Origin of the sequence: Streptomyces sp. NPDC127100 (assembly GCF_042724095.1) — a bacterium.
In the GTDB taxonomy this organism is placed as follows: domain Bacteria; phylum Actinomycetota; class Actinomycetes; order Streptomycetales; family Streptomycetaceae; genus Streptomyces.
The window spans coordinates 56460-113144 of the sequence record NZ_JBHXFL010000013.1 but is presented as its reverse complement, the minus strand read 5'-3'; the positions used below and the strand labels follow the sequence as shown (position 1 = coordinate 113144).

The following is a 56685-nucleotide window of genomic DNA, read 5'->3' as shown; positions in this document are numbered from 1 at the left end:
CGAATATCTCGGCGCAGATCTTCCGGAGGTTATCGACTTCGTGGTCATCGATGCTGATGAAGATGACACCGTCGTCCCGCAAGAGGTTGCGCGCCAAGAAAAGGCGGGGGTACATCATGCTGAGCCAGCTGGAGTGGTATCGGCCACTCACCTCGGTGTTGCTGCTGGACTTCTTTCCCTCACCCGTCACCTGGCCGGTGAATTCGAGATAGCTGCGGACGCCGTCGGTGAAGGAATCGGAATAGACGAAGTCATTGCCGGTGTTGTACGGAGGGTCGATGTAGATGAGCTTGACTGACTTGTCGTAGCTCTTCTGCAGGAGCTTGAGGACCTCGAGGTTGTCGCCCTCGATCATGAGGTTCTGGGTCGTCTCCCAGTTCACGCTCTCCTCAGGGCAGGGGCGCAGCGTGCCCGTGCTCAGCTGGTGTGCGAGTTGTTGGGACCGGCGCTTGCCGGGCCAGGTCAATCTGTACTTCTCCTCCCGCTCGGCAACCATGCCGCCGAGTAGTTCCCTGAGTGCGTCAAAGTCGATCTCGCCCTCGATGAAGACCGAGGGGAACAGATCCCCTAGACGTTCCAGATTTTCGGCCGTCAGATCGGCTGAGTGGGAGATCGGGCTGTCGGCTTCGATCTTCTTCATCGTGCTTCTCTCAATGCCTCTCTGGTGCGTGGGGGCTCGATCACAGCTCTTGCCGTGCGTCGCGGGATGCTTCCCGCAATTGTTGGATCTCGGTGTTCAGTTCTGCCCGTACGGCGAGCTGCCGCTCCTTGCGAGCGCGTGACCGCAAGGCGGCGATCCGGTCCTGGACCTGGCCGTACGTCCGCAGGGCGACCTGCCGGGCGGCGGTTCGCTCGGGCGACCCGGCCAAGGCGAAGGTATCGGTTACCGCCGATGCCTGTACGGCGACGAGTACGTCGAGCCAGCCGTGGTAGAGGGCGAGGAGGGACTCGCGGGGCTGGCGTGCGAGCGGGAGGGCCGCAAGCAGCTCATCTCGTACGGCCCGCCCCGGACCGTCGTGGAGTGAGATCTCGGTGACCTCGCCGTCTACCACGGTCCTGCCGTTCCCTCCCGCGGCGAGTGCTCGGCGCTTGAGGGCCAGCGACAGGAACCGACGGCCGGGTTCTTGAGCGGTGAGGAGCACCACGGGGTAGGGGACGGCGCGATGGACGAGTTCCCCGATGCGGTCCGTCCTCGCGTCCGGTCGGAGACTGAGCGTGAGCACGTTGATTTCCAGCACCTCGCGTACGTCGTCGGCGTAGGCCGGAATGCCGACCGTGCCGGGCTTCAGCGTAGCTGCCCATCGCAACTCATCGATTCCCTCGGTGAGCCTGCGGCGGTCTGCGGGAACTAGGGGAGTGGCCTCCAGCAGCAGGGCCTTAGGCACGCGCTGTCCGACATGGGTCTGGATGGGTAGTGCGAGAGCGTTGATAAGCTCTGTAGCCGCGCTCAAGCGACCGTCTCCTCGTCTAGTACGACAAGGAATGCCAGCACCTCGAAATCGTCCATCCCGTTGAACTCTCCGGTGAGTACGTGGGTGCCTCCCGGGGAGAACAGGCTGGCCACCGACCGCTCGTGGCTTCTCCCTAGCACGGAGCCGACAGCCGTTGCCAGCGAGTGCCGGGCCGCGGTCATTTTTCGACCCTTGCGGGTCGCAGCGTCGAAACGCCCATACGCCGCTGCGTCGGGCATGTCGCGGCCCAGGGACAGGCGCTTGAGCCGGTCGAGGATCTGCTTGGCCTGGGTGTGCGGGAGCAGTACCGTCTCCTGCTCGCCGACGTGCACCAGATAATGGGGCGCGAGTGGGTAGCCCGGCTCGGCTGAGCGGTCGGCCGCGTCTCCCTCGGCCCGCAGACAGAAGATGATGCCCGGTGGGATGTCGGCCTCGGCCGTGGTGGTGACGGCGTAGGCGCCAAGCGGGGCACCGGCCGCTTCGTCGAGGTGATGCTTGGTGAACTCGGCCAGGTCGATACGGAAGTCGGTGAGCGTGAGATCTGTGATGGAGACGCCGGTGGACAGGTCTTCCAGGTCGATCACCGAGTCCTGGAGTTTGACGAGCTGGGCGCGCCTGTACTCGAGGTCGTTCATGTGGTCGCCGGCGCGCGGCTCGATCAGGTTCTCCTCGCCGGTGGCGGAGACATCGAGCAGCACCATGCGGCCACTGACGCGCCGCTCGACGTTGATGTACTCGTCGAGTTCCATGTTGGGCCAGAAATTGGCGAGCTGGATATGAGCGTTTGGCGATCCGAGGCGGTCGACGCGCCCGAAGCGCTGGATGATCCGGACCGGGTTCCAGTGAATGTCGTAGTTGATTAGCCAATCGCAGTCCTGGAGGTTCTGTCCCTCGGAGATACAGTCCGTGGCGATGAGTAGATCCAGCTCGCCCTCGCTGGCTAGCTCCTCCGGGCGCTGTTTGGCCTGCGGGGCGAAGGCGGACAGGACCGTCGACATGTCCTTGGACAACCCGGAGAGAGTGGTGCGGATTCCGGCCGAGCCGGTGACCAGGCCGGACTCCAGGGTCAGGTTCTTGGAGGCCCAGGGGGCGAGATGCTCGTAGAGGTATTGCGCGGTCTCGGCGAAGGCGGTGAAGATGATGATCTTTCGGTTCCCCGGATTGATCGGATTCCGGTACTTCTTAGCGATCATCTCCCGGAGGGCGGCCAGCTTGGCGTCCCGGTCCGCAGTCACCTCCCGCGCGGCGGCGAGCAGCGTGGCCAGCCGGTTGCGGTCTTCGACGAGGTCCTGCCGCCAGCGGATTAGATCTACATCGCCGAGCAGTACCTTAACCTTTCTGCCGACGAGCAGGCTCTCGAAGGCGGGGTCGTCGACGTCTACGTCCGAGATGTCGATCTCTTCTACCTCCCCCCCTCGCGACTCGATCCGCGCGAGTGTCTCCTCAACGTCACGAAGCTGGCGGCCAATGGTCAGAGCGAAGGAGTGAACGGAGCTCTCCAGCCGCTTGAGCACATTGACACGCAACAGGTGGATCAGGCTCTCCTCGCGGTCCGCTTGCCTAAACGAACCCTTTCCGCCTCCGAGTTGCGTGTTGTATTTGGCATCGTAAGCCGCCTGACGGTGCGCGAGGACATAGCGCAAGGGGGCGTATACCGCGAGGTTGAGGCGGCGGATCTCCTGGTTGATCTCCGCTATCGGGCGGAAGGCTCCGTCGAGGTCGACGTCTGGTCGTACGTTCAGCGGTTTGAGCCGTTCCGGGAAGCGGCCTGTCTCGGCCGTCCCGTAGTACTTCTCGATGTGGCGGCGGGACCGGGCGATCGTCAGGTGGTCGAGAAGCGTGAAGTAGTCGAAGCCGAGCATCTCAATGAGCCGGGCCGGAGTCCGGTCCGTCCGGTCCAGTTCCAGCCAGCGCTTGAACTGCATCTGGGCCAGTTGCGTTGTCCTGTCGATGCTGTCGATGCCGTTCGCGGCCAGGGCGTCGTCCCGACCCTCTGTGGCGAAGGCGATCTGGTTGCGTAGATCGGCCAGGCGGTTGTTGACCGGGGTGGCGGACAGCATCAGGACGCGGGTCTTCACACCCTCCTGGATGATGCGGCGCATCAGCCGGTCATAGCGCGTCTCGCCGCCCTGCTTGGGGGTGTTCTTGTTGCGGAAGTTGTGGGACTCGTCGATCACTACCAGGTCGTAGTTTCCCCAGTTGACGTGGGAGAGGTCGAGATCGCCAGACATCCCCGTGTCCCGTGACAAGTCGGTATGGTTAAGAACGTCGTACCCGAAGCGGTCGGCGGCCAGGAAATTGCGCCGGTCGTTGGCAGCGTAGAGCGTCCAGTTCTCGCGAAGCCGCTTCGGACACAGCACCAGAACCCGGTCGTTGCGCAACTCGTGGTACTTGATGACGGCCAGCGCCTCGAAAGTCTTTCCGAGGCCGACGCTGTCGGCGATGATGCAGCCGCCGAAGCGGTCCAACTTGTCGATAGCGCCGACGACCGCGTCGCGCTGGAAGCGGTACAGCTTCTGCCACACCACCGTGTCACGGATACCGGTGGCCGCATCGATCACCGTGTCCTCGTCGAGGTCGTCGCCCCGACTGCCGAACAGATGGTGCAGGACGAGGTGGTAGATGCTGGAGGGTGCGCGGCGCGCAGCAATCGAGCGCAGCGTTGTGATCAGGGTGGACTGATTGCCGTCGTCGGTCCTGGAAAGGGCACCCCACTGCTGCTCAAACCACTGGGCGAAGAGGCTCGCCTCCGCCTCTGTCTCGGAGGTCTGGACGAGGCTGAGGGGATTGCCCGGGGCGAGCCCCAGTCCGTGGGTGCTGAATGAGACTGCGCCGGATACAGCGCGCACCGGCTCGCCGGAGTCACGGCGGATGACGAAGGATCCCTGTGGCACGGCTCCGGACGCGTGGCGTATCTCGGTGTGGCCGGCCAGCCAGTCAGCACAGCGCTGCGCGAGCCAACGGCTACGGAGTTGGTTTCGCGCGGCCCGGTCTGCCGTCGTGCCTAGAAGTTCCAGATCGGAACCTTCTGCGGGCAGGAGTACGCGGGCCCTAGTGACGGTGGTTAGGGGGTCGAGCAGCTCAGCGAAGGCGAAGAGCGAGAAGTGAGGTGCTGCGATGTCAAGTTCGTGGCCGGGTTTGAGGTCCGGGCGCAGAAGGTCGATGACTCGATCGGCCCCATGGTTGCTTACGAACTTCACGACACTCCTCTGGTCTCCTCTCTGTACCGTATCGGCTGCTGTTGACATCATCCGGCGAATGAGACGATCAGGTTGCGGCTAAGAGCAGGCGTTCTGTGAAGAGCCCGATGCAGCCAAACGCCCCTGGGGCCGCCCTGTTCCCGGACGAGCAGCCATGGGATGCGGCCATCGGAAGGGTAGGGGCGTCGTGCGGGGAGTTCTGGGAGCGCGCCGGGGAGCGGTGGCAGTACGAGGAGGGGGAGCCGGTAATCCCGGATGGGGACGCGACCCGGGCCCGGGGCAGGAGGATGGCCGTCCCCGCGGCCGCCGGCCGCCTGTTGGGAAGTGTCGCCTTGAGACCGAGGACCGGGGCATCGCGTTTCCAGAGAGGGGTCGCGAACAACGCGAGGTCGGCGGAACGGCTTTTGGGCGGGAGCTGCCTTGGCGCGAGTGATCATGGCCCCTTACGCTGGCCCGCGGATCGGGCAGGTTTGTGGACCTGCCCGTTAGTGCCCGATGTGGGGCCATGATCTTCGAGGCTCGCGCCAAGGTGGCTGCCTAAAAGCCGTGGAGCCGACCGCCCCAGCCACGACGTGTTCTGACCTCATGCTCCGTGTGCCTGCCTCTTGGGCGGGTGCTTGAACCAGTAGGGAGACTTTGAATCACGCACGCTCCGCTGCACGTTGATGCTGCTCTGCGCCCGGTGACTGCTGGCTCGTGGTGTAGAACCCTGGGCATGGGGAGTGAACGGCGAGAGCGGATGCGGGCGCTCGGGGTGCGTCTCCGTGCGCTTCGTGCAGAGGCCGGTCTGACGGGTGCTGCGTTGGCTCAGCGGGCACATGTAGGGCAGCCGACTGTGTCCAAGGTGGAGAACGGGCGCATGGTCCCGAGCCTTGAGGTGCTGGACCGGCTCTCTCGCGCCCTCGGCCTCGATGAGGCGACTGCCCTGGAGGTGCGTGACCTCCTGGCCGCGGTAGAGGCGGCTGTGGACTCCGGTGGACCGGAAGACGGCGCGGCGTCGACCGGTGTTGCCGTTGATGATGAGGTTCGTTCCGCTCGGCTGGTGCGCTCCTTCCAGTGCGTCGTTCTGCCGGCCATGCTCCAGAGCGCGGAGTACGCCCGCCATGTCTTCGAGAGTGCGCCGGGCGCGACGCCTGAGTCGGTGGGCCGGGCTGTTGCTGCCCGTGTGGAGCGGCAGAGCGTGCTGTACGAACCTGGGCGTGAGTCGGTGTTCGTGCTGACTGAAGCCGTGCTGCGGACCTGGCCGGGGACGCCGGCGCTGATGCTGGCTCAGCTGGATCGGTTGCTGGCTGTCGAGAGTCTGAGCACGGTGCGGCTCGGGGTCGTCCCCTGGCGTCGCCCGGTTCCGGTCCTGCCTCGACATGGGTTCACGTTGTGCGACCGGCGTGCGGTCGTGGTCGAGACGTTCGGTGCCGAGTGGGTGTCGGTCGACTCCGACGATGTCTCCTCGTACGAGGAGACGTTCAGTCGCTTCGAGCGGGCTGCGGTCTTCGGTGATGAGGTGCGGGAACTGCTGTTGTAGGTGATGCAGGAGTTCCGCGACTTGGGAGACGCCCTCACCCCTTAGAGGAATAATTCCTCTGTATGCCTGGCCTGTTGGGTCTGCTTGGGAATACTCTGCCGCTGGCTGTCTACCCCCCTAGACGATGGTGAGGAGTCTTCTATGCGGTCCAAGTGGTGCCGTGCCTTTCCTGGTGTGGCAGAGGAGGTGGCGCAGGCGCGTCACTTCGTCGCTGCCCTGCTCGACGGGCACGGCCCCGTCGACGAAGCCGTCCTGGTCGTGAGCGAGTTGGCGACCAATGCCGTGCGGCACTCCCGGAGCGGTGTGCCCGGCGGCTGGTTCCTCGTGGTCGTCTGCTTCGGCGATGACCTCGTACGCATCGAGGTGGTCGACGAGGGCGGCGATCGGGTGCCGCATCTGTGTGACGTGACCAGTCAGGAAGAGAGTGGGCGCGGGCTCCTGCTCATCGCGTCCTGCGCCAAGGACTGGGGTGTGAAGAGCTGGCCCCAGGGGCGTGCTGTGTGGGCCGATCTGGTCCGGGAGGGGGTGTGATCACGCCTGGCCCTTGGGCAGCGGGCGACCATCCCGCGGGCGGTGGCGGGTGACTCCTCGGGGTGTGCCTCGGCGACGGTCGCGGTTCTTCGTGGTCGGCGTGCGTACAGGGCGGCGCCTCCCGCCCGTTCCGTCTAGGGCCCTAGACTCCTGGTTACTTCTAGGAGGTGCGGTCATGTCGGACGAGCTGCAGCGGATCACCGCCATCGATGATCCGTATCTGCTCCTGCGCGAGGTCACCAAGAGGCTGGCCGACGCGCAGCAGGAGGTGACCGAGCTTGCCCGGCTCCGCCGCCGTGTCGTCCAGGACCTCCACGCGCAAGGACTGTCCTATGCACAGATCGCCGAGAAGGCCGGTCTGAGCCGTGGGCGAATTCACCAGATCCGGCACACTGGACCGGCACCCGAAGGGGCCTTCCTGGGCGTGGGTGCCGTCACTGTCGTGACTCCGCTGCGGTGGGACGGCGAGAAGAAGCGTCCGGTCGTCGCCATGGCCGACATGAACTCCGGGAAGCGGCTGGAGGAGCTGGCCAAGTCCTACGGGCTTGCCGTCAGCTCCGGTCACGTGCAGGTGAGCGGTGAGATCGACCTGAACCGCGACGGCCTGATCGTCGTGTGCGGGCCGGGTATGTCCGAGGCCATGAAGGATCTGTACGCCCAGGACCCGGTACTCGGCTGGGAGCATCCGGAGGGCGAACCGTGGGCGCTGGTCGACCGGCGCACCGGGGCGACGTATCACGCGGGGGCGGACATCGAGCCGCGCCGCCCGCACGACGTCGGATACCTCGGCCGGCTGCCCCGACCGGACGGCAACGGCTCGGTACTCGCCATCGCCGGAATCCACACGGCAGGCTCCCTCGGCGTGGTCCACCTGCTCTCCTCGGATCTCAACTCGCTCTGGGGGCAGGTGGGGGAGCGGCACTTCTCCACGCTGGTGAGCGTCGACTACGACCCCGAGACCGACGAGCCGCAATCCGTCGAACTGCTCTGCCCCCTCTACCTGCACGACGAGGAGGCAACGGCATGAACGTCGCCCTCGGCACGCAGCCGGCCGACCCGGGACGGGAGAACGAGGACTTCGCCGCAGCCGGTCCCGGTGCGGCCGTTCTCCTCGACGGCGCCGGCGTGGCCGGGGCGGAGACCGGATGTGTACACGGCATCGCCTGGTTCTCCTCGACGCTGGGCGGGCTGCTGCTGGCCGGTATCGCGGCGCGGCCTGCCCGGCCGCTCGCCGACTGCCTCGCCGACTCGATCCGGACTGTCCGCTCCCTGCACGAGGACACCTGCGACCTCGCGTACCGGGCCAGTCCGACCAGCACGGTCGTCGCTGTCCGGGTCGAGGCGGGAGCCCTGGAGTACCTCGTCCTCGGTGACTCGACCCTCCTCCTCGCCGAGACGGACGGGACTACGGCCGCAATCACCGACCAGCGCTTGGACGAGGTCGGCGAACGGCTGCGCGGACCGCTCGACGCACTGCCCACCGGTTCACCCGAACACGCCACCGCCCTCGCGGAATACCGGGACGCTCTGACCAGCCTCCGCAACCGGCCGGGCGGCTTCTGGATCGCCGGCCCCGACCCGCAAGCGGCCCGGCATGCCCTGACGGGGACGGTGCCGCTGGATTCACTGGCCTCCGTGACACTGCTGAGCGATGGCGCTACGCGACTCGTCGACAGCTTCGAACTCGCCGACTGGAAAGAGGCGTTGGGCCTCCTCAACTCCTCGGGACCGGATGAACTGATCCGGCGCGTACGTGCGGCCGAGGCTGACGACCCCAACGGCCGGCGCTGGCCGCGAGGCAAGACCCGCGACGATGCGACCGCGCTGCACTGGGTCATGTCGTAGCGCATCCCAGCGGTCTTCGAGACACGCTCGTATACCCCCCTAGACAGTTTGACGGGGCGTCGGTTACGGTTTCCGTCAACCCCCCTAGACAGTCAAGGTGGGTCGACTCCCTTGCTGTCTAGGGGGGTATCCAGTTCGATCCGGCGCCCGCGTGGGCGCCCGACCTGAGTGAGGTTCACAGAATGCGTTTCATCCCCGTGGACACCTCGTCCGCAACTCTGCTGGTCACCAAGCTGCCCGAGGTCAAGGTGAGGGACCGGCAGACCGGTGAAGTAGCCGTAGACCCGGTGACCAACGACCGGCTCATGGTCCTGGAGCTGGTGTTCATCGCGCAGGGCGGCTCCGACATGATCAAGGTCACCGTCCCCGAGAAGGGCGTTGGTGAAGGGCTGGCCATGGGCGCGCCGGTCTTCCTGTCCGGACTGGTGGCCCGGCCCTGGGAGAGCGAGTTCGGCGGTCGTGCCCGGCACGGCATCGCCTACCGGGCCGACGCCGTCATGGCCGGCACCCCGGCGACGGCACAGGGCTGAGTGTCATGACCGATGCCCTGTGGGTCCTGATGCTGGGATTGCAGGCGGTGGCCGCGCTGGTCGCTGTGCGTCGTTGGCTGCCGGTCCTGTTCTGGTGGCTGGTCGGGTATCCGGCCGTCACGCTGCGGGTGCTCACCTCGTACCGGGCCACCATGGATGCCTGCGGCCTCACGGTGCCCGCTTCGGCCATGCGCCGGGCCACCGCCCGGATGGTGGGGCGGCAGGCTGCTCCCGTGCCGCCTCGCCGCTCGTTCCCGCTGCCGACCGGCTCCGGGCTCGTGATGCGCCTGCGCATGGCGGCCGGGCAGTCACCCGAGGACTTCACCGCCTCGGCCGACCGGCTGCGGCACGCCTGGGGCGCGCACGCCGTGCACGTCCGGCCCACCAGGCCCGGGCGGCTGGAGCTGAGGTTGGTCGGCTGGGACGTCCTCACCGACGTACGGCCCCCTCGGCGATGGCTGCGGACCGAACCGCTGTCCCTGCCGCTCGCGCTGCGTGAAGACGGGCACTGGCACGTCCGAGACTTCCGCACCGTGCCGCACGAACTGATCCTCGGCGCCACGCAGTCCGGCAAGTCCGTGTACCTGCGCAACCTGCTGTGCGGGCTGGCCCGGCAACCCGTCGCGCTCGTCGGCATCGACTGCAAGTGGGGCGTAGAACTGGCCCCGTTCGCGCCCCGGTTGTCGGCACTGGCCGACACGCCGGACCGTGCGAACGAACTGCTGGATGTCTTGGTGGAGGAGATGGAGGCGCGGTTCCGCCTCATCGGCGTGACGGGCGGGACCGCCGGTTCAGATGCCCGGCTGACTTCGGACGTCTGGGGCCTGCCGGAGAAGGTACGGCCGGTGCCGGTCGTGGTCGTCGTCGACGAGGTCGCCGAACTCTTCCTCGCCGCGAGCAAGGACGACGAGAAGCGACGGGACGCCATGGTCACCAAGCTCATTCGCCTCGCCCAGCTCGGCCGCGCGGCCGGCTTCTACCTGGAGGTCTGCGGGCAGCGCTTCGGCGCCGAACTCGGCAAGGGAGCCACCATGCTCCGCGCCCAGCTCACCGGCCGCGTCTGCCACCGCGTCAACGACGAGACCTCCGCCACCATGGCGCTCGGCGACATCGCGCAGGAAGCGGCCTTGGCCGCAACCTCCATCCCGGCCGAACGGCCAGGCATCGCGGTCGTCGGCGACTCCTCCGGCGGCTGGTCCCGCGTCCGCTCACCCCACCTCACCCTCGACGACGCGGCGACCGTCTGCCGCGACACCTCGGCCCTGGTCCCGGAACTGCCCCGCCTCGACGCCTTCCGACCCGTCGTCGCCAAGCCCGCCGGGCCTTCCTCCGCCACTCCTGCCGTGCCCACCGCCCGCCCGGTGACCGAGTAACCGCCCTCCCACTCCCACGGCCGGCGTGACCGCTTCACGCCATGTCCCTACCCCTCCCATGCCTGAAAGCGGAAGGACCCCTGTGTCACGTCCCTCCATCGCCGAGGTCAGCGCACTCATCGCCGACCTGGCCGCGCTCAGGAAGAGCCGCACCGCTGCCGAGTACGACGCCCTCATGGACCGCAAGGCGGACCTGCTGGAGCGCATCGCCGCCCACACGCCCGGCGACACCGACGCCGCAGAGGTGGCCCGCCTCGCCCGCGAGCGCGCCGACTCACTCAAGACCACCGACTGATCACGCCGGAAGGAGACCGAGCCGATGCGTGCCCACCTGGCCCGCGTGGACGCCGTGATCGTCCAGGCCGTCATCGCCGGTGCCCTGTCCTTCTCCCACCTGCACGACCTCGCCGCGGCGGCCGGACAGGACGGCTGGAAGGCGTGGGCATACCCCGTGAGCGTCGACCTGCTCTTGGTGGCGGCCTGGCGCCGGATGCGTCAGCAGCAGCGAGCGGGAGCGGCCGCCGGTGGCCCGCGGCTGTGGTTCCTGGTGGCCCTGGCCGCATCGCTCGGCGCCAACATCGCCACGGCCGGGCTCCTCGACCTCGACCACGTACCGGCCTGGCTCCGCGTGACGGTCGCGGGCTGGCCCGCCGTCGCCTTCTTCGGCGGCACCCTGCTGGCCCACGCCCCCCACACTCCGGAAACGCCGACGGCCTCTGCCTCCCCGTCGACGGACGCCGAACCGACTCCGCGTCCGGCTATGGCTGTCGTCGACCGACCCGAGGGTGACGCGCTGCTGGTGCTCTCCAACGACCCCGAACCGGAGCTGAAACCCACCACCGAACGGGAAGCAGCTCCGGCCCCGCCGGCCGCTTCCACCGTCACCCTGCCGCCCGCACTCGTGGACCGGGCTCGGGCTCTGGCCGAGGAACACCGCTCGACCACAGGCCGCCCCGCCGACCCCGACGCCGTACGCGTCCGGCTCGGCCTGCCCCCGGCCATGACCCCGTCCGTCGCCGCACACCTCTGAGAGGAGCACCGCCATGAACCGGCGCTTCCGCAACGTCCGCCGCATCGGCCCGGTCAACGTCGCCTCGTTCGTCGACCGCGGCCGCAACCGCCACCTGGCCGCCTGCACCGCGCCCCGCTGCGACTTCTCCGCCGAGTACGACAGCCGCGCCGCCGCCGAACTCGCCGCCCGCCTCCACCGCTGCCCGGCCTGAACAGGAGACCTATCCAAGTGGACGTTCCGCTCTGGCTCGCCCTGCTCGTCGTCGGAGTCCTCGGCGTCAAGCTCATCCGCCCGCCCGTGTGGCTCATCGCCGTTCTGCTCGTCGGCGGCTACCTGCTCGCCGACAGCCTGCTCGCTCCCGTCATCGACAGCTTCCTCAAGTGACCCGCGAAAGGGGATCGTTCATGTTCCGGCCGAAAGTCCCGACCATGCCGCAGCCCACCGGCCCGGCCGTCCCGCCCGCCGTCGTCGTCGAGCCGACCACCATCACGCCGGGCACCCCGGCTCCGATCGCTCCAGCTCCGCCCGGCCCCGCCACCCGCTTCACGCCCGGCAGCGCGCTCGCCCTCGTCGGCGGCGGCACCGCCGTGGTCCTGGTCGTCGGCGCCGTCCTGGTCTCCATGCTCCTCGCCGTCGCCCTCACCGCCACGTCCGTGGCCGTGTGCGCCGTCGTCGTCCGTTCCGTCCTCACCCGCCGCTGACCTCACCCCTCCGCCCGCCCGGCCTGCCCATGCTGTCTAGCCCCCTCGACAGGTCGGGCGCCCACATCACCCGCCCATCTCTCGCAAGGAGGAACCCGCACATGCGCCCTGCGGCTCCGACCGCAGCCATCCGCCAGCTGGCCACACTCGCCCGGCACGGCGACCTCAGCGCCTACGCACACCAGATCCAGCGCCTCGGCGGCTGCGAGCAGCCCGTTCGAATGGAGGGCCAGCGACTCGACGTCCATGCCGCAACCGGGGAGATCGTCCGCGAGATCGCCGACCGCGATCTTCCGGCCGGACAGCTCCTCATCCGTTGCAACAACCGTCGTGCCACCCGGTGCGCCGCCTGCGCCGAGATCTACCGCAAAGACACCTTCCACCTGGTCACCGCCGGCCTGACCGGCGGCAAGGGCATCGGCCCGTCCGTCGCCCAACACCCCCGGGTCTTCGCCACCTTCACCGCCCCGTCCTTCGGCCCCGTCCACAACCGCCCCGGCGGCGGCCGGTGCCGCTGCGGACGCCTCCACCCCGACGACGACTCCGCCCTCGGCACACCCCTCGACCCGGACCGCTACGACTACCGCGCCGCCGTCCTGTGGAACGCCCACGCCGGGGCACTGTGGGGCCGCTTCACTACCTACCTGCGCCAGCACCTCGCCTCCCACGCGGGCATCACCCGCTCCGCACTGCGCGACTGCCTCAAGGTCTCCTACGCCAAGGTCGCCGAATACCAGCGGCGCGGCGCCGTCCACTTCCACGCCGTCATCCGCCTCGACGGCCCGGACGGCGCCGAAGACACCCCACCGGCCTGGGCCACCACCGAACTGCTCACCGACGCGATCCGCTCAGCAGCCCGGCTCGCCGAGACACCCGGCCCCGTCCTCGACGGCCACGCATACGCCTTCCGCTTCGGCGACCAACTCGACATCCGCCCCATCCGGTCCGCCGACTTCGCCGGCACCTCGGAACTCTCCAGCCGCGCCGTGGCCGCCTACATCGCCAAGTACGCCACCAAGGGCGCCGAAACCGCGGGCACCCTGGACCGCCCCATCCGCAATCCCATCACCGACCTGATCGGCTCCGGCGTCACCGACCACGCCCGACGCATGATCCTCACCTGCTGGCACCTCGGCGCGCTCCCGGAACTCGAAGACCTGCGCCTGCGCAAGTGGGCTCACATGCTCGGCTTCCGCGGCCACTTCTCCAGCAAGTCCCGCGCCTACTCCGTCACTCTCGGCGCCCTCCGCCAGGCGCGCGCCGACCACAACGAATCTCTGGCCCGCGAACGCGCGGCCCAAGCCGGTCACCCGCTGCCCGACCCGGACACCGTCCTGGTCCTGTCCCACTGGCGCTTCGCCGGAACCGGACTGACCGCCGCTGAGACCTGGCTCGCTGCTTCACGCCGATCTACCTCCGACACGGAAGGAGATTCCGCATGGACCGCCGACGAGACGAACTGATGACTGTCCCGCAGGTTCTCGCCGAGCTGGGCGGGGTCTCCCGGCGCACCTTCTATCGCTGGCGAGAGCTGGGGCAGGCCCCGGAAGCGATCAAGCTTCCGAACGGCGAACTGCGCATCTGGCGCAGCGACTTCACCGCATGGCTTCACGGGCTCGGGGAGGCGGCATGAAGTCGCATGACGTGAAGGTGTGGAGCATTCGTAAGCGGCCGTACAAGACGCCGTCTTACGACGTGCGGTGGAAGGTCGGCGACGCTTCGCCGTTCTCCGAGACCTTCCGGACCAAAGCACTCGCTGACAACTTCCGTGCACAGTTGCTGCGGGCCGCACAGAAGGGGGAAGCCTTCGACACGGAAACTGGTCTGCCGGACTCCATGGCACCGGTCAAAGAGGATCTCACCTGGTATGACTTCGCACGGGCGTATGTGGCCATGAAGTGGCCGCACGCGGCCCCGAATTCCCGAGACAGCCTGAACGAGACGATGACTCTCGTCACAACTCAACTCCTGGGCGACCGCCCCGGCCGTCCGGCAGACGATGTGTTGCGGCGGGCCCTCCGCGGCTGGGCCTTCGTCCTCCAGGCCGAGGGCGAGGACGCCCCGCCGGTGGACATCGCGAACGCCCTCCGGTGGGTGGGCAAAGCCTCGCTGCCGCTGAAGACGCTCAAGAACCCGGCGGACATTCGCAGCGTCCTCGACTCGCTCAAGCTCACCCTTTCCGGTGCCCCGGCGGCTGCTGAGACGGTGCGGCGTAAGCGGGCCGTCCTCTTCAACGCCCTGGCGTACGCGGTCGAGCTGGGGGAGCTCCTGGAGAACCCGGTCACGCTCGTGAAGTGGAAGCTGCCCAAGGTGACCAAGCAGGTGGACCGCCGAGTCGTGGTGAACCCCCAGCAGGCGGCCGAGCTCCTTCGGGCTGTCTCGTACGTCGGCGGCTACCGTCGGGCCCGTGGGCGCCGACTCGTCGCACTCTTCGCCTGCATGTACTTCGGTGGGCTGCGACCAGCGGAAGCCGTGGCCCTGCGGCGCCCGGACTGCACTCTGCCGGACACAGGGTGGGGCTCGTTGGTCCTGGAGAAGAGCCGTCCCACGGTCGGCAAGCGCTGGACCGGAACGGGGGAGGTGCACGACAACCGCGGTCTCAAGAACCGGCCCGCGAACGAGACCCGCATCGTTCCGATTCCGCCCCGCCTCGTTCGCATGCTCCGAGACCACATCGACGAATTCGGCACGGCCGAGGACGGCCGGCTGTTCGCCAACGAACGCGGGGGAGTGGTCGCCTCGACCACCTACTGGCGTGTCTGGGACGAGGCGCGGCACTTGGCGCTCACGCCCGAGCAGGTGGCCTCGCCGCTGGCTGCTCGGCCGTACGACTTGCGGCACGCCGCGCTTTCCTCCTGGCTCAACGCCGGCGTGGACCCCACCGAGGTTGCGGAGCGCGCGGGCAACAGCGTGGAAGTGCTCCTGAGCCGCTACGCCAAGTGCCTCGACGGCCGCCAGGACGTCGCCAACCGTCGGATCGCTGAACTCCTCGGCGAGGGCGACGACCAAGAAGGCATGCACGGCGACGGGACCTGATCCCGACACACCTCCGACACGTAGCACCTGCGGCATGATGGCCCCTGGACCACAGTCCGGGGGCCTCGTCGTTCCCGGTCTGACCTGCGGATTCCTGCCCTGCGGCCAGTCCACGCATAGTCCACAGCACCTGACATAGGGCCGCTCCGAGTGGCACACGCCTGCACACACGCGAAGACCCCGTCCTCAGCGTTCTCGCTGGTGGCGGGGTCTTTGGGCACCTAATCCAAGGTGCCCCCGGCAGGATTCGAACCTGCGCACACGGCTCCGGAGGCCGTTGCTCTATCCCCTGAGCTACGGGGGCGTGTCGGCCGGCTAGCTGTTGCTCGCGGCGACGGGTAGAACACTACCAGCTCGCCCGGGGTGGTCATGAACGGGTTTTCGCTGCCGACGTCCCTGATCGCGCCCGGGGTGGAAGCGGAGCGGGGGCGTCAGGTGATGGGGGTGGGTGTCCCTCGCGTGGGGTGGAAGTGGGGAAAACCCGGACGCGGTGGCCGGTCCGGACCTACTCTCGAGTTGTGCCTAGGGCGTCTGGCCGAGTCCTTGTTGTGGACGACAACAAGGTCATCCGGCAGCTGATCAGGGTCAATCTCGAGCTGGAGGGCTTCGAGGTCGTGACCGCGGCCGATGGTGTCGAGTGTCTGGAAGTGATCCATCAGGTGCGGCCCGACGCCGTCACGCTGGACGTGGTCATGCCGCGGCTGGACGGGCTCCGGACCGCCGCGCGGCTGCGTGCGGACCCCCGCACCCGGGATCTCCCGCTCGCCATCGTCAGCGCCACCTCCCAGTACGAGGTCGGTGCGGGGGACGAGGCCGGGGCCGGCGTCGACGCCTTCCTGGCCAAGCCCTTCGAGCCCGCCGAGCTCGTCGCCCTCGTACGGCAATTGGTGGAAGGGCGGAGCGATGTCTTCCGCGCCGTCGGGGAGAGCGAGGCGTCCGCTCAGGCCGAGTCGGCCGGGTAGCCGTCCCGCGCCGCTCGCGGGGGCGTCCGTCCACATCCCGGGATTGCCGCCAAACCGGTTCGCTTACCCACCCCCCTCCTCCCCTACGCTTGACCCGTGACTCCCGTAGAGCTCTCCCGCACCGTGCTGCGCGCGGTGCGTCGCGCTGTCGACGCGGGCGAGCTCCAGGTGACCGTGCCCACGCGAGCCGTGGTCGCGCCGCCGGGACCTGGGGGCTGTGGCGACTACGCCACCAACATCGCCCTCCAGCTCGCCCGCCCGGCCGGGCAGACCCCCCGCCGCGTCGCCGAACTGCTGACGCCGTACCTCGTCGACGTCGACGGCATCACGGACGTCGTCCTCACCGGGCCCGGGTTCATCAACATCAGCCTCTACGGCACCGCTCCCGCCGCCCTCGTCGAGGAGATCCTGCGGCGCGGCACCCGCTACGGATACGCCGACGGACCCGACGGCCGGGTGGTGCAGCTGCACTGCCCCCACGACCTCCGTGCCGTCGTCGTCGCCGAAGCCGCCGCCCGCATCCTCCGCTCCCAGGGCGCCCTCGTCCGCACGAGCTGCACCGCCCCCCTCGCCCCCGAGTGGACCGCCGCCCTCGGCGTACGCGTCGACGCCGCCGGACCGGCGCCCGCGGAGCTCGCCGTCACCACCCGGCCCGTTCCCGCCCCCGGCGATCCCGACCCCCTCCGCCTCGGACGCGACGCCGGCCGCTGGGCCCTGCTCCACCCCGCCCCCCACGACCGGCCCCGGACCGGCGACGAGCACCTCGTCCAGCGCGAGAGCAACCCGCTCTTCCGCGTCCGGTACGCCCACGCCCGCACCCGCGCCCTCACCCGGAACGCCGCCGACCTCGGCTTCACCGCCGAGCCCGGACCTCTCAGCGAGCCCGGCCCTCTCACCGAGGCCAGTCCCCTCACCGGGGCCCCGGCCGAGCGCGCTCACCACACAGCGCCCTCCGCCGAGCCCGCGCCCTCCGCCGAGCCCGCGCCCTTCACCGGGACAGGCCACCTCACCGAGCCCGCCCCCCACCCCCTCCTCGCCGCCCTGGCCGACCACCCCCGCGTGCTCGCCGCCGCCGCGGAGCACCGGGCCCCCGACCGGCTCGCCCGGCATCTCGTCGCCGTCGCCGACGCCGCGCTGCCCTTCCTGACGGCCGTGCTCCCGCGCGGGGCGGAGAAACCCTCGGCCGCCCACCGCGCCCGGCTCGCGCTCGCCGAAGCCACCGGGGCGGTGCTGGCCGGCGGCCTGACCCTGCTCGGTATCGACGCACCCGACCATCTCTGAGAGAGCTCCGTAGACGCCATGAGCCGTTCCGCACACCCCGCCGGGCCCCGTCACGCCGACGTCCTCACCGACGGGCACTACTCCGCGCCGCCCGCCGACCTCAACGCCCTCGACCCCAAGGTCTGGGCCCAGACCGTCGCCCGCGACGCGGACGGTGCCGTCACCGTCGGCGGGATCACCGTGACACGGCTCGCCGAGGAGTACGGCACCCCCGCCTACATCCTCGACGAGACCGACTTCCGGGCCCGGGCGCGGGCCTGGCGCACCGCCTTCGGCGCGGACGCCGACGTCTTCTACGCGGGGAAGGCCTTCCTGTCCCGGGCCGTCGTGCGCTGGCTGGACGAGGAGGGGCTGAACCTCGACGTGTGCTCCGGCGGCGAACTCGCCACCGCGCTGTCCGCCGGGATGCCCCCCGAGCGCATCGCCTTCCACGGCAACAACAAGACCGCGCCGGAGATCCGGCGGGCCGTCGAGGCCGGCGTCGGGCGGATCGTGCTCGACTCCTTCCAGGAGATCGTCCGCGTCGCCCACATCGCGCAGGAGCTCGGCCGGCGCCAGCGCGTGCAGATCCGCATCACCGTCGGCGTCGAGGCCCACACGCACGAGTTCATCGCCACCGCCCACGAGGACCAGAAGTTCGGCATCCCGCTGGCCGGCGGGCAGGCCGCCGAGGCCGTGCGGCGGGCGCTGCGGCTCGACGGGCTCGAGGTCATCGGCATCCACTCCCACATCGGGTCGCAGATCTTCGACATGTCCGGCTTCGAGGTCGCCGCGCACCGCGTCGTCGGACTGCTCAAGGACATCCGCGACGAGCACGGCGTCGAGCTGCCCGAGATCGACCTCGGCGGTGGCCTCGGCATCGCCTACACCAGCGACGACGACCCCCGCGAACCGCACGAGATCGCCAAGGCGCTGACCGAGATCGTGACGAGGGAGTGCAAGGCCGCCCGGCTCTCCACCCCGCGCATCTCCGTCGAGCCGGGCCGCGCCATCGTCGGGCCGACCGCCTTCACCCTCTACGAGGTCGGCACCATCAAGCCCCTGGAGGGGCTGCGGACGTACGTCTCCGTCGACGGCGGCATGTCGGACAACATCCGCACCGCCCTGTACGACGCCGAGTACAGCGTCGCCCTCGTCTCCCGCACCTCCGACGCGGAGCCCATGCTCGTCCGGGTCGTCGGCAAGCACTGCGAGAGCGGCGACATCGTGGTCAAGGACGCCTTCCTGCCCGGTGACCTGGCCCCCGGCGACCTCATCGCCGTACCCGCCACCGGGGCGTACTGCCGGTCGATGGCCAGCAACTACAACCACGCGCTGCGGCCGCCCGTCGTCGCCGTGCGGGACGGCGAGGCACGCGTCGTCGTCCGGCGCGAGACGGAGGAGGACCTGCTGCGTCTCGACGTCGGGTGAGCCGACGGCACCGCGGACCCGGGTGGAAGATCTTCCGTCCTCCACCCTCGCGGAAATGAAATAAATGTCTCACGATCCGGACGAAACGCAGAAAAGCCCGTCCGGTGCGTGAGACTGGTCCCACCGTAGAAGGTATGAAGGAAACGAGGTCGGATGATGCGTACGCGTCCGCTGAAGGTGGCGCTGCTGGGCTGTGGAGTGGTCGGCTCAGAGGTGGCGCGCATCATGACGACGCACGCCGACGACCTCGCCGCCCGCATCGGGGCCCCGGTGGAGCTCGCGGGCGTCGCCGTGCGCCGGCCCGACAAGGTGCGTGAGGGCATCGACCCCGCCCTGGTCACCACCGACGCCACCGCCCTCGTCAAACGCGGGGACATCGACGTGGTCGTGGAGGTCATCGGCGGCATCGAGCCCGCCCGGACGCTCATCACCACCGCCTTCGAGCACGGCGCCTCCGTCGTCTCCGCCAACAAGGCCCTCCTCGCCCAGGACGGCGCCGCCCTGCACGCCGCGGCCGGCGCGAACGGCAAGGACCTCTACTACGAGGCCGCCGTCGCCGGCGCCATCCCATTGATCAGGCCGCTGCGCGAGTCCCTCGCCGGCGACAAGGTCAACCGGGTGCTCGGCATCGTCAACGGCACGACCAACTTCATCCTCGACGCCATGGACACCACCGGCGCCGGGTACCAGGAGGCCCTCGACGAGGCCACCGCCCTCGGGTACGCCGAGGCCGACCCGACCGCCGACGTCGAGGGCTTCGACGCCGCCGCCAAGGCCGCCATCCTCGCCGGGATCGCCTTCCACACGCGCGTTCGCCTCGACGACGTCCACCGCGAGGGCATGACCGAGGTCACCGCCGCCGACTTCGCCTCCGCCAAGGAGATGGGCTGCACCATCAAGCTGCTCGCCATCTGCGAGCGGGCCGCGGACGGGGCGTCGGTCACCGCGCGCGTGCACCCCGCGATGATCCCGCTCAGCCACCCGCTGGCCAGCGTGCGCGGCGCCTACAACGCCGTCTTCGTGGAGTCCGACGCGGCCGGGCAGCTGATGTTCTACGGACCCGGCGCCGGCGGTTCGCCGACCGCGTCCGCCGTGCTCGGCGACCTCGTCGCCGTCTGCCGCAACCGGATCGGCGGCGCCACCGGCCCCGGCGAGTCCGCCTATGCCGCACTGCCCGTCTCGCCGATGGGCGACGTCGTCACGCGCTACCACATCAGCCTCGACGTCGCCGACAAACCGGGCGTCCTCGCCCAGGTGGCGACCGTGTTCGCCGAGCACGGTGTCTCCATCGACACCGTCCGGCAGTCGGGCAAGGACGGCGAGGCCTCCCTCGTCGTCGTCACCCACCGAGCGTCCGACGCCGCCCTCGGCGGCACCGTCGAGGCGCTGCGACAGCTCGACACCGTGCGGGGTGTCGCCAGCATCATGCGGGTTGAAGGAGAGTAACCAGCAATGACCCACCAGTGGCGCGGAATCATCGAGGAGTACCGGGACAGGCTGCCGGTCTCCGACAGCACGCCCGTCGTGACGCTCCGTGAGGGCGGCACGCCGCTCGTGCCCGCGCAGGTGCTCTCCGAGCGCACGGGCTGCGAGGTCCACCTCAAGGTGGAGGGCGCGAACCCGACCGGGTCCTTCAAGGACCGCGGCATGACCATGGCCATCAGCAAGGCCAAGGAGGAGGGCGCGCAGGCCGTCATCTGCGCCTCCACGGGCAACACGTCCGCCTCCGCCGCCGCGTACGGCGTGCGCGCGGGCATGGTCTCCGCCGTGCTCGTGCCGCAGGGCAAGATCGCGCTCGGCAAGATGGGCCAGGCCCTCGTGCACGGCGCGAAGATCCTCCAGGTCGACGGCAACTTCGACGACTGCCTCACGCTGGCCCGCGCGCTCAGCGACAACTACCCGGTGGCGCTGGTCAATTCGGTCAACCCGGTCCGTATCGAGGGGCAGAAGACGGCCGCCTTCGAGATCGTGGACATGCTCGGCGACGCGCCCGACATCCACGTCCTGCCGGTGGGCAACGCGGGCAACATCACCGCGTACTGGAAGGGCTACAAGGAGTACGCCGCCGACGGGGTCAGCACGAGGAGGCCGCACATGTGGGGCTTCCAGGCCTCCGGCAGCGCCCCGATCGTGCGCGGCGAGGTCGTCAAGGACCCGTCGACGATCGCCACCGCCATCCGCATCGGCAACCCCGCCTCCTGGGACTTCGCGCTCGCCGCGCGGGACGAGTCCGGCGGTGCCATCGACGAGGTGACGGACCGTGAGATCCTGCGCGCGTACCGGCTGTTGGCCTCCCAGGAGGGCGTCTTCGTCGAGCCCGCGTCCGCCGCGTCGGTGGCCGGTCTGCTGAAGGCCGCCGAGCAGGGCAAGGTCGACCCGGGACAGCGCATCGTCTGCACCGTCACCGGCAACGGACTGAAGGACCCCGACTGGGCCGTCGCCGGCGCCCCCCAGCCGGTCACCGTCCCCGTCGACGCGGCCACCGCGGCCGAGCGCCTCGGCCTCGTCTGAGACCCCGCCCGGAGCGACCGCGGCCGGGCACCCGGCGGGACGGCCCGGCCGTCCCGCCGGCGGGAAACGCGCCGCTTCCACCGGCGCGAACGGGCGTAAGAGACGCCCAGCCGGGAAAGCCCTTGACGGGGGGTGCACAGGGGGCTTGCGACACGCATCGTGCGCCTCCCGTGCGCCCTATGTCGCCGCGGAACCATCCTTGGATAGGCTGTACCGAACCCGCCCGCCGCATATGCCGCGGTACCGCGCTGTCTCCGCGGTCGGCAAGCGGCGGCGGTGCGGTCGCCCGTTCGGCAGGAAGCGGCGACCCCGGGGGAATCTGTTCGTCACCGAATGCCGATCGAACGTCATTCGACCACCACGCAGCTCAAGGAGAGTCATCGAGCGATGGCCGGTCCAGCGTTCCGCGCCGCCGCCGTCCGGGTGCGCGTCCCCGCCACCAGCGCCAACCTCGGCCCGGGCTTCGACGCCCTCGGCCTCGCGCTGGGCTTGTACGACGACGTGGTCGTCCGGGTGGCCGACTCCGGGCTGCACATCGACATCGCGGGTGAGGGCAGCGAGACGCTGCCGCGCGACGAGAAACACCTCCTCGTCCGGTCCCTGCGCACCGCCTTCGACCTCCTCGGCGGCCAGCCCCGCGGCCTGGAGATCGTCTGCGCCAACCGCATCCCGCACGGACGCGGCCTCGGCTCCTCCTCCGCCGCCATCTGCGCCGGCATCGTCGCCGCGCGCGCGGTGACCATAGGCGGCGAGGCCCGCCTCGACGACGCCGCGCTGCTCGACCTCGCCACCGAGATCGAGGGCCACCCCGACAACGTGGCGGCCTGCCTGCTGGGCGGCTTCACCCTCTCCTGGATGGAGTCCGGGGCCGCCCGGGCGATCAGGATGGAGCCGTCCGATTCCATCGTTCCGGTGGTTTTCGTGCCCGGAAAGCCGGTCCTGACGGAGACCGCGCGCGGTCTGCTCCCGCGCACCGTGCCGCACGTCGACGCCGCCGCCAACGCGGGCCGTGCCGCCCTGCTCGTCGAGGCCCTGACCAGGCGCCCCGAGCTGCTGCTGCCGGCCACCGAGGACCGCCTCCACCAGGAGTACCGCGCGCCGGCCATGCCGGAGAGCGCCGCACTGGTGGAGCGGCTGCGCGGCGACGGCATCCCCGCGGTCATCTCCGGCGCCGGTCCCACGGTGATGGCGCTGGCCGACGCCGGCACGGCCGACAAGGTCGAGGCGCTGGCGGGCACGGACTGGGCGGCCAACCGGCTGAGCCTGGACCAGCAGGGCGCATGCGTCCTGCCACTGGCGACGTCCGGTGACCTGTAGCCGCGGACGGTTGCCGGATTTCGAGAGGGGGAATGTTTGTTGGATCCGGTAGTGTTAATCTCAAGTCTGCACCCGACCCCACCATGGCGAGGTGCCTCGTGTCCCCGTCCGGGACAGACATTCTTCCGGGAGCTCCCCAAGCCGCATTGTGTGCTCGACGCCGTACATCACTGGTACGGCCGACACGGACACTGAGCGGCCCGCCGGGCACGCTCCGGAACCGGTGCGACCACACCGCGTGACACCGAGACTGGGTGCCACGGCCAGGGGGAGCGCCATCACCAGATATCTCTTCCGCCGAATGGGCGGACCACCGCCCCGGCACGGTTCACACAGCAAGGACCGTAGCCGGACAGCACAACCGGTCGCCGAGCCAGACAGGCCGACGTCCGCTCCAGGGAAGGACCCTTCGTGAGCGACACCACCGATCTGATGGGCGCACGTGTCGAGGAGACCGCTGCCGCGCCCGCCACGGACGCCTCCGCGCCTGCCACCGGTGCGGGCTCCCGGCGGCGCCGCGGTACCGGCCTCGAGGGCATGGTGCTGGCCGAGCTGCAGCAGGTCGCATCCGGCCTCGGCATCAGGGGCACCGCGCGGATGCGCAAGAGCCAGCTGATCGAGGTCATCAAGGAGGCGCAGGCCGCGGGCGGCGCCCCCGCCAAGGCCGCGCCCGCCGCGGACGCCGCCGGCGAGACCAAGCCGAAGCGCCGCGCCACCTCCCGGACCCGTACGGGCGACGAGGGTGCCGCCGCCGAGAAGGCGGCGAAGGCCGGCAAGGCCGAGAAGAAGGCGGACCGGACGGCCGCCGACAAGGCCGTGGCCCAGCAGCAGATCGAGATCCCCGGCCAGCCGTCCCCGAAGGTCCCCGCCGACCAGTCGGGCGCCCCCGCCGACGACGCCCCCGCCGAGCGCCGCCGTCGCCGGGCCACCGCCGACGCCGGCAGCCCGGCCGGTACCGACACGGCCGTCGCCGAGGCCAAGGGCGAGCAGCGCAACGACTCCGGACAGCAGTCCCAGGGCCAGCAGCAGGGCGACGACGGCGCCGAGGGCCGCCGCCGCGACCGCCGCGACCGGGACCGCGACCGCGGCCGTGACCGCGACCGCCGCAACAAGGGCGACGACCAGCAGAACCAGGGCGGCGGGCAGCGCCAGCAGCAGGGCGGGGGCCGTCAGGACCGCCAGCAGCGGGCCGACGAGGACGGGGACGACTTCGACGGCGGCCGCCGCGGCCGTCGCGGCCGCTACCGGGACCGCCGGGGCCGCCGCGGGCGCGACGAGATCGCCGCCGAGCCGCAGATCAACGAGGACGACGTCCTGATCCCGGTCGCGGGCATCCTCGACATCCTCGACAACTACGCGTTCATCCGGACCTCCGGCTACCTGCCCGGTCCCAACGACGTGTACGTCTCCCTCGCCCAGGTCCGCAAGAACGGCCTGCGCAAGGGCGACCACCTCACCGGTGCGGTGCGGCAGCCGAAGGAGGGCGAGCGGCGCGAGAAGTTCAACGCGCTGGTCCGCCTGGACTCCGTCAACGGCATGGCGCCCGAACACGGCCGCGGACGGCCGGAGTTCAACAAGCTGACGCCGCTGTACCCGCAGGACCGCCTCCGCCTGGAGACGGACCCCGGCGTCCTGACCACCCGCATCATCGACCTCGTCTCGCCCATCGGCAAGGGCCAGCGCGGTCTGATCGTGGCCCCGCCGAAGACCGGCAAGACCATGATCATGCAGGCGGTCGCCAACGCGATCACCCACAACAACCCCGAGTGCCACCTGATGGTCGTCCTCGTCGACGAGCGTCCGGAAGAGGTCACCGACATGCAGCGGTCGGTGAAGGGCGAGGTCATCTCCTCGACCTTCGACCGTCCCGCCGAGGACCACACCACGGTCGCCGAGCTCGCCATCGAGCGCGCCAAGCGACTGGTGGAGCTGGGCCACGACGTCGTCGTGCTGCTCGACTCGATCACCCGTCTGGGCCGTGCGTACAACCTCGCCGCCCCGGCCTCCGGCCGCATCCTGTCCGGTGGTGTCGACTCGACCGCCCTGTACCCGCCGAAGCGCTTCTTCGGTGCGGCCCGCAACATCGAGGACGGCGGCTCGCTGACCATCCTCGCCACCGCCCTGGTGGACACCGGGTCCCGCATGGACGAGGTGATCTTCGAGGAGTTCAAGGGCACCGGCAACATGGAGCTCAAGCTCGACCGGAAGCTCGCCGACAAGCGCATCTTCCCGGCGGTGGACGTCGACGCGTCCGGCACCCGCAAGGAGGAGATCCTGCTCGGCAGCGACGAGCTGGCCATCGTCTGGAAGCTGCGCCGGGTGCTGCACGCGCTCGACTCGCAGCAGGCGATCGAACTGCTCCTCGACAAGATGAAGCAGACCAAGTCGAACGCCGAGTTCCTGCTGCAGATCCAGAAGACGACCCCGACGCCGGGCAACGGCGACTGACGTCTTCGCACCACCACAGGGCCGCCCCCGTCACACCCGTGACGGGGGCGGCCCTGTGCGTTGTCTGTGGACAGGTGTACGATCACGCCTTCGCGAGTGCGCGGCGTCCGGGGGGATCAACGGGCGTCCTGCCGCTCTTTTTCGTGAACTTCTCATCTCCTGGGGGGACTTGAGTGCACACATCCCTGTCCGCGTCCGGACGGCCCCGTCGTCACGGACGCAGGATGCGCATCGCGCTGCCCGCGTTCGCCGCGGGCCTCGCCGGGCTCGTGGCCGCCACGCTGACGACGTCGCCCGCCGCCGCCGCACCCACCGCGCCGGGCCCGGCGGTCGGCCCCGCCGCGCGGACGGTGCCGCAGGCCGAGCTCCAGCGGCGCATCGCGGGCGCCGCGGCCGGTGACGAGCAGGCCGGCGACCACGCGGGCCGCGCCCAGCGCGGGATCACCGGCGGCGACGCCGCCTCGATCGATCCCAAGATCATCGGCGGCACGCAGACGGGCATCTCCACCGCGCCGTGGATGGCCCAGCTCTGGTACTACGACGACCGCGGCACCGCGGGCGAGAGCGACGACATCGGCTTCTTCTGCGGCGGCGCCGTCGTCGCCCCGACGAAGATCCTCACCGCCGCGCACTGCGTCAAGGGCTACAACTGGTACGCCAACGGCGCCGTCGTCACCGGCACCGCGCAGCTGGCCACGGGCAGCGACCTGCACGGCGGCACCGTGTCCGGTGTGTGGCGGCAGTGGAACCACCCGTCGTACAACGCCGTGACCATCGACAACGACATGGCCCTGCTGACCCTGCCGAACCCGGTCGGCGCCAAGCCGATCCCGATGACGACGTCGGCCGACACGGCCTCCTACCGGGCCGGCACCGCCGCCAAGGTCTACGGCTGGGGCCGCACCACCTCCACCACCGACGACCTCTCCGACGTGCTGAAGACGGCCACCCTGCCCATCCAGTCGGACGCCACCTGCGGCGGCGCCTGGGGAGCCGACTACGTCGCGGGCCACATGGTCTGCGCCGGCGCCCCCGCGACCGGATCCGACGCGGGCACCGTCACCACCTGCAACGGCGACTCCGGCGGCCCGCTGGTCGTCGGCGGCCGTGTCGTCGGCGTCGTCTCCTGGGGCGTGGAGGACTGCGTCGCCCAGGGCGCGTACGGCGTCTTCGCCAAGGTCAGCACCTACGCCGGGGTGACCTACCCGCGGGTGGACGACACCGACATCAGCGGCGACGGCCGTGCCGACCTGTGGCTGCGCCAGGCGTCCAGCAAGGTGGGCTACTCCCAGAACTCCACGGGCAAGGGCTTCGCCGCCCGCGAGGCCTGGGGCAACTGGAGCGGCGTCAACCTCGTCGTCCAGGCCGACCTCGACCGGGACGGCTACCAGGACCTCGTCAACCGGGGCACCGACGGCAGCCTGGTCTGGTCGCACTACCAGCCGTCCAGCCAGACCTGGGCGCACAAGACCCTCGCCACCGGCTGGGGCAGCCGCAAGCAGATCCTCGTGCCGGGCGACCTGACCGGCGACGACCTGGCAGACCTGCTCTCGCTGGACTCCGCGAACACCCTGCTGCTCTACCCGGGCCGCGGCAACGGCACCTTCGGCAGCCCGATCAAGGTGACCACCGGTTTCTCCGCCTACAACCAGCTCCGCGGCCACGGCGACTTCACCGGTGACGGCAAGGCGGACCTGCTCGCCCGCGCCGGCAACGGCGACCTCTACCTGTACCCGGGCCGCGGGACGGCCACCAGCGCCTTCTCGCCCCGGATCAAGCTGCGCAGCTGGCCCGAGGTCAAGACCGTCGTCTCGCCCGGCGACGTGACCGGGGACGGCAAGGCCGACGTGCTGGCCGTCACCAAGGCCGGGAACATGTTCCTGTACGCCGGCACCGGCAAGGCCGGAACCGCGATCTTCGCCACAGCCGTGCAGACCGGCAGTGGCTACGGCGGCTTCGACATCCTCGGCTGAAACCGCAGGTGACCGCGGAACTCGCGGTCGAACCGGCGACTCTCTGTGCCCGGCGCGCCACGCGCCGGGCACAGTGCGTTGTGCGACCCTGTCCCGAGTTCCGCCGTCCGACGTACGGGGGGACGATGGTGAGGTACCGGTGGAGAACCGCCCAAGCCGCACCGACCCGACCCTGAGCACAGGGGGTAGCCGACCGGACGAGAACCGAGGAGCACATGTCCGCCGAGAGCATGCCGGATCCCATACCCGGCCCCGGAGAGTCCCGCACCGACGGGAAACGCCCCCGGGGCAAGGGTCAGCGCCGCAAGCCCCGTGACAGACGCCGCAGGGCGCTGCTCGTCACGGCCTGGACCGCCGCGGGCATCGTGATCCTGGGCGGCACCGGAGCCGGCGTCCTGTACTTCAAGCTCAACGGCAACCTCACGAGCGTCGACATCGACCAGGTCCTCGGCGCCGACCGGCCCGAGAAGGCCGACGACGGCTCCGAGAACATCCTCGTCCTCGGCTCCGACACCCGCGCCGGCGGCAACAAGCGGCTCGGCGGCGGCACCGACGACGGCACCGCCCGCTCCGACACGGCGATGGTCGTGCACGTCCACAAGGGCCACAAGAAGGCCAGCGTGGTCTCCATCCCCCGCGACACCCTCATCGACCGGCCCGAGTGCACCGGCGCGGACGGCGGCGAGCACCCCGCCGCGACGGACGTGATGTTCAACTCCGCCTACTCCACCGGCGGCGCCGCCTGCGCCGTGAAGACCGTCGAGTCGGTCAGCGGACTGCGCATGGACCACTACCTCGAGGTCGACTTCAACGGCTTCCAGCAGCTCGTCGACGACCTCGGCGGCGTCCAGGTCACCACCACCGAGGACATCAAGGACCCCGACAGCCACCTCGACCTCCGGGCCGGCACCCACCGGCTCGACGGGGAGCAGTCCCTCGGCCTGGTCCGCACCCGGCACGGCGTCGGCGACGGCTCCGACCTGGGCCGCATCCAGCTCCAGCAGGCCTTCGTCAAGGCCCTGGTCCACCAGGTGAAGGACATCGGCCTGCTCGGCAACCCGAAGAAGCTGTACGACGTCGCCGACACCGCCACCAAGACCGTCACCACCGACTCCGACCTGGGCTCGGTGAACTCCCTGATGTCCTTCGCGAGCGGCCTGAAGGGCATCGACCCCGGCCAGATGCACATGGTCACCATGCCGGTGGTCTACGACCCCGCCGACGGCAACCGCGTCCTCGTCGAGAAGGCCAAGGCCCGGCAGGTGTGGGACGCGCTGCGGAACGACCGGCCCATCCCGGCGGGCGCGACGGCCGACACGGCCACCGGCGAGGCCAAGGACGTCGTGTCGGCGTCCTGATCCGCCCGGCACCCCCGAAGGCGCGGCCGCACCGGGAATAGATCCCTCCCGCCCCCCGTTTTGGACGATGCGGCCGGTCCTGGCAGACTGGTACGTCGGCCCCGGTTCACGTCCCCGCATCCCGCGGCGGCGACCCGGCGCCCTCCCGAACCTAGGAGACACCTTGAAGCGCGACATCCACCCCGAGTACGTCGAGACGCAGGTCAGCTGCACCTGTGGCGCGTCGTTCACCACCCGCAGCACCATCGACTCCGGCACCATCCGCGCCGAGGTCTGCTCCGAGTGCCACCCGTTCTACACGGGCAAGCAGAAGATCCTCGACACCGGTGGCCGCGTGGCCCGCTTCGAGGCCCGCTTCGGCAAGGCTGCCGCCGGCTCCAAGAAGTAGCGAGCCGCCGATCGCCGGTCCACGGCCGCACCCCGGACGGGGGGCGCCGGGACCGGCGTTTTTGGTCGCCCGCCTTCCCCTTCACCGCAGTAGCAGGAGCCCAAGATGTTCGAGGCCGTCGAGGAACTCGTCGCCGAGCACGCCGACCTGGAGAAGAAGCTCGCCGACCCGTCGGTCCACTCCGACCAGGCCAACGCGCGCAAGCTGAACAAGCGTTACGCCGAGCTCACCCCGATCGTCGCCACGTACCGCTCCTGGAGGCAGACCGGCGACGACATCGAGACCGCACGCGAACTCGCCGCCGACGACCCGGACTTCGCCGCCGAGGTCAAGGAGCTGGACAAGCAGCGCGAGGAGCTCACCGAGAAGCTCCGCCTGCTCCTCGTCCCGCGCGACCCCAGCGACGACAAGGACGTCATCCTCGAGATCAAGGCCGGCGCGGGCGGCGACGAGTCGGCGCTGTTCGCCGGCGACCTGCTGCGCATGTACCTGCGCTACGCCGAGCGGGTCGGCTGGAAGACCGAGATCATCGACTCCACCGAGTCCGAGCTGGGCGGCTACAAGGACGTCCAGGTCGCCGTGAAGACCAAGGGCGGCCAGGGCGCCACCGAGCCCGGCCAGGGCGTCTGGGCCCGGCTGAAGTACGAGGGCGGCGTGCACCGCGTGCAGCGCGTGCCCGCCACCGAGTCCCAGGGGCGCATCCACACCTCCGCGGCCGGCGTGCTCGTCACGCCCGAGGCCGAGGAGATCGACGTCGAGATCAACCAGAACGACCTGCGCATCGACGTCTACCGGTCGTCCGGCCCCGGCGGCCAGTCCGTCAACACCACCGACTCCGCCGTGCGCATCACGCACCTGCCGACCGGAGTCGTCGCCTCCTGCCAGAACGAGAAGAGCCAGCTGCAGAACAAGGAGCAGGCGATGCGTATCCTGCGCTCCAGGCTGCTCGCGGCGGCACAGGAGGAGGCGGAGAAGGAGGCCGCGGACGCCCGCCGCAGCCAGGTCCGCACCGTCGACCGCTCCGAGAAGATCCGCACGTACAACTTCCCGGAGAACCGCATCTCGGACCACCGCGTCGGCTTCAAGGCGTACAACCTGGACCAGGTCCTGGACGGCGACCTCGACTCGGTGATCCAGGCCTGCGTCGACGCGGACTCGGCGGCCAAGCTCGCCGCCGCGTAAGCACCACGCGCACCACCCGCACCGGACCACAGCTCAGCCCCGGAGGACCAGCGTGAACCTGCTGCTCATGGAGGTGGCCCAGGCCACCCAGCGGCTGGCCGACGCCGGCGTGCCCTCGCCGCGCACCGACGCGGAGGAGCTCGCCGCGTACCTGCACGGCGTCAAGCGGGGCGAGCTGCACACCGTGCCGGACGCGGACTTCGACGCCCGGTACTGGGAGGTCGTCGCCCGCCGCGAGGCCCGCGAGCCGCTCCAGCACATCACCGGCCGCGCCTACTTCCGCTACCTGGAGCTCCAGGTGGGCCCCGGTGTCTTCGTGCCCCGTCCCGAGACCGAGTCCGTCGTCGGCTGGGCCATAGACGCCGTGCGCGCCATGGACGTCGTCGAGCCGTGCATCGTCGACCTGTGCACCGGCTCGGGTGCCATCGCGCTCGCGCTCGCCCAGGAGGTGCCGCGTTCGCGCGTGCACGCCGTGGAGCTGTCCGAGGACGCCCTGGTGTGGACCCGCAAGAACATGGAGGGGTCCAGGGTCGAGCTGCGCCAGGGAGACGCCCTGACCGCCTTCCCGGACCTCGACGGCCAGGTCGACCTGGTCGTCTCCAACCCGCCGTACATCCCGCTCACCGAGTGGGAGTACGTCGCCCCCGAGGCCCGCGACCACGATCCCCAGATGGCCCTGTTCTCCGGCGAGGACGGCCTCGACCTGATCCGCGGCCTGGAACGCACCGCGCACCGCCTGCTGCGCCCCGGCGGGGTCGTCGTCGTCGAGCACGCCGACACCCAGGGCGGCCAGGTGCCGTGGATCTTCACCGAGGAGCGGGGCTGGGCCGACGCGGCCGACCACCCCGACCTCAACAACCGTCCCCGCTTCGCGACCGCCCGCAAGGCGATGCCGTGAACAGCCCGATGACTACGACCCCGCAGTACGTGTACGAGGAGGCCCGCTAAATGGCTCGGCGATACGACACCAACGACGCGACCGACCGTGTGACCGGTCTGCGTGAGGCCGCGTCCGCCGTCCGCCGTGGCGAGCTCGTGGTGCTGCCCACCGACACGGTGTACGGCATCGGCGCCGACGCGTTCTCGTCGGAGGCCGTCGGCGACCTGCTGGAGGCCAAGGGCCGGGGCCGCAACATGCCCAGCCCCGTCCTGATCGGTTCGCCGAACACCCTGCACGGCCTGGTCACCGACTTCTCCGAGAAGGCCTGGGAGCTGGTCGACGCCTTCTGGCCGGGCGCCCTGACCCTCGTCGCCAAGCACCAGCCGTCCCTCCAGTGGGACCTCGGCGAGACCCGCGGCACGGTCGCCGTGCGGATGCCGCTGCACCCCGTCGCGATCGAGCTGCTCACCGAGTTCGGCCCCATGGCCGTCTCCTCGGCCAACCTGACCGGCCACCCGGCGCCGGAGGACTGCGACGCCGCCCAGCAGATGCTCGGCGACTCCGTCTCCGTCTACCTCGACGGCGGCCCCACCCCCGGCAACGTCCCCTCGTCCATCGTCGACGTCACCCGCGAGGTGCCGGTGCTGCTGCGCGCGGGCGCGCTGTCGGCGGAGGAGCTGCGCAAGGTGGTACCCGACCTCGAGGTGGCGAATTGACGGCCCCTGAGACGGGGCGTGGCATAGGCATCGGGGAACGCGCCGCGGAGGTGACGACGACCTTCGGCTTCCCGCGCGACAGCTTCCGCATCCTCCACGTCAGCACCGGCAACGTCTGCCGCTCGCCCATCACCGAGCGGCTGACCCGGCATTTCGTGACGGAGCGGCTGGGCGTCCTGGGCGGCGGCCTCATCGTGGAGAGCGCGGGCACCTGGGGCCACGAGGGCGCGCCCATGGAGGCGAACGCGGAGACCGTCCTGGCCGAGTTCGGCGCGGACGCCGCGGGCTTCACCGGACGCGAGCTGCTCGACGAGCACGTCATCCGCGCCGACCTGGTGCTGACGGCGACCCGGGACCACCGGGCGCAGGTCATCTCCATGGGGCACTCGGCGGGACTGCGCACCTTCACGCTCAAGGAGTTCACCCGGCTGGTGAACGCCATCGACCCCGCGACCCTGCCGTCCCTGGACGAGGGCGTGGTCGCGCGTGCGCGGGCGCTGGTGCGCGCGGCGGCGGCTCTACGCGGGTGGCTCCTCGCGCCGACGGCGGAGGCGGACGAGGTCTACGACCCGTACGGGGCGCCGCTGCCGTTCTTCCGGTCGATCGGGGACGAGATACACCAGGCGCTGGACCCGGTGGTCACGGCGCTGACCGGCGTCGCCGCCCGCACGTGAGCGCCGGACCCGCACCGGAGAGGGACGGCGCCCTGAGGGGCGGCCGGCCCGGCCGTGGGGCCCGTGTGGGCCCTCCCGGGTGACCACCTAGGGAAAACTCGGGCGTTCCCGGCATTCCGGGCCTACATTGGTCGTACGTCACCGTCGACGCACGCCCGGAGCGCACCATGTCGGTCACCCGCGACATCCTCGAGGCCGATGACGGCATGCCCGGCGTGCTGCCGCGGCAGGACCCCGAGCTGGCCGAGATCCTGCTCGCCGAACGCCGCCGGCAGTCGACGACGCTCCAGCTCATCGCCGCCGAGAACTTCACGTCCCCCGCCGTTCTGGCCGCCCTCGGCTCGCCGCTCGCCAACAAGTACGCCGAGGGCTACCCCGGCGCCCGGCACCACGGCGGGTGCGAGATCGTCGACGCGGCCGAGCGGCTCGCGGTCGACCGGGCCCGGGACCTGTTCGGCGCCGACCACGCCAACGTGCAGCCGCACTCCGGCTCCTCGGCCGTGCTCGCCGCATACGCCGCGCTGCTGCGCCCCGGCGACACCGTCCTCGCGCTCGGCCTGCCGTACGGCGGCCACCTCACGCACGGCTCGCCCCTGAACTTCTCCGGCCGCTGGTTCGACTTCGTCGGCTACGGCGTCGACGCGGAGACCGGGCTCGTCGACCACGACCAGGTGCGCACCCTGGCCCGCACGCACCGGCCCAAGGCGATCGTGTGCGGCTCGATCGCCTACCCCCGCCACATCGACCACGCCTTCTTCCGCGACGTCGCCGACGAGGTCGGCGCCTACCTGATCGCCGACGCCGCGCACCCGATCGGCCTGGTGGCCGGGGGAGCGGCGCCCAGCCCGGTGCCGTACGCCGACATCGTCTGCGCCACCACGCACAAGGTGCTGCGCGGCCCGCGCGGCGGCATGATCCTCTGCGGGAGCGAACTGGCCGAACGGGTCGACCGGGCCGTCTTCCCGTTCACGCAGGGCGGCGCCCAGATGAACGCCGTCGCGGCGAAGGCCGTCGCGTTCGGCGAGGCGGCCACCCCGGCCTTCGCCGCCTACGCCCACCAGGTCGTCGCCAACGCCCGCGCCCTCGCCGCCCACCTGGCCGCGGAGGGCTTCGTCGTCACCACCGGCGGCACCGACACCCACCTGCTCACCGTCGACCCGGCCCCGCTCGGCGTCGACGGCCGGGCGGCGCGGGGGCGGCTGGCGGCGGCCGGGATCGTGCTGGACTGCTGCGCGCTGCCGCACGCGGACGTCCGGGGCCTGCGCCTGGGCACGGCGGCGCTGACCACGCAGGGCATGGGGGAGCGGGAGATGGAGACGGTGGCCACACTGCTCGCCGGTGTGCTGCGGGGCACCACGGACCCCGTCGCGGCGCGGGCGGACGTACGGGCCCTGACCGCCGGATTCCCTCCCTATCCGGGCTGAGGCGGGGTAGGCGCACACCTGTGCACAGCCGCTCGTGCAACCATCGTCGCTACCCGGAAGTCCTCACACATATGCGCGCATCGCTAGGGTGTGGGGCTGGGAATGCCAGCGAGACCTGTGGGGAAGCCCGTGCGTGAATACCTGCTGACGCTCTGCGTCACGGCCGCGGTGACGTATCTGCTGACAGGGCCGGTACGCAAGTTCGCGATCGTGGCCGGAGCGATGCCGGAGATCCGGGCGCGCGACGTCCACCGGGAACCCACGCCGCGGCTGGGCGGGATCGCGATGTTCTTCGGGCTGTGCGCCGGCCTGCTGGTCGCCGACCACCTCACGAACCTCACCGAGGTCTTCGAGAATTCCAACGAACCGCGGGCCCTGCTCTCCGGCGCCGCCCTGATCTGGCTGATCGGCGTCCTGGACGACAAGTTCGAGATCGACGCCCTGATCAAGCTGGGCGGCCAGATGATCGCCGCCGGTGTGATGGTGGTGCAGGGTCTGACCATCCTGTGGATCCCGGTGCCGGGCGTGGGCACGGTGGCCCTGACCCAGTGGCAGGGCACGCTCCTCACCGTCGCGCTGGTGGTCATCACCATCAACGCGGTCAACTTCGTGGACGGCCTCGACGGGCTCGCCTCCGGCATGGTGTGCATCGCGGCGGCCGCGTTCTTCATGTACGCCTACCGCATCTGGTACTCCTACGGCATCGAGGCCGCCGCTCCCGCGACGCTGTTCGCGGCCATCCTGATGGGCATGTGCCTGGGCTTCCTGCCGCACAACATGCACCCCGCGCGGATCTTCATGGGCGACTCGGGCTCGATGCTGATCGGCCTGGTGCTCGCGGCGGGCGCGATCTCCATCACGGGACAGGTGGACCCGGACAGCCTGTTCGGCGGGTCCGAGCGCAGCACGGTGCACCAGATGGTGCCGGTCTACATCCCGCTGGTGATGCCGCTGACCATCATCGCCATCCCGGCCGCCGACCTGATCCTCGCGATCGTGCGGCGCACCTGGCGCGGCCAGTCGCCGTTCGCCGCGGACCGGGGGCACCTGCACCACCGGCTGCTGGAGGTCGGGCACTCCCACAGCCGCGCGGTGCTGATCATGTACTTCTGGTCCGCGCTGATCGCCTTCGGCACGCTGGCCTACTCCGTCAACTCGGCGTCGATGTGGATCGTGCTGGGCGTCGTCTTCCTCAGCGCGGTCGGCCTGGTGCTGCTCCTGCTGCCGCGCTTCACCCCGCGCGCCCCGCGCTGGGCCGAGCGCTTCGTGCCGCCGCGCTACCGGCGCCGCCGGAGGACGGCCGCCGAGGCGCCGGCCGCCGCGGAAGAGGCGGAGGAACTCGTCCCGGTCGCCGTCGGCGTCTCGGGCGTCAACGGCGCAACCGCCGTGGGACCCCGCTCGGGCACAAGGTAAGAATCTGACTAGAGCATTGCCAACTCGTGGGGGAGCAAATCTCCGCAATACCAGACAAGTCGGTGCGGTAATTGCACAAACGCGCACTGTCACTCTCATGTGTGACAGCAAGCACACCCACAGGTAAAGACCTCATCAAATAGTTTGTGATACGGTTCACGAGAACCCCCGGGTAGAGCCTAAGGACCGTAGTGCGACGGTCTCTTGGCCGTCAGGACTCCGTTCGGCCCGGGACTACGCTCGTCCATGACGACACACTGCCCCCTGTGAAATGCGGAGTTGCCGCCATGCCGTCCAATGACGTCCGGATCTTGCTTCAGGCTGCCGTGCCCACGGCTGCCGTCGGCGCGGTAGCCGCCGTCGTCAGCGCCGTGGTCGCCGGCGGCAAGGGGGCGGTCGGAGCCGTGGTGGGAACGCTCGTGGTGATTCTCTTCATGGGGCTCGGCCTCTACATCCTGCAGCGCACCGCCAAATCGCTTCCGCACCTCTTCCAGGCGATGGGCCTGATGCTCTACGCGGCACAGATTCTTCTGCTGTTCGTCTTCGTCGCCGCGTTCAAGAACACGACGCTGTTCAACCCCCGGGCCTTCGCGCTCACTCTGGTCGCCGGCACCCTCGCGTGGATCGCCGCCCAGACGCGCGCCCACATGAAGTCCAAGATTCTCTACGTCGAACCCGAGCCGTCGGGCAAAAAGCCCGAAAAGACGGGCCACTCGTCGTGAGGGGTAGGGCCGGGATAAAGAGGCATGTGAAGTCCTGCTATCGTCCGGTGCCAACTGCGGCATCGCGGGCACGGGCATCCCAGCTGACGCCTGTCGATTCGCGAGGCGAGATGCCCCACAGCCGCCCCCACATCCGTAACACCAGTCCCGTGCCGAACCGCGGCCCCGCGTCGCGCCGACACAACGAGGTTGCCGTACCCATGCGCCACGATGAAGGAGCCCGCGGTGAGTGCTGACCCGACGCAGGTGCTCGCCTTCGAGACCGACTGCCACATCTTTGACGGCTGTGGCTTCCCTTCTCCCGGCCTGCACTCGTTCCTGTTCGAGCCCCTGTGGGGCGACCACGACAGCAACTTGTACTTCAACAAGCCGATGCTGCTGGCGCTGCTCGGTTCGATCGTCATCGTCGGGTTCTTCTGGGCGGCCTTCCGCAAGCCGAAGGTCGTCCCCGGCAAGCTCCAGATGGTCGCCGAGGCGGGTTACGACTTCATCCGGCGCGGGGTCGTGTACGAGACCATCGGCAAGAAGGAAGGCGAGAAGTACGTCCCGCTCGTCGTCTCGCTCTTCTTCTTCGTCTGGATGATGAACCTCTGGTCGATCATCCCGGTCGCCCAGTTCCCGGTCACCTCGATCATCGCCTACCCGGCCGTGCTCGCCGCGATCGTCTACGTCACCTGGATCACGCTCACTTTCAAGCGCCAGGGATTCGTCGGCTTCTTCAAGAACGTCACCGGCTACGACAAGTCGCTCGGCCCGGTGCTGCCGCTGGCCATGCTGATCGAGTTCTTCTCGAACATCCTGATCCGGCCGTTCACGCACGCGGTGCGACTCTTCGCCAACATGTTCGCGGGCCACACCCTGCTGCTGCTCTTCACGATCGCCAGCTGGTACCTGCTGAACGGCGTCGGCATCGCCTACGCGGGCGTCTCGTTCATCATGACCGTGGTGATGACCGCCTTCGAGCTCTTCATCCAGGCTCTGCAGGCGTACGTGTTCGTCCTTCTGACGTGCACCTACATCCAGGGCGCCATGGCCGAGCACCACTGAGCAAGCGCGCCTAAGACCTCACTAGTCGTCCGGTGGCCAACCCCCACCGGTCCGTAAAGAAAAGGAAGAACTGGCATGTCCCAGACCCTTGCTGCCGTCGAAGGTTCCCTCGGTTCCATCGGTTACGGCCTCGCTGCCATCGGCCCCGGCGTCGGCGTCGGCATCATCTTCGGCAACGGCACCCAGGCCCTGGCCCGTCAGCCCGAGGCGGCCGGCCTGATCCGCGCCAACCAGATTCTGGGCTTCGCCTTCTGTGAGGCGCTCGCCCTGATCGGTCTGGTCATGCCGTTCGTCTACGGCTACTGATCGCTGATCCCAGACCAGCCGACTAGACGAAAGGCAAACCCATGAGCCCGATGCTCCAGATCGCGGCCGAGGAGATGGAGAATCCCCTCGTCCCGCCGATCCCCGAGCTCGTCATCGGCCTGATCGCCTTCGTCATCGTCTTCGGCTTCCTCGCCAAGAAGCTCCTCCCGAACATCAACAAGGTTCTGGAAGAGCGCCGCGAGGCCATCGAGGGCGGTATCGAGAAGGCCGAGGCCGCGCAGACCGAGGCCCAGAGCGTCCTTGAGCAGTACAAGGCCCAGCTCGCCGAGGCCCGGCACGAGGCCGCGCGCCTGCGCCAGGAGGCGCAGGAGCAGGGCGCCACGCTCATCGCCGAGATGCGCGCGGAAGGCCAGCGGCAGCGTGAGGAGATCATCGCCGCCGGTCACGCCCAGATCCAGGCCGACCGCAAGGCCGCCGCGTCCGCGCTGCGCCAGGACGTCGGCAAGCTGGCCACCGAGCTGGCCGGCAAGCTCGTCGGCGAGTCCCTCGAGGACCACGCCCGCCAGAGCCGCGTCATCGACCGCTTCCTGGACGAGCTGGACGACAAGGCGACGACGGCAGAGGCAACCCGATGAGTGGGATGCACGGAGCGAGCCGCGAGGCCCTGGCCGCCGCGCGTGAGCGCCTCGACGCGCTGACGGACTCCACGTCCGTGGACGCCGGGTCGCTCGCCGACGAGCTGGCCGCCGTCACCGCGCTGCTCCACCGCGAGGTGTCGCTGCGTCGGGTCCTCACCGACCCGGCGCAGGCCGGCGAGGCCAAGGCCGAGCTCGCCCAGCGTCTCCTGGGCACCCAGATCAGCGGCCCCGCCGCCGACCTGGTGTCCGGCATGGTGCGCTCCCGCTGGTCGCAGTCCCGCGACCTGGTGGACGCGCTGGAGGAGCTGGCGAACACCGCCGACCTCACCGCCGCGCAGAAGCGGGGCCGGCTCGACAACGTCGAGGACGAGCTGTTCCGGTTCGGCCGGATCATCTCCTCGAACACCGAGCTGCGCGCCGCGCTGACCAACCGGTCGGCCACCACCGCGGCCAAGAGCGAGCTGCTGCGCAGCCTGCTCGGCGGCCGGGCGGAGCGGACCACCGAGCGTCTGGTCACGCGTCTCGTGACCGTGCCGCGGGGACGTAGCCTGGAGGCGGGACTCGAGTCCCTGTCCAAGCTCGCCGCCGACCGGCGAGACCGGATGGTCGCCGTCGTCACCTCGGCGGTGCCGCTGAGCGACACGCAGAAGCAGCGCCTCGGCGCCGCCCTCGCGAAGGTCTACGGCCGTCCGATGCACCTCAACCTCGACGTGGACCCCGAGGTCCTCGGCGGGATCCGGGTGCAGGTCGGTGACGAGGTCATCAACGGCTCCATCGCGGACCGTCTGGAGGACGCCGGCCGCCGGCTGGCGAGCTAGCGACCACGGCGGCCGTGCACGGCCGCCGGCACAGCACAACAAGCAGTACGTACTTACGACGGCCCTGGTTGGGCCGTGCAGAGGATTCACCTCTCATTGGGGGGAGTCCCGACTCGTGGAATACCCCCCAAGTGAAACTTCGGGCCCAACAAGGAGAGCAGGGAACTCAGATGGCGGAGCTCACGATCCGGCCGGAGGAGATCCGGGACGCACTGGAGAACTTCGTCCAGTCGTACAAGCCGGACGCGGCCTCGCGCGAGGAGGTCGGTACGGTCACCCTTGCCGGCGACGGCATCGCGAAGGTCGAGGGTCTTCCCTCGGCCATGGCCAACGAACTGCTGAAGTTCGAGGACGGCACCCTCGGCCTCGCCCTCAACCTCGAGGAGCGCGAGATCGGTGCCATCGTCCTCGGTGAGTTCAGCGGCATCGAGGAGGGTCAGCCGGTCTCGCGTACCGGTGAGGTCCTCTCCGTGGCCGTCGGCGAGGGCTACCTCGGCCGCGTCGTCGACCCGCTCGGCAACCCGATCGACGGCCTCGGCGAGATCGAGACGTCCGGCCGCCGCGCCCTCGAGCTGCAGGCCCCCACGGTCATGCAGCGCAAGTCGGTGCACGAGCCGATGGAGACCGGCTACAAGGCCGTCGACGCGATGACCCCGATCGGCCGCGGTCAGCGTCAGCTGATCATCGGCGACCGCCAGACGGGCAAGACCGCCCTGGCCGTCGACACGATCATCAACCAGCGCGACAACTGGCGCACCGGCGACCCGAACAAGCAGGTCCGCTGCATCTACGTCGCCATCGGCCAGAAGGGCTCCACCATCGCGTCGGTCCGCCGCGCGCTGGAGGAGAACGGCGCGCTGGAGTACACGACCATCGTGGCCGCCCCGGCGTCCGACCCGGCCGGCTTCAAGTACCTGGCGCCGTACACCGGCTCGGCCATCGGCCAGCAGTGGATGTACGAGGGCAAGCACGTCCTGATCATCTTCGACGACCTGTCGAAGCAGGCCGACGCCTACCGCGCCGTGTCGCTGCTGCTGCGCCGCCCGCCGGGCCGCGAGGCCTACCCGGGTGACGTCTTCTACCTGCACTCCCGTCTGCTGGAGCGCTGCGCCAAGCTCTCCGACGACATGGGCGCCGGTTCCATGACGGGTCTGCCGATCGTCGAGACCAAGGCCAACGACGTCTCGGCGTTCATCCCGACCAACGTCATCTCCATCACCGACGGCCAGTGCTTCCTGGAGTCCGACCTGTTCAACGCCGGCCAGCGTCCGGCCCTGAACGTCGGTATCTCGGTCTCCCGCGTCGGTGGCTCCGCCCAGCACAAGGCCATGAAGCAGGTCTCCGGCCGACTGCGCGTGGACCTCGCCCAGTTCCGTGAGCTCGAGGCGTTCGCCGCCTTCGGCTCCGACCTGGACGCCGCGTCGAAGTCGCAGCTGGAGCGCGGTCAGCGCATGGTCGAGCTGCTGAAGCAGGACCAGTACCAGCCGATGGCCACCGAGGACCAGGTCGTCTCCGTCTGGGCCGGCACCACCGGCAAGATGGACGAGGTGCCCGTCGCCGACATCCGCCGCTTCGAGAAGGAGCTGCTGGAGTACCTGCACCGCCAGGAGCAGGGCCTCATGACCTCCATCCGCGAGGGCGGCAAGATGTCCGACGACACCCTGCAGGCCGTCGCCGAGGCGATCGTGTCGTTCAAGAAGCAGTTCGAGACCTCGGACGGCAAGCTGCTCGGCGAGGACGCCCCGTCCACCGCCAAGTGACGTAAGGAAGGGACCTGACTCATGGGAGCCCAGCTCCGGGTCTACAAGCGTCGCATCCGATCCGTCACCGCGACCAAGAAGATCACCAAGGCGATGGAGATGATCGCCGCCTCGCGCGTCGTCAAGGCGCAGCGCAAGGTGGCGGCCTCCACGCCGTACGCGCAGGAACTGACCCGCGCGGTCACGGCGGTCGGCACCGGGTCGAACACGAAGCACCCGCTGACCACGGAGGCGGACAACCCGACCCGTGCCGCGGTCCTGCTCCTCACGAGCGACCGCGGTCTGGCCGGCGCCTTCAACTCCAACGCCATCAAGGCGGCGGAGCAGCTGACCGAGCGCCTCGAGCGCGACGGCAAGCAGGTCGACACGTACATCGTCGGCCGGCGCGGTCTGGCCCACTACAACTTCCGCGAGCGCAAGGTCGCGGAGTCGTTCACGGGCTTCACCGACGAGCCGACGTACGCGGACGCCAAGAAGGTCGCGGCGCCGCTGATCGAGGCCATCGAGACGGCGACGGCCGAGGGCGGCGTGGACGAGCTCCACATCGTCTACACCGAGTTCGTCTCGATGATGACGCAGACGGCGGTCGACTCCCGGCTGCTTCCGCTGCGCCTCGAAGAGGTCGCGCAGGAGTCGGCGGCGAAGGACGAGATCCTTCCGCTGTACGACTTCGAGCCGTCGGCGGAGGACGTCCTCGACGCCCTGCTGCCGCGCTACGTCGAGAGCCGCATCTACAACGCGCTGCTGCAGTCGGCCGCTTCCAAGCACGCCGCCACGCGGCGCGCGATGAAGTCGGCCACCGACAACGCGGGTGAGCTGATCAACACGCTCTCCCGTCTTGCCAACGCGGCCCGCCAGGCCGAAATCACCCAGGAAATCAGCGAGATCGTCGGTGGCGCGAGCGCACTGGCCGACGCGACCGCGGGGAGTGACAACTAATGACCACCACTGTTGAGCCGACCGCTGCGTCGGGCGTGGCCACCGGCCGCGTCGCGCGGGTCATCGGCCCGGTCGTCGACGTGGAGTTCCCCGTCGACGCGATGCCGGACATCTACAACGCGCTGCACGTCGAGGTCGCCGACCCGGCCAACGCCGGCGAGCTGAAGACGCTGACCCTGGAGGTCGCCCAGCACCTGGGTGACGGCCTGGTCCGCACCATCTCGATGCAGCCCACCGACGGCCTGGTCCGCCAGGCCCCGGTGACCGACACGGGCACGGCCATCTCCGTCCCCGTCGGCGACTTCACCAAGGGCAAGGTGTTCAACACCCTCGGCGAGGTGCTGAACGTCGACGAGACCTACACCGGTGAGCGCTGGCCGATCCACCGCAAGGCGCCCAACTTCGACGAGCTCGAGTCGAAGACCGAGATGTTCGAGACCGGCGTCAAGGTCATCGACCTGCTGACCCCGTACGTCAAGGGCGGCAAGATCGGTCTGTTCGGTGGCGCCGGCGTCGGCAAGACGGTGCTCATCCAGGAGATGATCTACCGCGTCGCCAACAACCACGACGGTGTCTCCGTGTTCGCCGGTGTCGGTGAGCGCACCCGTGAGGGCAACGACCTCATCGACGAGATGAGCGAGTCCGGCGTCATCGACAAGACCGCGCTGGTCTTCGGTCAGATGGACGAGCCGCCGGGCACCCGTCTGCGCGTCGCGCTGGCCGGTCTGACCATGGCCGAGTACTTCCGCGACGTCCAGAAGCAGGACGTGCTGTTCTTCATCGACAACATCTTCCGCTTCACCCAGGCGGGTTCCGAGGTGTCGACCCTGCTCGGCCGCATGCCCTCCGCGGTGGGCTACCAGCCGAACCTGGCCGACGAGATGGGTCTCCTCCAGGAGCGCATCACCTCGACCCGTGGTCACTCGATCACCTCCATGCAGGCGATCTACGTCCCCGCGGACGACCTGACCGACCCGGCCCCGGCCACCACCTTCGCCCACCTCGACGCGACGACGGTTCTCTCCCGTCCGATCTCCGAGAAGGGCATCTACCCGGCCGTGGACCCGCTGGACTCGACGTCCCGCATCCTCGACCCGCGGTACATCGCGGCGGACCACTACCAGGCCGCGATGCGCGTGAAGAACATCCTGCAGAAGTACAAGGACCTGCAGGACATCATCGCGATCCTCGGTATCGACGAGCTCGGCGAGGAGGACAAGCTCGTCGTCCACCGTGCCCGTCGCGTGGAGCGCTTCCTGTCCCAGAACACCCACGTCGCCAAGCAGTTCACCGGCGTCGACGGGTCGGACGTCCCGCTGGACGAGTCGATCGCGGCCTTCAACGCGATCTGCGACGGCGAGTACGACCACTTCCCGGAGCAGGCGTTCTTCATGTGCGGTGGCATCGAGGACCTGAAGAACAACGCCAAGGAGCTCGGCGTCTCCTGAGCCTCGCGCTCACCGTGAGCCGCAGGGCTCACACCGGAGGGGGCGGGCACGTCCCGCCCCCTCCGGCACGCCCCTTAGACTTGTAACCAACACCCGGCTCTCCGGCCGGGTGGTGACCCGAGGAGCCACCTTGGCTGCTGAGCTGCACGTCGCGCTGGTCGCGGCCGACCGAGAGGTCTGGTCCGGCGAGGCCACCCTGGTCGTCGCGCGCACCACGTCCGGCGACATCGGCGTCATGCCCGGTCACCAGCCGCTGCTCGGTGTGCTGGAGTCGGGCCCGGTGACCATCCGTACGAGTGATGGTGGGACGGTCGTCGCCGCGGTGCACGGCGGTTTCATCTCGTTCGCCGACAACAAGCTGTCGCTGCTGGCCGAGATCGCCGAGCTGTCGGACGAGATCGACGTCCAGCGCGCGGAGCGGGAGCTCGAGCGCGCGAAGGCGGAGGGCGACGCCCACGCCGAGCGCCGCGCGGACGTCCGACTGCGCGCGGCGGCGGGGCGCTGACCCACGGCGCTGTGCTATGACGTGACTCAGCCGCGGCTGGGACCGGAGTGATCCGGACCCGGCCGCGGCTGAGGCAGATCAGGGTGATTTTTCCGTTCCGTTACCTAGGAGACGAGGAGGTCGGTGCCGATGGTCCTCGCTCTGACCGTGTGCGGAATTGTCGTCGCCCTGATGGTGGTGGGACTGTTCGTCTTCGGTCTGCGCCGCAGGCTGATCCAGCGTTCGGGCGGCACCTTCGACTGCTCCCTGCGCTGGGACGCGCCCGAGGAGGGCGACAGCGGCGGCAAGGGCTGGGCCTACGGTGTGGCCCGTTACAACGGCGACCGGGTCGAGTGGTACCGCGTCTTCTCGTACTCCCCCCGTCCGCGCCGGGTCCTGGAGCGTTCCGCGATCGAGGTGGCCGGCCGCCGTCTCCCGGACGGGGAGGAGGAGCTGGCGTTGCTCTCCGACGCCGTCGTCCTCGCCTGTCTGCACCGGGGCGCCCGGCTCGAACTGGCGATGAGCGAGGACGCCCTGACCGGATTCCTCGCGTGGCTCGAGGCGGCCCCACCGGGACAGCGGGTGAACGTGGCCTAGCCGCGTTCACCCGCTGTCGCACACGACGCTCCCCCCGGACCGGGTCCGGGGGGAGCGTCGTCGGTCTTCCGCGGTGGTTACTTCAGGCCGCTGTCGATGGCGCTGACCAGCTCGCCGTTGGCGGTGTCGCCGCTGAACTCCCAGAAGAAGGAGCCGCCCAGACCCTGGCTCTTGGCCCAGTCCATCTTGGACTTGACGGTCGCCGGGGTGTCGTAGGACCACCAGTTGGTGCCGCAGTGCGCGTACGCGGTGCCGGCGACGGTGCCGGTGGCCGGGCAGCTGTTCCTGAGGACCTTGTAGTCCTCGATGCCCGCCTCGTACGTACCGGCCGCCGGGCCGGTCGCGGTGCCGCCGGGGGCCGCCTGCGTGACGCCGGTCCAGCCGCGGCCGTAGAAGCCGATGCCGAGCAGCAGCTTGGTGGCCGGCACGCCCGCTGCCTTGAACTTCGCGATCGCGTCGGCGGAGTTGAAGCCCTGCTGCGGGATGCCGGCGTACGAGGTCAGCGGCGAGTGGGGAGCGGTCGGACCGTTCTTCTCCCAGGCGCCGAAGAAGTCGTACGTCATCACGTTGTACCAGTTGATGTACTGCGCGGCCGGGCCGTAGTCGGCGGCCTCGATCTTGCCGCCGGACGAGCCGTCGGCGGTGACGGCCGCGGTGACCAGGTCGTTGCCGAACTCGGCGCGCATCGCCTTCATCATGGAGCTGAAGGCGTTCTTGGTGCTGGTCGTGTCGCAGCTGAGGCCGCAGGCGTTCGGGTACTCCCAGTCCAGGTCGATGCCGTCGAAGACGTCGGCCCAGCGCGGGTCCTCGACCAGGTCGTGGCAGGACTTCGCGAAGGCGGCCGGGTTCTTGACCGCGTCGGGGAAGCCGCCGGACCAGGTCCAGCCGCCGAAGGACCAGATGACCTTGATGTGCGGGTACTTGGCCTTCAGCTTGCGCAGCTGGTTGAAGTTGCCGCGCAGCGGCTGGTCCCAGGTGTCGGCGACGCCGTCGACGGACTGGTCGGCGGTGTACGCCTTGTCGTAGTCGGCGTAGGCGTCGCCGATGGTGCACTTGCCGCCCTGGACGTTGCCGAAGGCGTAGTTGATGTGCGTGATCTTCTCGGCGGAGCCGGAGGTGACCAGGTTCTTCACGTGGTAGTTGCGCCCGTAGACGCCCCAGTTGGTGAAGTAGCCGAGCTTGACCTTGTCGCCGCCGCCCGGGTTGCCGCCGTCGCCGCCGCCGGTGGTGCGGACCTTGACGGCGCCGCTGGCCGGACCGGTCTGGTCGGCGGTGTCGCGGGCCTGGACGGTGTAGGAGTAGTCGGTGCCCTTGGTGAGGCCGGTGTCCGTGTACGTGGTGCCGGTCACGGTGGCGACCTTGGCGCCGTCCCGCAGGACGTCGTAGTTCTTGACGCCCTTGTCGTCGGTCGCCGCCGACCAGGTCAGCTTCACCGAGGTGTCGGTGATGCCGGAGGCGGTCGGGGTGCCCGGCGCGGAGGGGGCCGCGTCACCGGGGACGGAGGTGCCGTCGCAGCTTCCGCCGTTGAGCTTGCAGCCGGACGGGGAGCCGGAGCCGGTGCCGTTGAAGCCGAACGAGACGGACGCCCCGGGGGCGAGGGTGCCGTTCCAGCCGACGTTCTTGGCGGTCCAGTGGTCGCCCGAGTTGGTGACGGTGGCGTCCCAGGCCGAGCCGACCTTGGTGCCCGAGGGGAAGTCCCACTCGACCGTCCAGGAGTTGATGGTGGTGGTGCCGGTGTTCTTCACCGTCCAGCTGCCGCCGAAGCCCGTGCCCCAGTCCGAGGTCTTGGCGAAGGTGGCCGTGGCACTCGTGGCCGCCTGGGCGGGACTCGCGAGCCCGACCAGTCCGGCGAAGGGGAGGGCCAGGGTCGCGGCCAGGGCCGCGGCTCTGTGTCTGAAGCGCATGCTGCGCCTCCTTTGGGGATGTTGTTGTGAGCATGACTGAGCCTCATGCCCGCAGTGCCGCGAGAATAGAAAGGTCTGGACCAGAGGTCAATAGGTCTGGACCACTGCTCGCGAAGCCGGCTAGATCCCCAACTCCTGAGCCAGCACGGCCGCTTGCACCCGGCTGCGCAGCTCCAGCTTCCCCAGCAGGCGGCTGACGTGCGTCTTCACCGTGGCCTCGGCCATGTCCAGGCGCCCGGCGATCGCGGCGTTGGACAGTCCCTCGCCGAGACACGACAGCACCTGGCGCTCCCGCCTGGTCAGGCTCTCGAGGATGGCCGGCTCGGCGGTGACCTCCCGGACCGGCCGCGCCGCGAACTCGGCGATCAGGCGCCGGGTGACGGCCGGCGCGACGATCCCCTCGCCGCCCGCCACCGTGCGCACGGCGGTGATCAGGTCCTTCGCCTCCGTGTTCTTCAGCAGGAACCCGGCGGCACCCGCCCTGAGCGCCCCGAACACGTACTCGTCGAGGTCGAACGTGGTCAGCACGAGCACGTCGGCCAGCTTCTCGCCGACCACCCGCCGGGTCGCCGACACCCCGTCCAGGCGCGGCATCTGCACGTCCATCAGGACCAGGTCGGGGCGCAGCTCCCGGGCCAGCGCCACCGCCTGCTCGCCGTCCGCCGCCTCGCCGACCACCTCGATGTCCGGGGCACTGCCCAGGATCAGCACCAGCCCCGCGCGGACGGCGGACTGGTCCTCGGCGACGAGGACGCGGATCATGCGAGGTCTCCTTCGGTCAGGGGCAGGGTGGCGCGGACGGCCCAGACCGTCGCTCCGGGAGCCGGTTCGGGCCCGGCGTCGAACGTGCCGTGCAGCAGGGCGGCCCGCTCCCGCATGCCGACCAGGCCGGTGCCGGAGCCGGGGGCGCGGGGCGCGTCCCGGTCACCGTACGGGCTGGTGACCCGGACGTGCAGGCGGCCCCCGTCGCGCACGACGGCCACGGCGACCGGGCCCTCGGGGGCGTGCTTCAGCGCGTTCGTCAGCGACTCCTGCACGATGCGGTACGCGGCCAGCTCCACCGGCGCGGGGACTCCCTCGCCGGGCGCCGCCTCCAGGGTGACGTCGAGGCCGTTGGCGCGGGCGCCGTCGACCAGGGCGCCGAGGCCGTCGAGGGTGGGCGCGGCGGCCGGCTCGGTGTCCTGGCCGGTGTCCCGCAGGATGCCGATCAGCCGCCGCATCTCGGCCAGCCCCTCGACGCTGTTCTCCCGGATCACGCCCAGGGCCTTCCGGGTGGTCGCCGCGTCGTCCAGGGAGAGGGCGGCCGTGGAGTGGATGGCGATCGCGGAGAGGTGGTTGGCGACCATGTCGTGCAACTCGCGGGCCATGCGGGACCGTTCCGCGGTCACCGCCTGCACGCGGTCCATCTCGGCCAGCAGCGCGGTCTGCTCGGCGCGCAGCCGGGCCGCGTCGGCGGCCTCGCGGTGGTTGCGCACGATCAGGCCGGTGGACGCGGGCGCGAACGACACGATCCCGACGGCCACCCCGATCAGCAGCGCCTCGGGCACCCGCCACAGGGCGAACGGCACGATCGTGCCCGCCACCGTGAGCAGCCCGGTGATCCACGGAATGCGGCGGGCCGAGGCGGGCGGACCGTAGAGCACGGCGGCGTACATCAGGTCGGTGTACATGATCACCGTGACCAGGCTGCCCCGGGTGAGCGTGTCCGCGATCAGCGCGGCCGTGCCGATGAGCAGGCCGGTGCGCGGCGCGGCCCGGCGCAGCAGCTCGCAGCCCGCGGTGACGAAGAGCGGCACCAGCAGCGGCCAGCGGCCGTCGAACAGCACGATCGGCTCGTCGGCCGGCCGGACACCCAGGCCGATGCCCCACAGCAGCAGGCCGCCGAGCAGACCGGACACCGCGGCGTACACGTCGAAGCGGCGCGGGCGGGGGAGTCGTACGGCCATGCCACCATCCAACACGGCCGGCGCCCCGCATGCCTGGTCCCCGGGAAGGGTCCGGTACTGCATCTTTCGATGTACCGCGGGTTCGTCACCGGCGACGACGAACGCGGCGGATTCCCACGGGAGCCTTGGAGGGTGAACGAAGGGAGTACGTCGTGGTCGTCGCGTTGATCATCGCCTGCGAGGTCGGCTTCTGGGTGCTGCTGGTCCTCGGACTGGCCGCCCGCTACCTGCTGAAGTGGCGTCGCACCGGTGTGGTCCTGCTGCTGTGCGAGCCGCTCCTGGAACTGGTGCTGTTCGCCGTGACGGCGATCGACCTGAGGAACGGCGCCGAGCCGGGCTGGGAGCACGGCCTGGCGGCGCTGTACATCGGTTACACCGTCGCGTACGGCCACTACACGATCCGCTGGCTCGACGGTCACGCCGCCCACCGCCTGGGCGGAGGCCCGCCGCCGGTGAAGCCGCCGCGCCACGGCAGGGCCCGGGCCGTCCACGAGGGCCGGCTGTGGCTGCGCACCGTGCTGGGCGCGGCCGTGGCGTGGGCGCTCCTCCAAGGCGCGGTCTGGTACGTCGGCGACGAAGGCGACGTGTCGTCCCTGCGGGACTTCCAGTGGGTGGTGACCAGGATCGTCGGCATCCACGGCCTGATCGCGCTGACCTACGCGATCTGGCCGAAGAAGGCCCCGGCCAGGACGCCGGAGGGCGCGGCCGGGCGGCCGGGGGAGAGCGCGCGACGCTGACCGCCGCGACGGCGGGGACTAGCGTTCCCCGCCCGGCACCCACAGCACGTCGCCGACCTCCGTGTTGGCGGTGCGGGCCAGGATGAACAGCAGGTCCGACAGGCGGTTCAGGTAGGTGGCGGTGAGCGGGTTCATCGTCTCGCCGTGGACCTCCAGCGCCGCCCAGGTCGAGCGCTCGGCCCGCCGGACCACCGTGCACGCCTGGTGCAGCAGGGCCGCGCCGGGCGTGCCGCCGGGGAGGATGAAGGAGCGCAGCTTCTCCAGCTCGGCCAGGAACCGGTCGCAGTCCGCCTCCAGCCTGTCGACGTAGAACTGCTCGACCCGCAGCGGCGGGTACTCCGGGTTCTCCGTCACCGGCGTCGACAGGTCCGCGCCCACGTCGAACAGGTCGTTCTGGACGCGGACGAGGACCTTCACGACCTCCTCGGGCAGGCCGCCGAGGGCGATCGCCGTGCCGATCACCGCGTTCGCCTCGTTGCTGTCGGCGTACGCGGAGATCCGCAGGTCGGTCTTGGGGACCCGGCTCATGTCACCGAGGGCGGTGGTGCCCTGGTCGCCGGTCCGGGTGTAGATGCGCGTCAGGTTGACCATGGGGCCAGCGTAGTTAGGCTCCGGCGGTCCGGAAGACGCGTGTGCCCACCGTCACGGTCAGCGCGGTGAGGGCGACGGCGACGAGGACGCCGTACAGCATGTGCGCGGTCGTGTAGCTGCCGACGTAGGCGTCCCGTACCGCGTCCACCAGATAGCGGAACGGCATCAGGTGCGACAGCACGTCCAGCCACCCCGGCCCCAGTGTCATCGGCAGCATCAGGCCTGACAGCAGCATCGAGGGCATCGTCAGCGCGTTGACGGTGGGCCCGAACTCCTGCGGTGTACGCACCTTCATCGCCAGCGCGTACGACAGCGAGGCCAGCGAGACCGTGAGCAGGGCGACGAACGCGAAGCCGATCAGGATGCCGGGCAGGGGCGCGCGCAGGCCCATCGCCACCGCCGCCAGGACCAGCAGCACCGCCTGGAACGCGAACACCGTCGCGTCCCGCAGCACCCGGCCCAGCAGCAGCGCCAGGCGGCTGACGGGGGTGACGCGCATCCGCTCGACCACGCCCAGGCTGTTCTCGATGATGACCGAGAAGCCCGCGAAGGAGGCGCCGAACAGTCCGAGTTGCAGCAGCAGGCCGGGCACGAGCATCTGCCAGGAGCTGCCCCGCCCGCCGACCGGCAGGCCGGTCAGCAGCGGGCCGAAGAAGAGCAGGTACAGCAGCGGCATCAGGACGCCGAAGAGCAGCGCGAAGCGGGAGCGCAGCGACTGGCGCAGATAGCGGCCGTAGACGAGGCCGGTGTCGTGGAGCAGCATCGGAGGTCCTCGGGTCGTCGGAGGTCTAGACGGCAACGGGGGCGGCGTCCGCGGGTGAGGTGCCGCGGCCGGTGATGGCGAGGAAGGTGTCCTGGAGCGAGGCGTCGAGCGAGCCGCCGTGGCGCAGCTTCAGGGCCGCCGGGGTGCCCTCGGCGGCCACCACGCCCCGGTCGACGACGACCAGCCGGTCGGAGAGCGCGTCGGCCTCGTCGAGGTAGTGCGTGGTCAGGAAGACCGTGGTGCCGTGCTCGTCGCGCAGCCGGCGCACCAGGTCCCACAGGTCGGCGCGGCTGCCCGGATCCAGACCGGTGGTCGGCTCGTCGAGGAAGAGCACCCGGGGGCGGTGGGTGAGCGCCATCGCGATGTCCAGCCGGCGCCGCTGGCCCCCGGACAGCGCGCCGCACCTGCGGTCGAGCAGCCCGTCCAGGTCCAGGTCGAGGGCCAGCTCCTCGGCGCGCTCGGCCGCCCGTGCCCTCGGCAGGCGGTACAGGCGGCCCTGGGTGACCAGCTCCTCCCGCACGGTGATCTGCGGGTCCACGCCGCCCGACTGGGCGACGTACCCGCAGGCCCGGCGCACTCCGGCCGGGTCGGTCACCAGGTCGTGGCCCGCGACGGTGGCCGCGCCGCCGGTGGGGGCGAGCAGGGTCGTGAGCATCCGCAGGGTCGTGGTCTTGCCGGCGCCGTTGGGGCCGAGGAAGCCGAGGATCTCGCCCTCGCGGACGGTCAGGTCGATGCCGCGCACGGCCTCGACCGGGCCCTGTCTCGTCGTGAAGGTACGGGCCAGCCCGGCGGTGCTGATGATTGCCATGCGCCCAGAAAAACAGAGTCGCTGAAATTTTGCAATGACCCCAAGTTTTGGGCGGCCCCAGCGAAGTTAGGATGCGGGCATGGCCGAGGGACTCAGGGAACGGAAGAAGCGGCAGACCCGGCAGTACATCTCGGATGTCGCCACGGGGCTGTTCCTGGAACGCGGCTTCGAGGCCGTGACGGTGGCGGAGGTCGCGGCGGCCGCGGACGTCTCCGTCAACACCGTCTACAACTACTTCCCGGCCAAGGAGGACCTCTTCCTCGACCGCTCCAAGGGCGTGGTCGACCGGCTCTCCCGCTGGGTGCGCGGGCGGCACGACGGGGAGTCGGCGGCGCGGGCCGTGCTGCGGGAACTGCGCGAGGAGGTCGAGTCGGTCTCGCCGCGGGTCGGCCTCATGGACGGATACGCGCGCTTCATGGCGGTCATCGACGCCTCGCCCTCGCTGCGTTCCCGGCTCTGGGCGATCGCCCAGGAGGTGCAGGAGAACCTGGAGCGCACCCTGCGCGAGGAGACCGGCGCCCCGGACGACGACCCGGTCCCCGCGCTGATGTCGGGTCAGATCGGCTGGCTGCACGGCACCGTGATGACGACGATCGGCCGCCGGATGACGGCGGGCGGGAAACCGGCCGCGGTGTCCCGCGACGTCCTCGTGCTGCTGGACGAGATGGAGGAGCTGTTGAGCGACAGAGTGCTCAACTACGCCGTCCGGGGCGCGGAATGACACCCGAATGACAGCCCCCGGTGTGACGTCCGTCATTTGAGACGTGACGCGCGTTACTAACCGGTCACACAGCGGCCCCCGCCCGCTAATCTCCGGCCGAGAGGACACAAACGGCCTGTATCAGGGGAGTCGCACAGTGGCACGGAAGCTCGCCGTCATCGGAGCCGGACTCATGGGGTCCGGCATCGCCCAGGTCTCCGCGCAGGCGGGCTGGGACGTCGTCCTGCGCGACGTGACCGACGAGGCGCTCCGGCGGGGGACCGACGGCATCAAGGCCTCGTACGACAAGTTCGTCGCCAAGGGCAGGCTGGCCGCGGACGACGCCGCGGACGCCCTCGCCCGCATCACCGCGACCACCGATCTGGACGCCGCCGCCGACGCGGACGTCGTCGTCGAGGCCGTCTTCGAGAAGCTGGAAGTCAAGCACGAGATCTTCCGCGCGCTCGACAAGCTGGTGAAGGACGACGCGATCCTCGCGTCCAACACCTCCGCCATCCCGATCACCAAGATCGCGGCCGTGACGGAGCGGCCCGAACGGGTCGTCGGCGCGCACTTCTTCTCGCCGGTCCCGATGATGCAGCTGTGCGAGCTGGTGCGCGGCTACAAGACCAGCGACGAAACGCTCGCCACCGCCCGGGAGTTCGCGGAGTCCACCGGCAAGACCTGCATCGTCGTCAACCGGGACGTCGCCGGCTTCGTCACCACCCGCCTCATCTCCGCCCTCGTCGTCGAGGCCGCGAAGCTGTACGAGTCGGGCGTCGCCACCGCCGAGGACATCGACCTCGCCTGCAAGCTGGGCTTCGGCCACGCCATGGGGCCGCTGGCCACGGCCGACCTGACGGGCGTGGACATCCTGCTGCACGCCACGAGCAACATCTACACCGAGTCGCAGGACGAGAAGTTCGCCCCGCCGGAGCTGATGCGCCGGATGGTGGACGCCGGTGACATCGGGCGCAAGAGCGGGCAGGGCTTCTACAAGCACTGAGTCCGCACCGAGTCCACCCCCGGCCCGGGCCACATCACACGCCGGGGTGAATTCGGTATCGGTTCGCTCACAGGCGGCAACCTCCGATCGTTTCGGCCAGTCAGAGGTTGCACGACCTGACATCGCCGAGAGACCACCCCGCGGGTCGGAAGACCGCCCGCGGGCCACATCGCCGAGCACGAGACGCACGCCGGGGAGCGCATATGCACATCAGGGGCGACCACGTCGAGCTGGTCGTCGGGGGCCGCCTCGACGTCCGCAGCGCGGCGGACGCCCGTACGGTCCTGCACTCGGCCGTCGACGACGGAGTCGGCGACCTGGTCCTGGACCTGTCAGAGCTGGACTCCTGGGACGCCACCGGACTCGGGGTGATCATGGGGGCCCACCGGCGGGCCGGCCGCTGCGGCCGGCGCCTGGTGCTGCGCGGCGTACCGGCGCAGATGCAGCGCCTGCTGGTGGCCACCCGGCTGCACAGGATCCTGGCCATCGAGGGCGGGATCGGCGTGGAGTCCCTGCCCAGGGTGTGACACCCCGGCGGCCGCGGGAACCCGGGACACCCCCCGGCGAAACGCCCGACGCGCGCAATCCTCACGAGACCGTGACGTCTCGGACGGGGCGGTACCCCGGGCTGTCGGAGATACTGAGCGAAGGTTTAGGGTCTGGCTGCCCGCCGTATCGCAACCCACTGGCGGGCCCGGACCAGAAGCGACAGCGCGGTGTGCGGCAAGGCCGGGAGGGGTGGTCCCGACCGGGGACCGGCACACGACGCTTTTGGGGGGCTTGGACCTATGGACCCGAACAACCGGGGACCCGAGGAGCATGGCCACGACGGCGAGACGCCGCGCCCGCGCCCGCCCAGGGACTCCCTCGCACCCGACTTCGGACAGCACGCGCCCGCGCTCGCCCGCACCGTGCGGCTCGTCTCCGGCGACTTCCTGCTCACCGTCAACCCCGTCGACGGCAGCGAGATCGAGGTCTGCCCGCCTGGGGGCACCTCCCGCTCGAGTGAATTCGAGAGTGGGGGAGAGCGGCCCGCCCGGCCGGAACGGCTCACCGCCTCCGAACGCGCCGAGCTGGAGCGCGCCGCCCGGCCGCCCGTCCCCCCGGGACCGGCGCGGCCCGCACTCGGGCTGCTGGCCCGCCAGGACGAGCGCGAACGCCTGGCACGGCTGCTCGCCCGCGGCCGGTCGGTGCGCCTGACCGGCCCCGCCGGCTCCGGCCGGACCAGCCTCCTCGACGTCGTCGCCGAGGACTGCGCGGACCTCGCGCCCGACGGCGTCGTCCGCCTCAACGGCTTCCGTCGCACCGCCGACGACCTGCTGTACGACCTCTTCCGCGCCGTCCACCGCGCCCCCCTGCACCGGCCGGAACGGGACGAGCTGCTCGACCTGGTCCGCGACGTCGGCGCGGTCGTCGTCCTGGACGACGCGGAGTTCGGCGGCACCGCGCTCGACGAGCTGCTGGCCGCCACCCCCGAGTGCGCCTTCCTCGTCGCCGCGACGCCGGACGTCCCCGCCCCCTCCGCCGGCTCCGCCGTCGAGGAGGTCTTCCTCACCGGCCTGGACCGTTCGGACGGCGTGGAGCTGCTGGAGCGCGCCACCGGACGGCCCCTCACCGACGAGGAGGCCAACTGGGCCGGCGACCTCTGGTTCGAGTCCGAGGGCCTGCCGCTGCGCTTCGTGCAGGCCGGTGCGCTGCTGCGCCGGCGCGACCGGCTGCGGGCCGGCGCAGACGCCGTCGACGAGTTCGGCGTCTTCGCCGACGCCCGCCCGGCCGACGAGACGCCCTACGGCGCCCCCGAGGACGAGGTGCCCCTGCCGTCCGTCGGCGAGGCCGCCGCGCCCGCGCCGCTGCTCGCCTCCCGGCTGAGCGCCTCCGCCCGCGCCACCCTGGAGCTCGCCGTCGCCCTCGGCGGCGAGGTGCCGCACCAGGCGCACCTGCCCGCGCTGGTCGGCGACACCCACGCGGACGCCGCCCTCGGCGAGCTGGCCGACTGCGGACTGGTCTCGCCGGTCGGCTCCCGCTACCGGCTCGCCGCCGGGGTGCTCGCCCAGCTCGAGAACGCCGGGTACGCCGACGACGCGGGGGAGCGGGCGCCGGCCGTCGCCCGGCACTACGCCTGGTGGGCCGGGCACCCCTCGGTGACCCCCGAGCGCGTCTGCGCCGAGGCCGACGCCGTCCTGGCCGCCCTCGCCGTGCTGGTGCCGACGACGACCCCGCCCGCGGACGACGAGGAGAGCCCCGCGGTCCGGCTGGCCCGCACCGCGGCCCCCGCCTTCGCCGCCGGGCTGCACTGGAGCGCCTGGGAACGGGCGCTGCGCTCCGGCGCCGAGGCCTCCCGGCTCGCCGGAGACGTCGCCGAACAGGCCTACTTCCACCACGAGCTCGGCGTCCTCGCGCTGTGCGAGGGGCAGCTCGACCGGGCCCGCGCCGAGCTGGAGGCGTCCATCGGGCTGCGCGGCGCACTCTCCGACAAGCGCGGCGCCGTCGCCGGACGCCGTGCCCTCGCCCTGGTGGCGGACCGTTCCGGGGACACCCCCGGCACGGGCACCCGCCCGGGCGTGCCCGGTGCCGTCGGAGCCGGCTTCGCCGCCGTCGGTGCCGGCCTCGGCCCGACCGTGGACGACGAGGGGCCCGGCACCCGCCACGAGGAGCAGGTGTCCCCGGCGGCCGGTGCGCCGGCACCCTTCCCGCCGCTCCAGCCGTCCCCGCAGGCCCCGACGCTCATCGCCCGCCGGGATCCCTCCCCGGGCCCGTCCCGCAAGGCCGGAGGCGGCATCAAGGGCCTCGCGCGGCGCAATCTGGTGGCCGCCGGAGCGGGCGCGCTGCTCGTCGCCGTGCTCGGCACGGTGGTGACGCTGGGCGCCACCTCGGAGAACGACGCGGGAACGCCGTCCGACCAGGTCGGCGTCAACCCGTCGGCCAGCCAGGGCGTCGACGACGGCAGCCTCGGCGCCGACCGGCCGGAGGACGACGGCGACGACTCCGCGGACACCGGCGAGGCGACCGCCCGGCCGTCCGACCCCGGCCCCGACGGCACCCTGGGCACCTCCGACGACCCGACGCCGAGCGAAACGGCCCGGCCGTCGGACAGCCCCAGCGGCAGCAGCGGGCCCGGAGACCCGACCGACCCCGGCCGGCCGAGCGGCCCGACGAAGTCGCAGCCGCCGACGTCGCCGTCGACGAGGCCGTCCTCGCCGAAGCCGACGCAGAGCGAGCCGGACCCCGACCCGACGACTCCGACGGGGCAGCCCAGCACCCCCGAGCCGTCGCCGACCGCCCCCCAGCCGCCGACGACATCGCCGGAGACCTCCAACAGCGCGACCGGCCCCGTCACCCCGACCACCGCGAGCGCTCCCGAGAGCAGCCCCGCGACCGCGACCCAGAGCAGCGGCGCGACCGGCACGGAGTCCGCTCCGGCGACCACCGGGCAGATCATCTGAGACGCCGCGACGCCTGAGGGGCCGGGTCCGCACGGACCCGGCCCCTCACACGTCGCGGGCTCCGCGCCCGCACCGCTCAGAACAGCCGCAGCTTGTCGTCCTCGATGCCCCGCAGCGCGTTGTAGTCCAGCACCTGGCACCCGATGCCGCGGTCGGTGGCCAGCACCCGGGCCTGCGGCTTGATCTCCTGGGCGGCGAAGACGCCGCGCACCGGGGCGAGATGCGGGTCGCGGTTCAGCAGCTCCAGGTAACGCGTGAGCTGCTCCACCCCGTCGATCTCGCCGCGCCGCTTGATCTCGACGGCGACGGTCCTCCCGTCGGCGTCCCGGCACAGGATGTCGACCGGCCCGATGGCGGTCGGGTACTCACGGCGGATCAGGGTGTAGCCGTCGCCGAGGGTCTCGATGCGGTCGGCGAGCAGCTCCTGGAGGTGGGCCTCCACGCCGTCCTTGATCAGGCCGGGATCCACGCCCAGTTCGTGCGAGGAGTCGTGGAGGATCTCCTCCATCGTGATGATGAGCTTCTCGCCCGCCTTGTTGACCACGGTCCACACGCCCGCCTCCTCACCGGAGCCCTCCTTGAGGGTGCAGGGCGGCGACATCCAGTTCAGGGGTTTGTAGGCCCGGTCGTCGGCATGGATCGAGACGCTGCCGTCCGCCTTGACCAGGATCAGCCGGGGGGCCGAGGGGAGGTGGGCGGTGAGCCGTCCGGCGTAGTCGACGGAGCAGCGGGCAATGACGAGACGCATGGTCGGCAACGCTACTCGACGCGCCCGTCCCGGCGCGATTCGCCTCCGCCCCCGGCGCCCGGCGGAACGTCCCGGTTCTCCCCTTGGGTCCCGTGTTGCGCACTGGCCGATTGTGGGCGTACCGGATGGTGCCCATCTGGGCATTCTCCTGGTGCGCTCACGATCGGTTGCTTACGGTATT

General features: G+C 70.5%; 55 protein-coding genes and 1 tRNA gene (1 of these 56 cut by a window edge). 45 read left to right on the top strand and 11 right to left on the bottom strand.

The annotated features are described in order from the left end of the window. The 3 genes in view from ACFWJB_RS15700 to ACFWJB_RS15690 are tightly spaced (at most 40 nt apart) and all read right to left on the bottom strand, a layout consistent with a single transcriptional unit that may run on beyond the window. Positions 1-640 carry the 5' portion of a site-specific DNA-methyltransferase gene (locus tag ACFWJB_RS15700; RefSeq protein WP_386922753.1) on the bottom strand. 1403 nt of this gene lie to the left of the window's left edge, so only the first 640 of its 2043 coding nucleotides appear in the window; it begins with the start codon at positions 638-640; its stop codon lies beyond the left edge, outside the window. A 40-nt stretch (positions 641-680) separates the two neighbouring features. Beyond that, the gene (locus tag ACFWJB_RS15695; protein WP_386922751.1) at positions 681-1451 is read right to left on the bottom strand and encodes a DUF4391 domain-containing protein; all 771 of its coding nucleotides are present in this window, start codon (positions 1449-1451) and stop codon (positions 681-683) included. Beyond that, the gene (locus ACFWJB_RS15690) at positions 1448-4651 is read right to left on the bottom strand and encodes a helicase-related protein (RefSeq protein WP_386922749.1); all 3204 of its coding nucleotides are present in this window, start codon (positions 4649-4651) and stop codon (positions 1448-1450) included. Before ACFWJB_RS15690 ends, ACFWJB_RS15695 begins: the two co-directional genes overlap by 4 nt. Before the next feature lie 715 nt (positions 4652-5366). Between ACFWJB_RS15690 and ACFWJB_RS15685 the strand changes: the two genes are divergently transcribed. From ACFWJB_RS15685 to ACFWJB_RS15620, 14 genes are all read left to right on the top strand, one after another. Then, positions 5367-6173, top strand: coding sequence for a helix-turn-helix domain-containing protein (locus ACFWJB_RS15685; RefSeq protein WP_386922747.1), 807 nt, complete (start codon positions 5367-5369; stop codon positions 6171-6173). A 141-nt stretch (positions 6174-6314) separates the two neighbouring features. Next, positions 6315-6704, top strand: a complete 390-nt coding sequence (locus ACFWJB_RS15680) for an ATP-binding protein (protein ID WP_386922745.1) — start codon at positions 6315-6317, stop codon at positions 6702-6704. Positions 6705-6879: 175 nt separating this feature from the next. Continuing rightward, positions 6880-7731, top strand: a complete 852-nt coding sequence (locus tag ACFWJB_RS15675) for a sigma factor-like helix-turn-helix DNA-binding protein (RefSeq protein ID WP_386922743.1) — start codon at positions 6880-6882, stop codon at positions 7729-7731. Beyond that, a complete protein-coding gene (locus tag ACFWJB_RS15670; protein WP_386922741.1) occupies positions 7728-8549 on the top strand; it encodes an integrase in 822 nt (273 codons plus the stop codon). Before ACFWJB_RS15675 ends, ACFWJB_RS15670 begins: the two co-directional genes overlap by 4 nt. Positions 8550-8731: 182 nt before the next feature. After that, positions 8732-9079 (top strand): hypothetical protein, encoded by a 348-nt coding sequence (locus tag ACFWJB_RS15665; RefSeq protein ID WP_386922739.1) that lies wholly within the window; start codon positions 8732-8734, stop codon positions 9077-9079. Between the two features lie 5 nt (positions 9080-9084). Continuing rightward, complete coding sequence (locus ACFWJB_RS15660) at positions 9085-10452, top strand: FtsK/SpoIIIE domain-containing protein (RefSeq protein WP_386922737.1); 1368 nt, start codon at positions 9085-9087, stop codon at positions 10450-10452. A gap of 82 nt (positions 10453-10534) precedes the next feature. Beyond that, positions 10535-10747: a hypothetical protein gene (locus ACFWJB_RS15655; protein WP_386922735.1), complete on the top strand. Its 213-nt coding sequence runs from the start codon at positions 10535-10537 to the stop codon at positions 10745-10747. A 24-nt stretch (positions 10748-10771) separates the two neighbouring features. Further along, a complete protein-coding gene (locus ACFWJB_RS15650; RefSeq protein ID WP_386922733.1) occupies positions 10772-11482 on the top strand; it encodes a DUF2637 domain-containing protein in 711 nt (236 codons plus the stop codon). Positions 11483-11495: 13 nt separating this feature from the next. Beyond that, on the top strand, positions 11496-11675 hold the full coding sequence (locus ACFWJB_RS15645; RefSeq protein WP_235074018.1) for a mobile element transfer protein: 180 nt from the start codon (positions 11496-11498) through the stop codon (positions 11673-11675). Positions 11676-11692: 17 nt separating this feature from the next. After that, positions 11693-11848, top strand: coding sequence for a hypothetical protein (locus ACFWJB_RS15640; protein WP_279329954.1), 156 nt, complete (start codon positions 11693-11695; stop codon positions 11846-11848). 20 nt (positions 11849-11868) lie between these two features. Then, entirely contained in the window at positions 11869-12165 is a 297-nt protein-coding gene (locus ACFWJB_RS15635; protein WP_386922730.1) for a SpdD-like protein, read from the top strand. Positions 12166-12266: 101 nt separating this feature from the next. Continuing rightward, on the top strand, positions 12267-13628 hold the full coding sequence (locus ACFWJB_RS15630; protein WP_386922728.1) for a replication initiator: 1362 nt from the start codon (positions 12267-12269) through the stop codon (positions 13626-13628). Further along, positions 13604-13798 (top strand): helix-turn-helix transcriptional regulator, encoded by a 195-nt coding sequence (locus ACFWJB_RS15625; RefSeq protein WP_386922726.1) that lies wholly within the window; start codon positions 13604-13606, stop codon positions 13796-13798. Before ACFWJB_RS15630 ends, ACFWJB_RS15625 begins: the two co-directional genes overlap by 25 nt. Continuing rightward, positions 13795-15201, top strand: a complete 1407-nt coding sequence (locus ACFWJB_RS15620) for a tyrosine-type recombinase/integrase (protein WP_386922724.1) — start codon at positions 13795-13797, stop codon at positions 15199-15201. Before ACFWJB_RS15625 ends, ACFWJB_RS15620 begins: the two co-directional genes overlap by 4 nt. 232 nt (positions 15202-15433) lie before the next feature. On the opposite strand, the gene ACFWJB_RS15615 is transcribed toward ACFWJB_RS15620, so the two are convergent. Beyond that, a tRNA-Arg gene (locus tag ACFWJB_RS15615) sits at positions 15434-15505 on the bottom strand. A gap of 166 nt (positions 15506-15671) precedes the next feature. On the opposite strand from ACFWJB_RS15615, the gene ACFWJB_RS15610 reads away from it, so the two are divergent. The 26 genes from ACFWJB_RS15610 (at position 15672) to ACFWJB_RS15485 (ending at position 43858) form a co-directional block, all read left to right on the top strand. After that, a complete protein-coding gene (locus ACFWJB_RS15610) occupies positions 15672-16163 on the top strand; it encodes a response regulator (protein WP_386922722.1) in 492 nt (163 codons plus the stop codon). Between the two features lie 96 nt (positions 16164-16259). Then, positions 16260-17444 carry an ArgS-related anticodon-binding protein NrtL gene (nrtL, locus tag ACFWJB_RS15605; protein ID WP_386922720.1) on the top strand — a complete coding sequence of 395 codons (1185 nt, stop codon included), beginning with the start codon at positions 16260-16262 and terminating at the stop codon, positions 17442-17444. An 18-nt stretch (positions 17445-17462) separates the two neighbouring features. Continuing rightward, complete coding sequence (gene lysA / locus ACFWJB_RS15600) at positions 17463-18854, top strand: diaminopimelate decarboxylase (RefSeq protein ID WP_386922718.1); 1392 nt, start codon at positions 17463-17465, stop codon at positions 18852-18854. Between the two features lie 153 nt (positions 18855-19007). Next, positions 19008-20300 (top strand): homoserine dehydrogenase, encoded by a 1293-nt coding sequence (locus tag ACFWJB_RS15595; RefSeq protein WP_385467313.1) that lies wholly within the window; start codon positions 19008-19010, stop codon positions 20298-20300. 6 nt (positions 20301-20306) lie between these two features. After that, positions 20307-21365, top strand: a complete 1059-nt coding sequence (gene thrC / locus ACFWJB_RS15590; RefSeq protein WP_386922715.1) for a threonine synthase — start codon at positions 20307-20309, stop codon at positions 21363-21365. Positions 21366-21752: 387 nt separating this feature from the next. Then, positions 21753-22682, top strand: a complete 930-nt coding sequence (thrB, locus tag ACFWJB_RS15585; protein ID WP_385467317.1) for a homoserine kinase — start codon at positions 21753-21755, stop codon at positions 22680-22682. A gap of 411 nt (positions 22683-23093) precedes the next feature. After that, positions 23094-25130 (top strand): transcription termination factor Rho, encoded by a 2037-nt coding sequence (gene rho, locus ACFWJB_RS15580; RefSeq protein ID WP_385467319.1) that lies wholly within the window; start codon positions 23094-23096, stop codon positions 25128-25130. 224 nt (positions 25131-25354) lie between these two features. After that, on the top strand, positions 25355-27103 hold the full coding sequence (locus tag ACFWJB_RS15575; RefSeq protein ID WP_385458281.1) for a trypsin-like serine protease: 1749 nt from the start codon (positions 25355-25357) through the stop codon (positions 27101-27103). Between the two features lie 215 nt (positions 27104-27318). Further along, positions 27319-28461, top strand: a complete 1143-nt coding sequence (locus ACFWJB_RS15570; RefSeq protein ID WP_385458280.1) for an LCP family protein — start codon at positions 27319-27321, stop codon at positions 28459-28461. Positions 28462-28624: 163 nt separating this feature from the next. Continuing rightward, positions 28625-28849 carry a 50S ribosomal protein L31 gene (gene rpmE / locus ACFWJB_RS15565; RefSeq protein ID WP_018571447.1) on the top strand — a complete coding sequence of 75 codons (225 nt, stop codon included), beginning with the start codon at positions 28625-28627 and terminating at the stop codon, positions 28847-28849. A gap of 105 nt (positions 28850-28954) precedes the next feature. Beyond that, positions 28955-30031 carry a peptide chain release factor 1 gene (prfA, locus tag ACFWJB_RS15560; RefSeq protein WP_385458279.1) on the top strand — a complete coding sequence of 359 codons (1077 nt, stop codon included), beginning with the start codon at positions 28955-28957 and terminating at the stop codon, positions 30029-30031. 52 nt (positions 30032-30083) lie between these two features. Then, a complete protein-coding gene (gene prmC / locus ACFWJB_RS15555) occupies positions 30084-30929 on the top strand; it encodes a peptide chain release factor N(5)-glutamine methyltransferase (RefSeq protein WP_385458278.1) in 846 nt (281 codons plus the stop codon). Between the two features lie 50 nt (positions 30930-30979). Then, the gene (locus ACFWJB_RS15550) at positions 30980-31627 is read left to right on the top strand and encodes an L-threonylcarbamoyladenylate synthase (RefSeq protein WP_385458277.1); all 648 of its coding nucleotides are present in this window, start codon (positions 30980-30982) and stop codon (positions 31625-31627) included. After that, a complete protein-coding gene (locus tag ACFWJB_RS15545) occupies positions 31624-32301 on the top strand; it encodes a protein-tyrosine-phosphatase (RefSeq protein WP_385458276.1) in 678 nt (225 codons plus the stop codon). Before ACFWJB_RS15550 ends, ACFWJB_RS15545 begins: the two co-directional genes overlap by 4 nt. 167 nt (positions 32302-32468) lie before the next feature. Next, a complete protein-coding gene (gene glyA, locus ACFWJB_RS15540; protein ID WP_386922710.1) occupies positions 32469-33725 on the top strand; it encodes a serine hydroxymethyltransferase in 1257 nt (418 codons plus the stop codon). A 129-nt stretch (positions 33726-33854) separates the two neighbouring features. After that, entirely contained in the window at positions 33855-35138 is a 1284-nt protein-coding gene (locus ACFWJB_RS15535; RefSeq protein WP_385458274.1) for an MraY family glycosyltransferase, read from the top strand. A gap of 287 nt (positions 35139-35425) precedes the next feature. Beyond that, positions 35426-35860 (top strand): hypothetical protein, encoded by a 435-nt coding sequence (locus tag ACFWJB_RS15530; RefSeq protein WP_385458273.1) that lies wholly within the window; start codon positions 35426-35428, stop codon positions 35858-35860. Positions 35861-36070: 210 nt separating this feature from the next. Beyond that, a complete protein-coding gene (atpB, locus tag ACFWJB_RS15525; RefSeq protein ID WP_003973630.1) occupies positions 36071-36907 on the top strand; it encodes a F0F1 ATP synthase subunit A in 837 nt (278 codons plus the stop codon). 75 nt (positions 36908-36982) lie between these two features. Beyond that, positions 36983-37213, top strand: a complete 231-nt coding sequence (gene atpE / locus ACFWJB_RS15520) for an ATP synthase F0 subunit C (RefSeq protein ID WP_009321656.1) — start codon at positions 36983-36985, stop codon at positions 37211-37213. A gap of 41 nt (positions 37214-37254) precedes the next feature. Further along, positions 37255-37809, top strand: a complete 555-nt coding sequence (locus ACFWJB_RS15515) for a F0F1 ATP synthase subunit B (RefSeq protein WP_385458272.1) — start codon at positions 37255-37257, stop codon at positions 37807-37809. A gap of 5 nt (positions 37810-37814) precedes the next feature. Further along, positions 37815-38630 (top strand): F0F1 ATP synthase subunit delta, encoded by an 816-nt coding sequence (locus ACFWJB_RS15510; protein ID WP_386922706.1) that lies wholly within the window; start codon positions 37815-37817, stop codon positions 38628-38630. A gap of 170 nt (positions 38631-38800) precedes the next feature. Continuing rightward, positions 38801-40390, top strand: coding sequence for a F0F1 ATP synthase subunit alpha (gene atpA, locus ACFWJB_RS15505; protein WP_385458271.1), 1590 nt, complete (start codon positions 38801-38803; stop codon positions 40388-40390). Between the two features lie 21 nt (positions 40391-40411). After that, on the top strand, positions 40412-41329 hold the full coding sequence (locus ACFWJB_RS15500; RefSeq protein WP_385458270.1) for a F0F1 ATP synthase subunit gamma: 918 nt from the start codon (positions 40412-40414) through the stop codon (positions 41327-41329). Next, positions 41329-42777 carry a F0F1 ATP synthase subunit beta gene (gene atpD, locus ACFWJB_RS15495; RefSeq protein WP_385458269.1) on the top strand — a complete coding sequence of 483 codons (1449 nt, stop codon included), beginning with the start codon at positions 41329-41331 and terminating at the stop codon, positions 42775-42777. Before ACFWJB_RS15500 ends, atpD begins: the two co-directional genes overlap by 1 nt. A 130-nt stretch (positions 42778-42907) precedes the next feature. Next, complete coding sequence (locus ACFWJB_RS15490; protein WP_019326852.1) at positions 42908-43282, top strand: F0F1 ATP synthase subunit epsilon; 375 nt, start codon at positions 42908-42910, stop codon at positions 43280-43282. Positions 43283-43411: 129 nt separating this feature from the next. Then, a complete protein-coding gene (locus ACFWJB_RS15485; protein WP_386922703.1) occupies positions 43412-43858 on the top strand; it encodes a DUF2550 domain-containing protein in 447 nt (148 codons plus the stop codon). Positions 43859-43935: 77 nt separating this feature from the next. Here ACFWJB_RS15485 and ACFWJB_RS15480 read toward each other — a convergent pair whose 3' ends face one another. The 3 genes from ACFWJB_RS15480 to ACFWJB_RS15470 form a co-directional block, all read right to left on the bottom strand. After that, the gene (locus ACFWJB_RS15480; protein WP_385458267.1) at positions 43936-45762 is read right to left on the bottom strand and encodes a glycosyl hydrolase family 18 protein; all 1827 of its coding nucleotides are present in this window, start codon (positions 45760-45762) and stop codon (positions 43936-43938) included. A 120-nt stretch (positions 45763-45882) separates the two neighbouring features. After that, positions 45883-46524 carry a response regulator gene (locus ACFWJB_RS15475; protein WP_386922701.1) on the bottom strand — a complete coding sequence of 214 codons (642 nt, stop codon included), beginning with the start codon at positions 46522-46524 and terminating at the stop codon, positions 45883-45885. After that, complete coding sequence (locus ACFWJB_RS15470; RefSeq protein WP_386922699.1) at positions 46521-47708, bottom strand: sensor histidine kinase; 1188 nt, start codon at positions 47706-47708, stop codon at positions 46521-46523. The genes ACFWJB_RS15475 and ACFWJB_RS15470 overlap by 4 nt, the downstream gene beginning before the upstream one ends. A 152-nt stretch (positions 47709-47860) precedes the next feature. Here ACFWJB_RS15470 and ACFWJB_RS15465 point away from each other — a divergent pair, with 152 nt between their 5' ends. Continuing rightward, on the top strand, positions 47861-48445 hold the full coding sequence (locus ACFWJB_RS15465; RefSeq protein ID WP_386922697.1) for a hypothetical protein: 585 nt from the start codon (positions 47861-47863) through the stop codon (positions 48443-48445). A gap of 18 nt (positions 48446-48463) precedes the next feature. Here ACFWJB_RS15465 and ACFWJB_RS15460 read toward each other — a convergent pair whose 3' ends face one another. From ACFWJB_RS15460 to ACFWJB_RS15450, 3 genes are read right to left on the bottom strand one after another with little or no spacing between them, the layout of a single operon-like run. Further along, positions 48464-49036 carry a cob(I)yrinic acid a,c-diamide adenosyltransferase gene (locus tag ACFWJB_RS15460; protein ID WP_386922695.1) on the bottom strand — a complete coding sequence of 191 codons (573 nt, stop codon included), beginning with the start codon at positions 49034-49036 and terminating at the stop codon, positions 48464-48466. A 13-nt stretch (positions 49037-49049) separates the two neighbouring features. Next, positions 49050-49799: an ABC transporter permease gene (locus ACFWJB_RS15455; protein WP_385458262.1), complete on the bottom strand. Its 750-nt coding sequence runs from the start codon at positions 49797-49799 to the stop codon at positions 49050-49052. A gap of 25 nt (positions 49800-49824) precedes the next feature. Next, the gene (locus ACFWJB_RS15450; protein ID WP_385458261.1) at positions 49825-50607 is read right to left on the bottom strand and encodes an ATP-binding cassette domain-containing protein; all 783 of its coding nucleotides are present in this window, start codon (positions 50605-50607) and stop codon (positions 49825-49827) included. Between the two features lie 79 nt (positions 50608-50686). On the opposite strand from ACFWJB_RS15450, the gene ACFWJB_RS15445 reads away from it, so the two are divergent. The 4 genes from ACFWJB_RS15445 to ACFWJB_RS15430 all read left to right on the top strand — a co-directional run bounded on the left by ACFWJB_RS15445 (position 50687) and on the right by ACFWJB_RS15430 (position 55756). Next, the gene (locus tag ACFWJB_RS15445) at positions 50687-51328 is read left to right on the top strand and encodes a TetR/AcrR family transcriptional regulator (protein WP_385458260.1); all 642 of its coding nucleotides are present in this window, start codon (positions 50687-50689) and stop codon (positions 51326-51328) included. Positions 51329-51464: 136 nt separating this feature from the next. Continuing rightward, complete coding sequence (locus ACFWJB_RS15440) at positions 51465-52313, top strand: 3-hydroxyacyl-CoA dehydrogenase family protein (RefSeq protein WP_385458259.1); 849 nt, start codon at positions 51465-51467, stop codon at positions 52311-52313. 203 nt (positions 52314-52516) lie between these two features. Further along, on the top strand, positions 52517-52840 hold the full coding sequence (locus tag ACFWJB_RS15435) for an STAS domain-containing protein (RefSeq protein ID WP_385458258.1): 324 nt from the start codon (positions 52517-52519) through the stop codon (positions 52838-52840). A gap of 261 nt (positions 52841-53101) precedes the next feature. Beyond that, positions 53102-55756, top strand: a complete 2655-nt coding sequence (locus ACFWJB_RS15430) for an ATP-binding protein (RefSeq protein WP_385458257.1) — start codon at positions 53102-53104, stop codon at positions 55754-55756. Between the two features lie 76 nt (positions 55757-55832). On the opposite strand, the gene nucS is transcribed toward ACFWJB_RS15430, so the two are convergent. Continuing rightward, positions 55833-56504 (bottom strand): endonuclease NucS, encoded by a 672-nt coding sequence (gene nucS / locus ACFWJB_RS15425; protein WP_385458256.1) that lies wholly within the window; start codon positions 56502-56504, stop codon positions 55833-55835. Between the last annotated feature and the right edge of the window lie 181 nt (positions 56505-56685).

Coding starts and splice junctions, on each gene's coding strand:
- ACFWJB_RS15475 (WP_386922701.1), bottom strand. CDS start 46,524: ATGATCCGCGTCCTCGTCGCCGAGGACCAGTCCGCCGTCCGCGCGGGG.
- ACFWJB_RS15620 (WP_386922724.1), top strand. CDS start 13,795: ATGAAGTCGCATGACGTGAAGGTGTGGAGCATTCGTAAGCGGCCGTAC.
- ACFWJB_RS15595 (WP_385467313.1), top strand. CDS start 19,008: ATGATGCGTACGCGTCCGCTGAAGGTGGCGCTGCTGGGCTGTGGAGTG.
- ACFWJB_RS15645 (WP_235074018.1), top strand. CDS start 11,496: ATGAACCGGCGCTTCCGCAACGTCCGCCGCATCGGCCCGGTCAACGTC.
- thrC (WP_386922715.1), top strand. CDS start 20,307: ATGACCCACCAGTGGCGCGGAATCATCGAGGAGTACCGGGACAGGCTG.
- ACFWJB_RS15515 (WP_385458272.1), top strand. CDS start 37,255: ATGAGCCCGATGCTCCAGATCGCGGCCGAGGAGATGGAGAATCCCCTC.
- thrB (WP_385467317.1), top strand. CDS start 21,753: ATGGCCGGTCCAGCGTTCCGCGCCGCCGCCGTCCGGGTGCGCGTCCCC.
- atpD (WP_385458269.1), top strand. CDS start 41,329: ATGACCACCACTGTTGAGCCGACCGCTGCGTCGGGCGTGGCCACCGGC.
- ACFWJB_RS15630 (WP_386922728.1), top strand. CDS start 12,267: ATGCGCCCTGCGGCTCCGACCGCAGCCATCCGCCAGCTGGCCACACTC.
- glyA (WP_386922710.1), top strand. CDS start 32,469: ATGTCGGTCACCCGCGACATCCTCGAGGCCGATGACGGCATGCCCGGC.
- ACFWJB_RS15675 (WP_386922743.1), top strand. CDS start 6,880: ATGTCGGACGAGCTGCAGCGGATCACCGCCATCGATGATCCGTATCTG.
- ACFWJB_RS15670 (WP_386922741.1), top strand. CDS start 7,728: ATGAACGTCGCCCTCGGCACGCAGCCGGCCGACCCGGGACGGGAGAAC.
- ACFWJB_RS15500 (WP_385458270.1), top strand. CDS start 40,412: ATGGGAGCCCAGCTCCGGGTCTACAAGCGTCGCATCCGATCCGTCACC.
- ACFWJB_RS15480 (WP_385458267.1), bottom strand. CDS start 45,762: ATGCGCTTCAGACACAGAGCCGCGGCCCTGGCCGCGACCCTGGCCCTC.
- ACFWJB_RS15685 (WP_386922747.1), top strand. CDS start 5,367: ATGGGGAGTGAACGGCGAGAGCGGATGCGGGCGCTCGGGGTGCGTCTC.
- ACFWJB_RS15445 (WP_385458260.1), top strand. CDS start 50,687: ATGGCCGAGGGACTCAGGGAACGGAAGAAGCGGCAGACCCGGCAGTAC.
- ACFWJB_RS15460 (WP_386922695.1), bottom strand. CDS start 49,036: ATGGTCAACCTGACGCGCATCTACACCCGGACCGGCGACCAGGGCACC.
- ACFWJB_RS15435 (WP_385458258.1), top strand. CDS start 52,517: ATGCACATCAGGGGCGACCACGTCGAGCTGGTCGTCGGGGGCCGCCTC.
- lysA (WP_386922718.1), top strand. CDS start 17,463: ATGAGCCGTTCCGCACACCCCGCCGGGCCCCGTCACGCCGACGTCCTC.
- atpA (WP_385458271.1), top strand. CDS start 38,801: ATGGCGGAGCTCACGATCCGGCCGGAGGAGATCCGGGACGCACTGGAG.
- nucS (WP_385458256.1), bottom strand. CDS start 56,504: ATGCGTCTCGTCATTGCCCGCTGCTCCGTCGACTACGCCGGACGGCTC.
- ACFWJB_RS15570 (WP_385458280.1), top strand. CDS start 27,319: ATGTCCGCCGAGAGCATGCCGGATCCCATACCCGGCCCCGGAGAGTCC.
- ACFWJB_RS15680 (WP_386922745.1), top strand. CDS start 6,315: ATGCGGTCCAAGTGGTGCCGTGCCTTTCCTGGTGTGGCAGAGGAGGTG.
- ACFWJB_RS15450 (WP_385458261.1), bottom strand. CDS start 50,607: ATGGCAATCATCAGCACCGCCGGGCTGGCCCGTACCTTCACGACGAGA.
- ACFWJB_RS15430 (WP_385458257.1), top strand. CDS start 53,102: ATGGACCCGAACAACCGGGGACCCGAGGAGCATGGCCACGACGGCGAG.
- atpE (WP_009321656.1), top strand. CDS start 36,983: ATGTCCCAGACCCTTGCTGCCGTCGAAGGTTCCCTCGGTTCCATCGGT.
- ACFWJB_RS15660 (WP_386922737.1), top strand. CDS start 9,085: ATGACCGATGCCCTGTGGGTCCTGATGCTGGGATTGCAGGCGGTGGCC.
- prfA (WP_385458279.1), top strand. CDS start 28,955: ATGTTCGAGGCCGTCGAGGAACTCGTCGCCGAGCACGCCGACCTGGAG.
- ACFWJB_RS15510 (WP_386922706.1), top strand. CDS start 37,815: ATGCACGGAGCGAGCCGCGAGGCCCTGGCCGCCGCGCGTGAGCGCCTC.
- ACFWJB_RS15455 (WP_385458262.1), bottom strand. CDS start 49,799: ATGCTGCTCCACGACACCGGCCTCGTCTACGGCCGCTATCTGCGCCAG.
- ACFWJB_RS15575 (WP_385458281.1), top strand. CDS start 25,355: ATGCGCATCGCGCTGCCCGCGTTCGCCGCGGGCCTCGCCGGGCTCGTG.
- ACFWJB_RS15530 (WP_385458273.1), top strand. CDS start 35,426: ATGCCGTCCAATGACGTCCGGATCTTGCTTCAGGCTGCCGTGCCCACG.
- ACFWJB_RS15470 (WP_386922699.1), bottom strand. CDS start 47,708: ATGGCCGTACGACTCCCCCGCCCGCGCCGCTTCGACGTGTACGCCGCG.
- ACFWJB_RS15485 (WP_386922703.1), top strand. CDS start 43,412: ATGGTCCTCGCTCTGACCGTGTGCGGAATTGTCGTCGCCCTGATGGTG.
- ACFWJB_RS15635 (WP_386922730.1), top strand. CDS start 11,869: ATGTTCCGGCCGAAAGTCCCGACCATGCCGCAGCCCACCGGCCCGGCC.
- ACFWJB_RS15625 (WP_386922726.1), top strand. CDS start 13,604: ATGGACCGCCGACGAGACGAACTGATGACTGTCCCGCAGGTTCTCGCC.
- ACFWJB_RS15550 (WP_385458277.1), top strand. CDS start 30,980: ATGGCTCGGCGATACGACACCAACGACGCGACCGACCGTGTGACCGGT.
- ACFWJB_RS15650 (WP_386922733.1), top strand. CDS start 10,772: ATGCGTGCCCACCTGGCCCGCGTGGACGCCGTGATCGTCCAGGCCGTC.
- atpB (WP_003973630.1), top strand. CDS start 36,071: ATGAAGGAGCCCGCGGTGAGTGCTGACCCGACGCAGGTGCTCGCCTTC.
- ACFWJB_RS15665 (WP_386922739.1), top strand. CDS start 8,732: ATGCGTTTCATCCCCGTGGACACCTCGTCCGCAACTCTGCTGGTCACC.